This is a genomic window from [Clostridium] ammoniilyticum (genome assembly GCF_025566905.1).
Lineage (GTDB): Bacteria > Bacillota_I > Bacilli_A > Erysipelotrichales > Coprobacillaceae > Faecalibacillus > Faecalibacillus intestinalis.
Window position 1 is genome coordinate 1 of record NZ_JAOQJR010000006.1, and the last position, 57,671, is coordinate 57,671.

Genomic DNA, 57,671 nt, shown 5'->3' on the forward strand with positions numbered 1-57,671 from the left:
AATGGTGATAATAAAATCAAAGAAGGAGAATTTAAAGGTCAAACACTTTCAAAAGTCTTTGATGAACATCGTGAACTTTTTGGAAATATCAAAGATAAACAATTTCCATTGCTTGTAAAAATCATTGATGCTTGTAATGATTTATCTGTACAAGTTCATCCAAATGATGAATATGCTGGTCTTCATGAAAATTCATTAGGAAAGACAGAATGCTGGTATGTCTTAGACTGTAAAGAAGATACAAAGATGGTCATGGGACATCATGCTAAAACAAAAGAAGAACTTGTAAAAGCTATTGAAAATGATGATTATGATCAATTATTAAATAAGTTTGATATCAAAAAAGGAGATTTCTTCTATATTCCAAGTGGAACGATCCATGCTATCTGTAAAGGGTCATTGATCTATGAAGCACAACAATCATCAGATATCACATACCGTGTTTATGATTATCATCGAAAAGATAAAGATGGAAATGAAAGACAACTTCATGTAAAACAATCTATCGATGTGACAACAGTGCCTTATAAACCTTATGATCTGGCAAAACAAGTAGAAGAAACAATAGAAAATGGAACAAGAAAAGAGCTTGTATCATCTAACTATTTAACATTAAATAAATATGATATGACAGGCTATAATAAAGTAAAGAATGATAAACCATTCCAACTTGTATCAATCATTGAAGGACAAGGAACAGTAGAAGGAAAAGAAGTGAAAAAAGGAGATCATTTTGTAGTTTGTTCAGATCAAAAAGAAGTTGATTTTGATGGAACAATGACAGTAATGATTTGTACATTATAAGGCGGAAGCCTTATTTTTTTAACTTGATTTTTTAGGTTGTTTAAAGTATTCTAATTACTATATTATTTAATAAAATGAAATAGGTGATTTTATGAAAGAATGGTTGATTTTAGCGTTTATATTTTTTATAGGAAGTTTAGCTGGATGGCTTTTAGAACTTATTTTTCGTCGCTTTTTTTCCAAAGCAAATCCTTCAAGAAAATGGATCAATCCTGGTTTTTTAGTAGGACCTTATTTACCACTTTATGGTTTTAGTTTATGTGTCGTTTATTTACTGGCACATATTAATGTTTCATTTATTCATGGAGTGTATTTAAGAAAGACGGTACTTTTTTTACTAATGGCTTTATCGGTTACTTTAATTGAATATTTTGCAGGACTTATTTTTATCAAAGGAATGCATGTAAAGCTTTGGGATTATAGTGATGAAAAGTTTAATATTCAAGGAATCATTTGTCCTAAGTTTACTTTCTTTTGGTATTTATTAAGTGCGATTTATTATTTTTTAATTCATCCTAATATCATTCATTCAATTGAATGGCTTGCCGGAAATCTTTGGTTTTCATTCTTTGTGGGTTTATTTTATGGTGTCTTTTTAATTGATGTTGGATATTCTTTAAACATTTTAAACAATATCCAAAAATTTGCGAAAGAAAACGATATTATTGTCCAATATGAAGCGTTTAGAAAACATATCGGTGAGTTAAGAAATGAATTTAAAGAAAAAGAACGTTTTGTTTTCTCTATGAAATTGGATCATATTTCAATCAAAAAATCATTAAAAGCGTATTTTGATAAATACTATAAATAGGAGAATTATATGGAATTAAAGAAAATAAGTGAAAATGATATTGAACAAGTAAGTCAACTTTATTACAGTGCTTTTCCTGAAGATGAAAGAGCACCATGGAAAGCTCTTATAGAAAAACACAATAAAGGTAAAGGAGAATTTTTATCAATCTATGATCAAAATAAATGGGTTGGGTTAACGTATGTCATTACCTATCAAAATTTATCCTATGTTTTGTATCTTGCTATTGATGAACTTCAAAGAGGTCATGGCTATGGAAGTAGTGTTTTACAAATGTTGAAAAAGAGATATCCTCATACCATTATGTTATGTATTGAAGAAGTAGATGAAAAATATGATAACTACAAACAACGTGTTCATCGTAAAAACTTTTATTTAAGAAATGGACTTCAAGAAATGGGCTTTAAATATGTAGAAAAAGATGTTAAATATGAAATGCTTTATGTAGGAAAAAAATTATCAAGTAAAGTTTATGACGAATTGATGGTTGCTTATGCCGGACCTGTTTATCATAAATTTAGAGATTACCAGGCTGATGAATTGATTGACTAAACATCCATATGGATGTTTTTTTGCTTTAAGAGTATAATAAAGGTAATGCTAGGAGGAAGAAAGAATGTTACATAAAAAATTAAAACCATTTCCTAAAGACTTTCTTTGGGGAGCAAGTACATCTGCTTATCAAGTAGAAGGAGCTAACTTATCACATGGAAAGGGTCCTTCGGTTCAAGATGTCAAAAAAGTACCAGAAGGGACATCTGATTTAACAGTATGCGCTGATTTTTATCATCGTTATAAAGAAGATATTGCTTTAATGGCTGAAATGGGCTTTAAAGTTTATCGTTTTTCTATTTCATGGTCAAGAATTTTACCTCAAGGAACAGGTGAAGTAAATCAAGAAGGAATTGATTTCTACAATAATGTTATTAATGAATGTTTAAAATATAATATTATTCCATTAGTGACAATGTTCCACTTCGATATGCCACAAGCCTTAGAAGAAAGAGGTGGCTGGGAAAAACGTGAATCTATTGATTGGTTTGTTAATTTTGCTAAAGTGATGTATGAAAATTTTGGTGATCGTGTTAAATACTGGCTTACGATCAATGAACAAAACGTTTTAATTTTATCAGGAGATATTATTGGAACAACAACCCTTACAGGACCAGAAAAATATAAATCTCTTTACCAACAAAATCATCATATGTTAGTAGCACAAGCAAAAGCAATGGCTTTATGCCATGAAATGGTAGAAGGTGGAAAAATTGGACCAGCACCAAATATTTCTCTTGCTTATCCAGCAAGTTGTAAGCCTGAAGATCAATTAGCTGCTCAAAACTTAAATGCGATTCGTAACTGGCTTTACTTAGATATGGCTGTTTATGGAGAATATAATCATCTTGCAGGGGCTTTTATGGAAAAAAGAAATGCAACTCCTCATATCGAAGAAGGAGATATGGAAATTCTAAAAAATGGGCATCCAGATTTCATTGGTTTCAACTATTATTCAACAGCAACTGTTGCTTGGTGTGATGAAAACCAAGAAGAAACATTTGGACATGATCAACAAAAAACACGTATGGAAGAAGGTGTTTATCTAGGAGCTGCCAATCCAAATCTTCCTCATACTGATTTTGGTTGGGAAATTGATCCATTTGGTTTTAGAGCAACTATTCGTGAAATGTATTCAAGATATCGTTTACCAATGATTGTTACAGAAAATGGGTTAGGTGCTTATGATAAATTAACTGAAGATGGAAAAGTTCATGATCAATACAGAATTGAATATTTAAGAAAACATATTGAACAAATTCAATTAGCGATTACTGATGGTGCAGAAATGATGGGATATTGCCCATGGTCAGCAATTGATTTAATTTCTACTCATGAAGGTATGGTTAAACGTTATGGATTTATTTATGTAGATCGAGATGAATTTGATCTAAAAACATTAGATCGTTATAGAAAAGATTCATTCTATTGGTATAAAAAAGTTATTGCTTCTAATGGAGAAGACCTTAGTGATTAAATCTTTAAAGAAAAATCTTTAAAGATTTTTCTTTTGTTAATGACAAGTTCATTTTTTTAGGCTTTAATAGAGATGAGGTGTTAAAATGAAACCAAGTCAAAAAATTAAACAAAATGTTGTGAATCAAATAGCAAAAACTACTTTATATGAAAATGTCTCAGAATTAATGAAAATGCAACAAATTTATGAAGCAGGAATTAAAGAAATTCGTACAAAATTAGAAATATTAGATGCAGAATTTAAAGTAAAACATGATCATAATCCGATTCATCATATCGAATCTCGTTTAAAATCGCCAGAAAGTATTTTAAAAAAAGCTATTAATAAAGATATTCCTGTAACAGAACGTTCGTTAGAAGAAAATATTCATGATATTGCGGGAGTTCGTGTTATTTGTAATTATGTAGATGATGTTTATAAGGTAGCACAATTACTTACAGATCAAGATGATATCCGTTTAGTTGAAGTAAAAGATTATATTGCAAATCCAAAAGAAAGTGGTTATATGTCTTTACATCTTGTTTTAGAAGTACCAATTTTCTTATCAGAAGGATCTAAACCAATTCATGTTGAAGTACAGCTTCGTACAATTGCGATGGATTTCTGGGCTTCTTTGGAACATAAACTTAAATATAAAACAGATAATAATGTTCCTGAAGATATTAAAGAAGAATTACAAGAATGTGCAAAAACAATTTCTGAACTTGATTTAAAAATGCAAAATATCCATAATCGTTTAAATAAAAAACGTGTGTAAAAAAAGATATCGCAATTGCGATATCTTTTAACTATGTTCTTTTTTTAATTTGTTCATCAAAATAACCAGTGTTGGAATCAAAATAATGATAGCAGCAAACCAAGCAATAGGATTGGCAAAACAAATGGCATTATAACCAAACTTACCAACGAGGGCAAAGGCAACAAAAGCTCTTGCCACTAATTCAGCAGCCCCAGCAAGCATCGTAAGTGCGGATTTTCCTAAACCTTGAATGGTGTTTCTTGAAACAAATAGAATACCTAAAACAAAATAGAAAATACTATTGCAAATCAAGAATTGTTGAGCATCATTAATAACGCTTGTTTCATTACCGGCAACAAATAATAATGAAAGGTATTTTCCAAAGAAAATCATAAAGATACATGCAACGATACCATAACCAATAACAAGGAGCATAGATTCTTTAATTCCTTTAAAAATACGCTCTATCTTTCCAGCACCTAAATTTTGTCCAGAGAAGGTAGCCATTGTAGAACCCATCATATCCATTGGTTGTGTAAAGAACATCGATAATTTTTGGGCAGCAGCAATAGCAGCAACTTTTGCTGAACCTAAAGTATTAACGGCACTTTGTAAGATAACAGCACCTACGGCCGTAATTGAATATTGTAAAGCCATTGGGACGGCAATATTAATAAGTTTTTTGATAATTGGAAAACTTATAGAACGTGCATGATGATCAAATCTTAAATTAGGATATTTTTTAGCCATATAAATAAAACATAAAACAGCTGAGATTCCTTGGGCAATCACTGTGGCAAGGGCAGCACCTCGAACACCCATATGAAAATTAATGATCATTGATAAATCTAAAACAACATTAAGTACCGATGATATAATTAAGAAAATAAGAGGTGTTTTACTATCTCCTAAAGCACGTGAAACACTTGCTAAAAAGTTATAAGCAATGGTGCATGTTAAACCATAAAAAATAATTGAAATATAATCATAAGATTGTTTAAAAATATTAGCAGGTGTTTGCATCCATTGAAGTAATGTTTCCGTTGTAAAATGTGTTAAGACAGTAAGTACAATTGAAAAGAAGATACATAAGTAAAATGCATTCATAATGGTTTGAAGCATTCTTTTTTCTTCTCTAGCACCAAAAGCTTGCGCAATAGGAATCCCAAAACCAGCAGCAAGTCCTAAAACAAATCCAATAATTAAAAAGTTTAATGAACCAGTTGAACCAACAGCAGCAAGAGCATCTACGCCGACAAATCTTCCTACAATCATTGTGTCAACGACGTTATAAAGTTGTTGGAAAATAGCTCCCCCAATTAAAGGAATACAAAATGAAATAATCAGTTTTAATGTATTTCCATGTGTTAAATCTTTTTCCATCTAATCCCTCCCTAAATCCTGTTTTCTTATTATAGCATAGAAAAGGAGTGAAAGATTTTTAAATTATGAAAAAAGTGTCCTCTATTTTATAGAAAATATTTTTTTACTTGAATAAGGAAAAAGGAAAGAAGAGAAAAAATATAAATCGGAATCATTTGAAAAAGGGATACTTTTTCAATACTTTGCACTATGTTTTTTTACTTGAAAATCATATAATCCTTCTAAAGAACTTTCACATTCTTTTAAGATATCTTGACTACTTTTTTGATAAAACATCACGGTTCCTCCTTTGAATAAAAAAAGACAAAACTCATTAAAGATGAAATCCTTAACGAGTCTTGTCTTTAAGATGTACCAGAATAGAAAAACTATTTGCGTTTGTTGATATCATCACACAGATTGTGAGACTCTTCCCTCATTGATTTCATTTTAACAACGATTCTATAAAAATAATGTCGATTTATAAAATCTTAATAATTTTATTTTTGTTAAGCTATGATATAATGACAAAGAAAAAGGAGAAGAATATGACATTAGCACAATTAAGATACGTTATTACAGTTTCTCAAGTAGGAACACTTTCAGAGGCTGCTAAACGTTTATATATATCACAACCAAGTTTAACAAATGCAATCAAAGAATTAGAAAAAGAATTAGGTATTACGATTTTTATTCGTACCAATAAAGGAGTTATTTTATCAAGACAGGGAGAAGAATTTTTAGGTTATGCAAGACAAGTGATTGAACAAACAAACTTGATTGAAGAAAAGTATTTACAGGATCATAATATTAAACATGAATTTTGTATTTCAACGCAACATTATTCTTTTGCCGTAGAAGCTTTTGTTTCTTTGATTAAAGAATATGGTGGGAAGGAATATGATTTCAGGATTCGAGAAACACAAACTTATGAAATTATTGAAGATGTTGCCAAACTTAAAAGTGAAATTGGGGTTCTTTATCTTAATTCATTTAATGAAGTTGTTTTAAAGAAAACGTTGAAAGAAAATGACTTAACATTTCATCGTCTATTTATCGCAAAACCTCATGTTTTTCTTGGAAAAGATAATCCCCTCGCAAATAAAAATAAAGTATCTTTAGAGGATTTAAAAGAATATCCACGTTTATCTTATGAACAAGGAGAACATAATTCTTTTTATTTTTCTGAGGAAATACTGAGTACTTTAGAAAGCCAAAAAGAAATTAAAGTATGTGATCGTGCAACACTCTTTAATTTATTAATAGGTCTTAATGGCTATACAATTTGTAGTGGAGTCATTAATGAACAGCTTAATGGAAAAGATATCATTGCGGTTCCTTTAGATGTGAATGATTTTATGGAAATAGGATATATTACACATAATAAAGCTATTCTAAGTCGTTTTGGACAACTTTATATTGATATCTTAAGAGAGTATACAAAAAAGGATTCGTAAGGAATCCTTTTAGTTTGCACGTGTTTTGCTAAAGTAAAGAAGATCTGTTGCTTGCATGTTGTTTTCATAGATTTCTTGAGGATAATAATCAATGAAAAAGTTTTCAATTTTATGACTATAATGATAACCAAGCTTTGTATAAATAAGCATGTTTGTCATTGAACTATTGGCGGTACCAATTAAAAAAGTTGTTTTGTTTTGATAAAGATTTTCAATATATTGAAGTAAGGATTTTCCATATCCACGTCCTCGATTATTTTCTAAAGTAAGTAAGTTTTTAATTTCAAGGGTAGTATCATTGATTTCTTTAACAGCAATAAAAGCAAGAGGTGTTTGTTTTTCAAAGTAAGCAAATAATCTTCCATCTCTTAAATAATTTTCAACAAGATTAATATTAGGATCACTTTCGCATAATAAAGATGCATAATCTAATTTATTTTCAATAATTTCTTCAATCATGTTTTATTCCTCCAATAGAGGTATTTTAACATATTTTAGAATATGTTAAAATAAATTGAGGTGAATTTCATGAATCATAAATTAAATAAGAAAAAAGTAGCATTTGTTATTATAATAGCTGTACTTATTATTTCTTTAGGTGTTTTTCTTTTTAATAATGTAAATCAATCTACAAAAAAAGAAACACCTAAAAAGGTACAAGAAAAAACAGTACAAAAAGAAGAGAAAAAGAAAGAAGAAGCTGAAGTGAATTTTACTATTTCTTTTGCTGGAGATTGTACATTTGGAAACTATGCCGGACAAGCTTATGATGGATCGTTTAATCAAGAATATAAAAGACAAGGAAGTGATCCTACATATTTTTTAAAGAAAGTAAAAGAAGTCTTTGAAAAAGATGATTTGACAGTTGTTAATCTAGAAGGACCTCTTACAACAGCAAGTAATCATCTTGAAAAAGAATTTCCTTTTAGTGGAGCTCCTGAATATACAAAAATATTGACTTCTTCATCAGTAGAAGCAGTTACCCTCGCCAATAATCATAGTGAAGATTATTATGAAGCAGGTCTTCAAGATACAAAAAAATATTTAGATGAAGCTTCTATTGGTCATTTTGGTTATGATGATTCTTATATAAAAGAAATCAAAGGCATCAAGTGTGGATTCCTTGGTTATCGTTCACTTTCGGTATCTATGAATAATGAAAGTGGTCATCAAAAAATTCAAAATGCGATCAATCATTTAAAAAATGAGGAACAATGCCAACTTGTTTTTGTTTATTATCATTGGGGTATTGAAAGACAATATCAAGCTAATGAAGATCAAAGATCACTGGCTAAGTTTACCATTGATGCTGGAGCAGATGCTGTCATTGGTTCACATCCTCATGTTGTTCAAGGAACAGAAACGTATAATGGAAAGCCTATTATTTATTCATTAGGTAATTTCTGTTTTGGTGGTAATCGTAATCCAAGTGATACAGACACAATGATTTATCAACTCTCTTATTCTTTTAAAGGAACGACACAAACAGGATATCAAGTACAAATTATTCCATGTTCTTTAACTTCATCAAGAGGAAGAAATGATTATCAACCATATATTTTACAAGATGAACAAGCAAGTAGAGTCATGGAAAAGATTAAGAAATATAGTTATTAAAAGGGTAAAAATGAATACTTTTCTAGAATTAATTCATAGTAGACATAGTTTTCGTGGAGAATATCAAGCAGTTCCAGTAAAAAGAGAGGATCTTATCAAAATAATGCAAGCAGGAATCGACGCTCCTTCTGGATGTAATAAACAAACAACAAGTTTTATTGCGATTGATGATCCACATATTTTAAAACAATTACTCAATGTTATAGATCCGCCAATAGGACAAAGTGCTCCTACTGCCATTTGTGTTCTCACTCAACGTATCTATGCATATCGTGATAAATGTTTTGCCATACAGGATTATTCAGCAGCGATTGAAAATATGTTACTAGCAATCATTGCTTTAGGATATCAAAGCTGTTGGTATGAAGGGCATATTACTGATGAAGATCAAATCGGTAAAAAAATGGCACATATATTAAATGTACCAGATGATTATGAATTGGTATGCTTTTTGCCAATTGGCATTCCAAAAGAGAAAAATATTATAAAAACAAAAAAGAAATCATTTGATGAGCGTGCTTGGTTTAATGGTTTTAAGAACTCTAAATAAAAAGAAATGGGAAATTTTTTCTCATTTCTTTCTTTTTTCTACCTTTATATTACCACAAAATGGGCTTTTTTTCAAGACTAGTCATTTCTGTAAAAGTCTTGTATTAAATATATGGAGGTAATTTTATGGAACAAAATATGACAGCATTAGTAAGTTTGTTTGCAAGAGCATATCATCAAAAAAATAAGGATATTAAAATTTTTGATGATCTTCTTTCAATAAAATTAATTACAGAAAAAGAGTATGAAATGATTGGGTTAAATATGTCACAGGGAATTTCATTTTTTAATCCCACTTTTAAAGGAAGTGAAGAAGAAGCTTTAAAATGGATTGTTGATCATCAACTATCGCCTTCTGTTTTAGTAAGAAGTGCTTTTTGTAAAGAAGCGATTGAAGAGATGAAAGAAAAGGGATGTCAACAATATTTAGATTTTGCATCGGGTTATGATTCGTTTGCATATTATTATCAAAATCAAATGCATGTTTTTGAAATTGATAAAAAAGAAGTAATTGAAGATAAAAGACAAAGATGTAAAGATGTTGATATTGAAAATATTCAATTCTTATCAATTGATTTAAGTCAAGAAAATTGGATTAATACTTTATTACAAAGTGATTATCAAGAAGACCAGCTTTCAATCAGTAGTATGTTAGGACTAAGCTATTATCTTACAAAAGATGAATTTAAAAAGATGTTAAAACAATTATCTAAATATCTCTTAAAAGGAAGTCATCTTGTTTTTGATTACCCAAGTATTCAAGAAAGTAAAGAAACAAAAATCAATGAAATGTTGGCAAAAGAAGCTGATGAATCAATGAAAGCAAAATACAGTTTTGCTGAACTTAAAGAAATATTAAATCAATGTCATCTCACAATTATTCAACATGAAAACCATCAAACAGTAACAGAAAAATACATATCTAATTATAATGTCTATTATAAAGATGATCCCATAAAAGCACCTGAAGGTGTTTGTTATTGTGTGGTAGAGAAATAATTAAAATATGATAAAATAGGATTGCAAAGATAAAAACGCAATGTACAAATTGTACTAGAGCTGGTAGGTAGCCCAGCCGTCTATTTTAATAGGTAAGTAACCTGCCCCCTCCGGGTTGTCCATTCTTTGTTTATTTATATAAAGGAGGGTAACCATGGACAAGACAAGTTGTAAATTAACTGTATTTTTTGAAAATCCTTTTTGGGTAGGAGTTTTGGAGTGCAATGAAGATGGAAAATTAACTGTATCCAAACTAACATTTTATAAAGAACCTAAGGATTATGAAATAAGGAATTTTATTTTAAAAAAGTATAATCAATTAAACTTTAGTCCAGCTGTTGAAAATGTTGTAATTGAAAAACAGAAAAATTATAAAAAAAGACAACGTGATGTTAGAAAACAAGTCCAATTACAAGGAGTTGGAACAAAATCTCAACAGGCATTAAAATTACAACATGATCAAAGCAAATCAGAGCACATATTACAAAATAAAAAACAAAAAGAATTAGATAAAATGCGTTTGTTTGCTTTGAAACAACAAAAGAAAAAAGAAAAACATAAGGGACATTAACGTTTCTTAGTTTTTCTTTTTTAGTTTGTGCTAAAATGGATTTGTATTAAAAATTCTATTGAATAAAGAATTGGAAGGAATGTTAATAGATATCCAAAGTAAAATTATTAAAAAGTTGAAGACTTAACAATGAATGTACTTTGAAAGAAAAATGGGTTGTTGTCCCTCTAAATAAGTCATATACAAAAGAAGAAATAAAAAAGCAAGTTGAATTTCAAGAAAAATATTTCAAATCAGAAATTATTATGTAAAAAGGAGTGTAATAGATGATTTTATGTTATTCAGGAACAGGGAATAGTCGCTATATAGCACAAAGAATTGCAGATGAATTGCAAGATAATATAGTAGATTTAAATGAAAAAATAAAAACGAATAATTATTCGTCAATAGAAACAGGAGGCGATGTTATCCTTGTTGTTCCAACTTATGCTTGGCGTATTCCAAAAATTGTTTCCAATTGGCTTTATAAAACTAAATTCATTGGTGCAAAACGTATTTGGTTTGTTATGAATTGTGGTAGTGAGATAGGGAATGCTACAAAGTATAACTTAATGCTTGCAAATGATAAACATTTAGACTATATGGGAACAAAACAAATCCTTATGCCGGAAAACTATATTGCGATGTTTAATGCTCCACAATTAGAAGAGGCAAAAGGAATCGTAGAAAAAGCAGAAATAAATATAAAGGAAACTATTAAATATATTAGAGAAGGAAAAGCTTTTTTGAAACCATGTCATAATCTTTATGATCGTTTTATGAGCGGACTTGTTAATCCTCTTTTTTATCATTTCTTTGTTAAAGCTGCTGCTTTTAAAGTCAAGGATACATGTACTGGTTGCAATCAATGTGTTAAGAAATGTCCAATGAATAATATTCAACTTATTGATGGAAAACCTGTTTGGGGAAAGAATTGTACACACTGTATGGCTTGTATTTGTTATTGTCCGCAAGAGGTAATTGAATATGGAAAGAAAAGTGTTGGCAAACCACGTTATCGTTTTGAACAATTGAAGATTAAATAATTTAAATGAGCTAAAGAGTATTCTTTAAGCTTTTTTAATTTACAAATGTTATAAAATTATATGTCAAGCTTTCCATGTTAAAACATGTGTAGATATAAATAAGTTGTTATGAAAAAAATAAAAATTGTGAAAAATAAAGGGAATAAATAATTATATTGTTATTTATTTTTATAACGATTCTTTTCTTTAATGGTGAAAGCTTTTAGATGAAAGATGGTCTTATATTCCTTCCTAAGCAATCAAAATAGCCTTCATAATATGTTTTATTTAGCGGGTTTTATTGATTATATTTGCTTATAAATTACAAAAGAAATTGAAAGTCTTGTTAATGGGGTGGAAAAAGAAAAGTATAGCACTTATTTCTGTTGTATTGACAACGGGAATTGTTTTAGAAATAGGTAAAAGTTATATAATGTACAGTCTTGATTTTGATGAAAAGGTAGAAAAATATGATCAACATATTGTACTCTATGTAGATAATATTTTTGTAAGGCCACATTTTTGCTATCCACATTACCAATATGAAGAAAATATCTTGCTTAAAAAGAAATTTAAATAAAAAAGAATTAAAAGATGCTATTCAAAAATATGGAGATCCAGATGATTCTTATCAAGAATGAAATAAAAAGGAATAAAATATGAAGACATATCTTTAACGATCACTCAAGAAATTGTTTTAAAGATGATGGAAAAGACCGTGGACGAAATGGGAAAAGCGTTATTTCCAAACTTGCCTGAAGAAAGACCATGGATGATTTTGGCAATGAAGAAGTTAAGTGTTTATCCCAAAAGTGTGCTGTTTTATATGAGGGTTTGGAAGAAACTCTTAAAATATTATCTTATAGAGGCTACGTTTGTAGTCTTTATTTATATGTTAAAATAGAGCTAGATAAGGAGTGGTTATATGAAAAGATATATGGCTTTGCTTAGAGGAATTAATATCAGTGGTAAAAATAAAGTAGTGATGGCAGAGTTAAAAAAAGAGTTTGAAAGTTTAAAGTTTGAAGATGTTAAAACTTATTTAAATAGTGGAAATGTTATTTTTTCAAGTCGAGAAAATATTGAAAAGATTACAAAACAAATTGAGGAGATGTTAAAGAAAAACTATGATTTTAAAATACCTGTTTTTGTTTTAGAACAAGGTAAGCTAAAAGTTATTTTAGAACATGCACCAATTTGGTGGGGCAGTGATGATAAAATAATCTATGATAATTTAATATTTATGATTCCTCCAGTCACTTTTAAAGAAGTTTTTGAAGAAATTGGTGAAGCTAAAGAAGGATTGGAAAAAATTCAAAATTATAAAGATGTTATTTTTTGGTCATTTAGTCGAAAAGATTATCAAAAAACAAACTGATGGCCTAAAACAGCAAATACAAATGTTAGTAAAAAGTTAACAATTAGAACGGCTAACACGGTTAGAAAAATTGTTAGAATGTAAACAAATATAATTGATACGTTATTTATAAAAATAGTATCTTTTTGTTTAAAAATGGCTTTAACTAATTCAATTAGTTATAATACTAATATAGTTAGTTAAGGAGGATACTATGACTTATCCAAGGTGTAGAAGTAACTATAGAAATTATCAATCAAGAAGGGTTTGCCAATTTATCTTAGTGGCTAAAAAATTAAAAATAAAATCTCCATCTTTATATAATCGTATTTCTAATTTGGAAGATTTAAAAAATAAAATTAGTCTCTATGGTTGGAAACAATTAGAAGAAAAAATGCTTCTTTCTATTGTTGGGGAAAGTGGCTATGAGGCCATAAAATGTATGGCATATGCTTTTTATGATTATGCAACAGAAAATAAAGGAATTTTCGAAGCCATGCTTTGGTACAATAAATATATGATAGAAGAGGGAAATCAAGTAACACATAATACTTTTGATATACTTTTTAAAATACTTAGGAAGCAAAATTTAAGTGATGAAACGATAAACCATTTTATTAGAACACTTAGAGTTTTTTTAGAAGGCTATGTTCTACTTGTGAATCACCAAGCTTTTGGACATCCTCTTTCTATTCAAAAAAGTTTTGATTTTTCATTAAATATTTTAATCAATGGTGTGAAAAATATGGAGGGGAAATAGGTGGAAGAATACATAAATATCACTTTAGATAATATTGATCAAGAACATATTTGTTGTGCTATAAGTGATAAAAAACATTTTGAAGGTGTTTTTAATAAAAAGGAATGGTTAAAAAAGAGAATAACAGAAGGTCATGTTTTTAGAAAACTTAATGTTCAAAGAAAAGTATTTGTTGAATATGCACCTCTAGAAAAAGCATGGGTTCCTATCGAAGGTAATGGTTTTCTATATATTTATTGTTTATGGGTTTCGGGAAAATTTAAAGGTCATGGTTATGGTAAGCAATTATTGGAATATGTTATTAATGATGCTAAAAAGAAAGGAAAGCAAGGTGTTTGTGTAATATCTTCTAAAAAGAAGAAATCTTATCTGGCAGATAAAAAATTCTTTTTAAAATATGGATTTGAAGTTGTTGATCAAATTGAAGATTATGAATTATTATCGTTATCTTTTAATCATCAAAAACCTTCTTTTTGTAAAAATGTTAAACAAATGATGATTGATTCAAATCATATAACAATATATTATTCACCACAATGTCCTTTTACATTAAATTGTATATACGAAATTAAAGAATACATGAAAGATTGTAATATACAAGTTGATTTTATTAAAGTTGATACTTTGGAAAAAGCAAAAAACATACCATGTATTTTTAATAATTGGGCAGTTTTTAAAAATGGAAAATATGTTTCACATATTTTGTTAAATAAAAAAGGTTTTGAAAAATTATTAAATGATTAAAAAGAATGATAGATTGTTGGAAAATTGATTTTTAGGTAAAATAAAAAATATTTTGGTGTTGCTAAAAGAGACATTTTTTGATATTATGCAGTTAAGTTATACGACTGACGGAAGTGGAATAAACCACAGGGAGTATAATCGTGTAAAAGAGTCGACCGTCTGGGCTAATAATAGTCTGGATGAGTGGGCTCTTTTTTTGGTTGGTAGAGTAAAAAAACTAGTTTCACATATTGTCTTGTAATATAATGAAAGTGGTTAATAGAATCAATCAAAAAGAAAAAAAGAAAGGATGAACGACAATGTTAACTGATGTAGAAATTGCACAAAGTGCAAAGATGAAACCAATTGTTGAAGTTGCTCAAAAAGTTGGTTTAGATGAGGATGATCTAGAATTATATGGAAAATATAAAGCAAAGATTTCTCTTGAAGCTATTAAAAAACTAGATCAAAACGAAGATGGAAAATTGATCTTAGTAACAGCAATTAATCCAACGCCTGCAGGTGAAGGAAAAACCACAACAATGATTGGATTATCACAAGCACTTAACAAATTAGGAAAGAAATCTATAGTTGCAATGCGTGAGCCATCGCTTGGTCCATGTTTTGGAATCAAAGGTGGAGCTGCTGGTGGAGGATATGCGCAAGTTGTTCCAATGGAAGATATCAACCTTCATTTTACAGGAGATATTCATGCAATCACTGCTGCAAACAACTTAATTGCAGCGATGCTTGATAATTCCATTCATCAAGGGAATCCACTTAATATCGATGTAAGACAAATCGTTTGGAAACGTGTGGTCGATTTAAACGATCGTGCATTACGTCATACTGTTTGTGGACTCGGTGGTAAAGTAAACGGGGTTCCTCGTGAAGATGGATTTGATATTACCGTTGCTAGTGAAGTTATGGCAATTCTTTGTTTAGCAACTTCTTTAGAAGATTTAAAACAAAGAGCTGCAAAAATGATTGTCGCTTATACTTATGATGGAAAACCAGTTACTGTTGATGATATTGAAGCAACAGGAGCGGTAACACTTTTATTAAAAGATGCGATTAAACCAAATTTAGTTCAAACTTTAGATCACACACCAGTATTTGTTCATGGGGGTCCATTTGCAAATATTGCCCATGGATGTAACTCTGTTATGGCCACTCAACTTGCTATCAAGTTAGGGGATTATGCGATTACTGAAGCTGGATTTGGTGCTGATTTAGGAGCTGAAAAATTCTTAGATATTAAATGTCGTCAAGCAAATTTAAATCCTGAAGCAGTTGTTATTGTTGCAACTGTTCGAGCTTTAAAAATGCATGGTGGTGTTGCTAAAAAAGATTTAGGAAATGAAAATTTGGAAGCTTTAAAAGCTGGTTTAGGAAACTTAGAAAAGCATATTGAAAACATTGCAAAATTCGATTTACCTTGTATCGTTGCTATTAATGCTTTTCCAACAGACACAGAAGTGGAACTTCAATTATTGAATGAATGTTGCAAGAAACTTGGTGTTGAAGTAGCTATTAGTAAAGTTTGGGAAAAAGGTGCTGATGGTGGAATCGAACTTGCTGAAAAGTTATTAAATATTTTAGAAACAAAAGAAGCTAATTATCATCCACTTTATGATTTAGATTTATCAATTGAAGAAAAGATTGAAACAATTGTTAAAGAAATCTATGGTGGAGATGGTGTTGAATTTACAAAGAAAGCAAAAAATAAAATTAAAAAATATACAGAACAAGGATTAAGTCAATTACCAATTTGTGTTGCTAAAACACAATACTCATTATCTGACCAAGCTTCTTTACTTGGTCGACCAACAGGATTTACTGTTAAAATCAATGATATTATTCCATCTGCTGGAGCAGGATTCTTGGTTGCTATTTCTGGTGATATTATGCGTATGCCAGGACTTCCAAAACGTCCAGCCGCTGTCAATATGGATATTGATGAAGATGGAAAAATTATAGGATTATTCTAAAAAGGAGAGAAAGATGAAAGTTGCTATTATCATGGGTTCAACTTCTGATTTACCTAAAGTTGAACCAGCTATTTCGATTTTGAAAAATTATGGTGTTGAAGTGAATGTTCGTTGTTTATCTGCTCATAGAGCACATTTAGGACTTTCAAGTTTTATTAAAGAAACAGAAACGGATGGAACAGAAGTTATTATTACTGCTGCAGGAATGGCAGCAGCCCTTCCAGGTGTGGTGGCTAGTCAAACAGTTTTACCAGTTATTGGTGTTCCGATTGCAGGAAGTAATTTAGATGGAATGGATGCTTTATTATCCATTGTTCAAATGCCTTCGGGTATTCCAGTAGCGACTGTTGCTATTAATGGAAGTAAAAATGCAGCTTATTTAGCACTTCAAATTATGGCTATTAAACATAGTGAAATCAAAGAAGGGCTACTTAAAGAAAGAAAACAAATGGAAGCTGACGCAATGAAAGCTAACGATGAAGTCATAGAAAAATACAAATAGGGGGAAAAGAAAAATGGCAGAATTATTGTATGAAGGAAAAGCAAAACAAGTTTACAAAACTGAAAAGGAAGATGAATATTTAATTCATTATAAAGATGATGCAACAGCAGGAAATGGTGTTAAACATGATAAGTTTGAAGGTAAAGGTGTTTTAAATAATACAATCTCTTGTATTATCTTTGATATGTTAGAAGAAGCTGGAATCAAAACACACATGATTAAAAAATTAAATGAAAGAGATATCTTAGTTAAAAAAGTAGATATCTTCCCATTAGAAGTTATTATTAGAAATATTACAACTGGATCTTTCTGTAGAAGATTAGGAGCACCTGAAGGAATTGTTTTAGATGAACCAATCTTTGAAATGAGTTATAAAAATGATGAATATGGTGATCCATTAATCAATGATGATCATGCTGTTGCTTTAAAACTTGCAACAAGAGAAGAATTAGCATACATCAAAGAAACAACATTAAAAATCAATGAATTATTAAAAGAATTCTTCTTATCAATGAATTTAAAACTTGTTGATTTTAAAATTGAATTTGGTAAAACAGCTGATGGTACAATTTTATTAGCTGATGAAATTTCACCAGATTCATGTCGTTTATGGGATGTTGATACAAACCAAAAATATGATAAAGATGTATTTAGACAAGATATTGGAGATTTAATTGAAACTTATAAAGCAGTTCTAGCAAGAATGCAAAATAAATAATTAAGGAGAATAAAGATGGATTACAAAAAAGCTGGAGTCGATATTGAAGCAGGTTATAAATCAGTAGAATTAATGAAAGAACATGTTAAAAAAACAATGCGTCCTGAAGTTTTAGGAGGACTTGGTGGTTTTGCTGGTGCTTTTGATTTAAGTGGAATTAAAAATATGGAAGAACCGGTTTTATTATCAGGAACAGATGGTTGTGGAACAAAAGTAAAACTTGCTTTTGTGATGGATAAACACGATACAATTGGTATTGACGCTGTAGCGATGTGTGTCAATGATATTGCTTGTTCTGGAGGAGAACCACTTTTCTTCTTAGATTATATTGCTTGTGGTAAAAACTATCCTGAAAAGATTGCTTCAATTGTAAGTGGTGTTGCTGAAGGATGTTTACAATCTGAATGTGCTTTAGTTGGTGGTGAAACTGCTGAACATCCAGGTTTAATGCCTGAAGATGATTATGATTTAGCTGGTTTTGCTGTAGGTGTTGTTGATAAAAAAGATATTATTGATGGTTCAACAATTAAAGCAGGAGATACACTTATTGGTATTGCTTCAAGTGGTGTTCATTCAAATGGTTTTTCACTTGTTAGAAAAGTGTTTGAAATGACAAAAGAATCATTAGATGTATACTATGATGAATTAGGAAAAACTTTAGGAGAAGCTTTAATTGAACCAACACGTATTTATGTAAAAGCTTTAAAAAATGTAAAAAATGCGGGTGTTAGAATTAAAGGATGCTCTCATATTACAGGTGGAGGTTTCTTTGAAAATGTTCCAAGAATGCTTCCTGAAAATGTAAGAGCAGTTATTAAAAAAGATAGTTATCCAGTACCAGCTTTATTTGATTTAATTCAAAAAAATGGAAATATTGAAGAACATATGATGTATAACACATTCAATATGGGTCTTGGTATGGTAATTGCAGTTAATCCAAAAGATGTTGATGCAACAATGAAAGCTATTGAAGATGCAGGAGACAAATGCTATGTTGTTGGAAATATCGTTGAAGGAGATAAGGGCGTGGATCTATGCTAAAATTTGCGGTCTTTGTTTCTGGTGGAGGAACAGATTTACAATCTATTATTGATGCCAAAAACGAAGGAAAGATCAATGGCGAAATCGCTCTTGTTCTTTCTAATCGTCAAAAGGCTTATGGCTTACAAAGAGCTAAAGATGCTGGGATTGAAACAGCGGTTGTCAAAAAAGATGATGCTTTGATTGTAAAGATGTTAAAAGAAAGAAATATTGATTTTATTGTCTTAGCGGGTTATCTAGCAATTTTAACGGATGAGTTAATTGATGCATATCCAAATAAAATTATGAACATTCATCCTTCCCTTATTCCTTCTTTTTGTGGACCAGGAATGTATGGAATGCATGTTCATGAAGCTGTATTACAACGTGGTGCAAAGGTTTCGGGGGCAACCGTGCACTTTGTTTCAAATATTGTCGATGGGGGACCGATTATTAAACAAGTTGCTTGTGATATATCGGATTTAGATACAGCGGATGATATTCAAAAAAGGGTGTTAGAGATTGAACATAAATTATTACCTGAAGTTGTAGGGTTATATTGTGATAATAAGATAAAAATTATTGATGGAAAGGCAAAGGTAATTTAAATGAAAAGAGCTTTAATTTCAGTTACAAATAAAGATGGGGTTGTTGATTTTGCTAAAGGATTAGTAGAATTAGGTTTTGAAATTGTATCAACAGGAGGTACAATGAAAGTTTTACAAGAAAATGGGGTTTCTTGTATTGCAATTGATGATGTGACAGGATTTCCTGAAATGTTAGATGGACGTGTTAAAACACTTCATCCAATGGTACATGGAGGACTTTTATATCGTCGAGATTTACCTAGTCATGTTGAAACAATTAAAAAACACGGCATTCATCCAATTGATTTAGTATGTGTCAACTTATATGAATTTGAAAAAGCTTTAAAAGCTGGTAAAGATTTACCAGATATGATTGAAAATATTGATATTGGTGGACCATCAATGATTCGTTCAGCAGCTAAAAACTTTAAAGATGTTTTAATTGTTACAGATCCAAAAGATTATGACAATGTTTTAGATGCGATTAAAAATGATACAACTGATTTTGATTTCAGAATGAATCTTGCTTATAAAGCATTCTCTATGACAGGTGCTTATGATGCAATGATTTCAAGATACTTTGCAGATCAAGTTGGAGATCAATTCCCAGATACATTAAATCTTTCATTAAAGAAAGTAGAACATTTACGTTATGGTGAAAACTCTCAACAAGCAGCTAATAAATATGAAGATAGCTATGTTCAAAAATCTTTATTAGATTATGAACAACTTCATGGTAAAGAAATTTCATTTAACAATGTAAACGATTTATATGGAGCTGTTGCACTTGTTAGAGAATTTGGAGATCAAATCGTTACAGCAGCTATCAAACATTCAACTCCTTGTGGTGTTGCTATTGGAAATACAGGTTATGATTCTTATATGAAAGCCTATGAAGCTGATCCTCAATCTATCTTTGGTGGAATCGTTGCTGTTAACTATAAAATCGATAAAGCAACAGCTGAACAAATGCATAAGATTTTCTTAGAAATCGTAGCTGCACCAGATTTTGATGATGATGCTTTAGAAATCTTAAAGAAAAAGAAAAACTTACGTATTTTAAAACTTAAAAACTTAGATGCACGTGGTGCTAAATATGATATTAAATATCTTGAAGGAAAAGTATTAGTTCAAGAATTAAATACAAAAATGATTGATGAAATGAAAGTTGTGACAAATGCACAACCTACAAAAGAACAACTTACAGATATGGAATTTGGTATGAAAGTTGTTAAATATGTAAAATCAAATGCGATCTGTATTGTTAAAAATGGTGTAACACTTGCTATTGGTGGAGGACAAACATCAAGAGTATGGGCTTTAGAAAATGCTATTCATAATAATCCAGATAAAGATTTCAATGGTTCAGTACTTGCTTCAGATGCTTTCTTCCCATTCAATGACTGTGTTCAAGTGGCTGCAGATGCAGGTGTTCAAGCAATTATTCAACCAGGTGGTTCAATTAGAGATCAAGATTCAATTGATTTATGTAATGAAAAAAATATCCCTATGGTATTTAGCGGATATAGACACTTTAGACACTAGGAGGCTTATATGAAAGTTCTTGTAATCGGTAGTGGTGGTCGTGAACATGCGATTGCTTATAAATTAAAACAAAGTCCAAAAGTAACTGAACTTTATGCAATACCAGGAAATCCTGGTATTGCAAGTTTAGGTACATGTGTACCTGGTTCAGTAGAAGATAATGAATTTATTGTTGATTTTATTAAAAAAAATCAAATTGATTTAACTGTCATCGGTCCAGAAGTTCCTTTATGTAAAGGGCTTGCTGATGATATTGAAAAAGCGGGTTATAAAGCTTTTGGTCCTCAAAAAAAGGCGGCAACTTTAGAAGGAAGCAAAGCTTACTCTAAAGATTTTATGGTCAGACATCATATTCCTACAGCAAAATATGTTGAAGTCACAGACTTTGAAAAAGCTTGTAAAGAAGTTGATCACTTTGATTTTCCATTAGTAATCAAAGCAGATGGTTTAGCTGCTGGAAAAGGTGTTGTCATTGTTGAAAATAAAGAAGATGCCATTTCTACTTTAAAAGAAATGATGGTTGATGGTGCTTTAGATGGTGCCGGAAGTAAAGTTGTATTAGAAGAATTCTTAACAGGATTTGAATGTTCTTTACTTTGTTTTACAGACGGTAAAACAATTGTACCAATGGTTTCAGCAAAAGATCATAAACAAATCTTTGATGGAAATAAAGGACCTAATACAGGTGGTATGGGAACTGTTTCTCCAAATCCATTTTTACCAGAAGGTATGGACGAAGTCTTAAAAAAAGATATTCTTGATCCATTTATGCAAGGACTTAAAGAAGATCAAATGGACTATCGTGGAGTTGTTTTCATTGGTTTAATGATTGAAAATAATCAAGCGAAAGTACTTGAATTTAATGTCCGTTTTGGTGATCCTGAAACACAATCAATCCTTCTTCGTTTAGAAAGTGATCTTTATGAAATTATGGATGCTTGTGCGACTTATACTTTAGATCAAGTAGATGTCAAATGGTCAGATGACCACGTGGCTTGTCTTGTTCTAGCAAGTGGTGGATATCCAGGTAAATATGAAAAAGGAATTGAAATTAAAAATATTGACAAAGTAAGTGATGATATTGTTGTTTTCCATGCGGGAACAGCTTTAAAAGATGGTAAACTTGTCACAAATGGTGGACGTGTTTTAAATGTGTGTGCAAGAGGAGCAAATTTACAAGAAGCACTTGCGAAAGTCTATGAAACTGCTACAATTATTACATTCGATGGTATGTACTATCGTCATGATATTGGACTTAGATAGGAGAGAACTCTATGACAAATGTAAGAAGAATTTATGTAGAAAAAAGAAAAGAATACGCAACAGAAGCGCATGAAATTCAAACCAACCTCGTTGAACAATTAGGTTTAACGATTCATTCACTTCGTATTGTTCATCGTTATGATGTACAAGGAATTAGTGAAGAAATCTTACAACAAGGAATTAATACAATTCTTGCTGAACCAATGGTGGATCATGTTTATGATGAAACATTTCCAATGAGTGAAAAAGAATCTGTTTTTGCAATTGAATTTTTACCAGGTCAATATGATCAACGTGCTGATTCATGCGAACAATGTTTCCAAATTCTAACAGGAACATCTTCAACAAAAGTAAGATGTGCCAAACTTATTGTAGTAGACATTGATAAAAATGAAGATGTTTTAAATCAAATCAAACATTATTTAATTAACCCTGTTGATCAAAGAATTGCTTCTTTAGAAAAACCAGAACATTTAAATGATGAAACACCTGATATTAAGTCTGTACCAACTTTAACTGGATTTAATGATTTAGATGAAGCAGGATTAAATCAATTCTTAAAAGATAATGGAATGGCTATGAATCTTGATGATTTAAAAGTAACACAAGATTACTTTAAAAATGAAGAACATAGAGATCCTACTGAAACAGAAATTAAAGTATTAGATACATATTGGTCAGATCACTGCCGTCATACAACATTTGCGACAGTTATTACAGATATTGATATTCAAAATGGTGCTTTTAAAGAAATCTTAGAAAAAGATATTGAAAGCTATAAAACAAGTAGACATGCAGTTTATGGGGTAAATACAACAAGACCTCTTACTTTAATGGATCTTGCAACTATTTCAATGAAAGAACTTCGTAAAAAAGGATATCTTGATGATATGGAAGTTTCTGAAGAAATTAATGCATGTTCTATTGAAATCACTGTTCATACAAATCAAGGAGATGAACAATGGTTATTAATGTTTAAAAATGAAACACATAACCATCCTACAGAAATCGAACCATTTGGGGGAGCTGCTACATGTTTAGGTGGAGCTATTCGTGACCCACTTTCAGGACGTGCTTATGTTTACCAATCAATGCGTATTACTGGAGCAGGTGATCCAAGAAAAACATTGGCAGAAACAACGCCAGGTAAATTACCACAAAGAAAAATTTGTCAAGAAGCCGCTCATGGTTTTTCAAGTTATGGTAACCAAATCGGTTTAACAACAGGTTATGTTCATGAAATATACGATGAAGGTTATATCGCTAAACGTATGGAAGTAGGAGCTGTTGTGGCTGCTGCACCAAAAGAACAAGTAAAACGTTTAGAACCACAAAATGGACAAATCGTCTTATTAATTGGGGGACGCACAGGACGTGATGGTATCGGTGGTGCTACCGGTTCTTCAAAATCACATGACGTAAAATCTATTGAAACAGCAGGTGCTGAAGTTCAAAAAGGAAATCCTGTTGAAGAAAGAAAAATTCAAAGATTATTTAGAAATAAAGCGGTCTCAGAAAAAGTTGTTAGATGTAATGACTTTGGAGCTGGTGGAGTTTGTGTTGCCGTTGGTGAACTTGCTCCAGGGCTTGATATTGATTTAGACGCTGTTTTGAAAAAATATGATGGTTTAACAGGTACAGAACTTGCTATTAGTGAATCACAAGAACGTATGGCCATTGTTGTCAATGACTATGATGTTGATTTCATTAAAGAAGAATGTACAAAAGAAAATTTAGAAGTTGTTCAAGTGGCAACTGTTACAGATACAAATCGTTTAGTAATGAAGCACATGGGTAAAGATATTGTTAATATTTCTCGTGATTTCTTAGATGCTGCAGGGGCAAAACGTTATCAAAATATTGAAGTTGAATTACCAAACTTTGAAAGTACACCTTTTGATGAAGAAGAAAGAAATGATTTTGTTGGTACAACAAAAGAAGTATTATCAAGATTATCTGTTGCTTCACAAAAAGGTCTTGTTGAAAGATTTGACTCATCTATTGGAAATGGTACAGTTTTATCTCCTTATGGTGGACGTACATATCACACAGAAACAGAAGGTATGGCTGCTTTAATTCCTGTTTTAGGAAAAGAAACAACAACTGCTTCATTAATGGCTTATGGGTATAATCCTAAGATTTCTAAATGGTCACCATATCATGGAGCTATGTATGCTGTTGTTGAAAGTGTTGCTAAGATCGTTGCCATGGGTGGAAACTATCATACAATTCGTTTTTCATTCCAAGAATATTTTGAAAAATTATTAGATGATCCAAAACGTTGGGGTAAACCATTAGCTGCTTTACTTGGAGCTAATCGTGTTCAACAAGAATTAAAACTTCCATCAATTGGTGGTAAAGATTCAATGTCAGGAACATTTGAAAATATTTCAGTTCCACCAACACTTGTTTCTTTTGCTATTACAGCAAGTGATGTTCATGATGTTATGACACCAGAAGCAAAAGAAGCAGGACATATTTTAGCGGAAGTTCAAATTAAAAAAGATCAATTTAGAGTCTTTGATTTTGATCATTTACAAAAACAATATGATGCTATTCAAGATTTAATGAAACAAAAGAAAATTTATTCTGCATATACAGTTAAAGACGGTGGTGTAATCGAAGCTGTTTGTAAAATGGCTTTTGGTAATGGTTTAGGAGCTGCTTTCAATACAGATCATACTCTTGCTTCTTATGTTGAAAAGAATTATGGAAATATTATTGTTGAAGTGAAATCTGAAAAAGATCTAGTAGGTTTAGATTATAGAGTAGTGGCTACTTTAAATGATAGTGAAAAATTCTCTTATGGAATGGATACAATTTCTATTCAAGAAGCTTACGCAATCAATAAAGCACCATTAGAAAGTGTTTATCCAACAAGAGAAAAAGCACCTACACAAGAAATTAAAGTTGCTGAATGTAAAACAAGATCAACTTTAAAAGCAAAACAATATATTGAAACACCTTTAGTTGTTATTCCAGTATTCCCAGGAACAAACTGTGAATATGATTCAAAACGTGCTTTTGAAAAAGCAGGGGCAAAGGTTGAACTTGTCTTAATTAGAAATAAAACAGAAGAAATGTTAAAAACATCGATTGATGAATTGGAAAATGCTATCAAACGTGCTAATATTGTGATGCTACCAGGAGGATTCTCTGCTGGTGATGAACCTGAAGGTTCAGGTAAATTTATTGCAACAGTTTTAAGAAATCCAAGATTAAAAGCAGCAATTAGTGATTTATTAGATAATAGAGATGGTTTAATGATTGGTATTTGTAATGGATTCCAAGCACTTATTAAATTAGGATTACTTCCATATGGTGAAATTAGAGATATGTCGGAAAATGACGCTACTCTTACATTCAATACGATTGGTCGTCATTTATCTCAATTTGTAGATACACGTATTGGTTCTGTTAAATCACCATGGCTTGCTAATGTTAATGTGGGGGATGTTCATGTTATTCCTATTTCTCATGGAGAAGGACGTTTTGTTGCTCCTAAAGAAGTTATTGATGAATTATTCGCTAATGGACAAGTATTCTCTCAATATGTTGATCCTAATCGTAAAGTCACAATGCAAACACCATACAATCCTAATGGTTCAATGTATGCTATTGAAGGTATTGTTTCTCGTGATGGTCGTGTTCTTGGTAAGATGGGACATAGTGAACGTCAAGGAGAAAACCGTTTTAAAAATGTTTATGGTGAAATGGATCAAAAATTATTTGAAGCTGGTGTAAATTATTTTAGAGGTGGTAAATAGAATGGATAAACAACAATTTGAATGTTTTACATTAAGTCCTTTAGATGGACGTTATGCAGGTATTAAAGATGCTTTAGGTGAATATTTTTCTGAATATGCTTTAGTGAAATATCGTGTTTTTGTTGAAATTCAATGGTTAAAATTTTTAATTGAAAATGTAGAAAGTGATGTTCTTTCTAAATTTGACAAAGATAACTTAGGACAAATCGAAGCTATTTCAAAAGATTTCAATTATGATTCTTTTAAAGCAATCAAAGATATTGAAGCTGTTACAAGACATGATGTTAAAGCAGTAGAATATTTCATTGGAAATCAATTAAAAGATATGGGTTATGATTATTTAATCAGTTTTGTTCATATTGGATGTACTTCAGAAGATATTAATAATACATCTTATGCTTGTATGATCAAACATGGTTTAAATGATGTTTGGTTAAAGAAAGCAAAAGAATTTACTGCTGTTATTAATAAATGGGCTGTTGAACATAAAAATGATGCGATGTTAGCTCATACTCATGGTCAACCTGCCACACCAACAACAATTGGTAAGGAATTTAAAGTTTATGCTTATCGTTTTACTTCAAGCGTTGAAAATATTGAAAATATTAAAATTAAAGCTAAATTTAATGGGGCAACAGGAAACTATAGTGCTATTTTAACAGCATTTCCTCAATTAGATTGGCAAACTCTTAATAAAAAATTTGTAGAAGAATATTTAGGGTTAACTTACAATCCTTTAACAACACAAATTGAAAGCCATGATTATACATGTCATATTTTAGATGGTATTCGTCATTTCAATAATGTGTTAGTGGATTTTGATGTTGATATGTGGTTATACATTTCAATGGAATACTTCAAACAAATTCCTGTAAAAGGAGAAGTAGGAAGTAGTACAATGCCTCATAAAGTCAATCCAATTCGTTTTGAAAACTCAGAAGCAAATGTTGATATGTCTAATAATATTTGTGTTGGTTTATCAAACAAATTACCTAGATCACGTATGCAAAGAGATTTATCAGATAGTTCAAGTCAAAGAAATATTGGTTTAGCTTTTGGTTATTCTTTACAAGCAATTAGTGAAACAACAAATGGTTTAGCTAAATGTGTTGTTAATAAAGATAAACTTGCAGCTGACTTAAATGAAAAATGGGAAGTTCTTGCTGAACCAATTCAAACAATGCTTAGAAAATATGGTATTTCTGATGCCTATGATCAATTAAAAGAACTTACAAGAGGTAAAAATATTTCACAAGAAGCAATTATGGAATTTGCGAAAGGATTAGATGTTTTATCAGATGAAGATCGTCAAACTTTATTAGATATGACACCTGCAAGTTATATTGGATATGCTTCTAACTTATGTGATATTGATTTATAATGATTGATCGTCGTGCAATAAATATTTTATATAATGATCAAGTTGGCAAAAAGCTGGTAGAAGATTTCTATCAGCTTCTTGTTGTTTATAGTCAAAATGAAAAAATAAAACCTGTTGAAAGTTATCTTTTAAAATTGAATGATATTGCTAGAAAGAAGAAAATACGTCTTGTTTATTATGATAACCATAGTTTAAAAGAAGATCTGTCACAATTTATTGTAGAAGAGTATCGTCTTTCAAAAATGGAACAAAAATGAGACAAATTTGAGACATAAATGATTAAAAAACGTGGTATACTATAGATGCTAGAAATAGGAATTGATTTTTTAGTCATTATTTTATATAATCTTTGTAATCCATTGAGCAAGATTAAATAGTGGAAATAGTTAGAGAGAAGATGGTTGGTGAAAATCTTTGTATGGAAGCTATGGGACACTTGTGAGGAATTACTTGAAAAGAGTAATCGTTAATCGCGTTAAGATGAAAGTGCGTATGAAAATACGAATTAAGGTGGTACCGCGTTGAAACGTCCTTATGAGGGCGTTTTTATATTTTAAGGAGGAAAAATAATGGGATATAGTGCACCAAGAGGTACGGTAGATATTTTACCAGGACAAAGTGAAAAATGGATTAAATTAGAACAATTGTTAAGAACGATTGCCGCTAATTATAATGTCAAAGAAATGAGAACACCAATTTTCGAACATGCTGAATTATTTAACAGAGCTGTTGGGGATACAAGTGATGTTGTTTCTAAAGAAATGTATACTTTTCAAGATAAAAAAGGAAGATATATTTCACTTAGACCAGAAGGAACTTCTGGTATTGCAAGAGCTTATGTAGAAAATAAAATGTATGGTTTACCAGAAAAACTACAAAAAGTTTATTATATGGGACCAATGTTTAGATATGAAAGACCTCAAAACGGTCGACAAAGACAATTCCACCAATTTGGGGTAGAAATGTTAGGTGTTGAATCGCCTTATGTAGATGTTGAATGTATGCTTATGGCAGTGACTGTTGTTGAAGCATTAGGACTTCAAAATGTCACACTTCATATCAACTCTTTAGGTGATAATGAATCAAGAGATGCTTATCGTGAAGCTTTAAAAGATCATTTTAGAGGCCATTTAGATGACTTATGCGAAGATTGTAAAGCACGTTTTGAAAAGAACCCTTTACGTATTTTAGATTGCAAAGTGGATGCGAAACATCCAGCTATGAAAACAGCACCGAAAACAATTGATTATTTAAGCGAAAGTGCTAAAAATCATTTTGATAAAGTATGTTCTTTATTAGATGATTTAGAAATTGATTATGTTATTGATACAAATTTAGTAAGAGGATTAGATTATTATTCTCATACTGTTTTTGAAATCATTTCTGATGATCCAAAATTAGGTGCTGGAGCTACTGTTGGTGGTGGTGGACGCTACAATGGTTTAATCGAAGAAATTGGTGGACCGGCTACACCTGGTGTTGGCTTTGCTTTTGGTATGGAAAGACTCCTTCTTGCTTTAGATGATGAAGAAGATGAAGACGAAGATGGTTTAGATTGTTATATTATGCCTTTAGGCGAAGAAGCAAAAGATCTTGCTATGCAAATTATTGCGATGTTAAGAGCAAATGGCTTTACATGTGAAATGGATCATGTATCTCGTGGCTTAAAAGGACAATTTAAATCAGCAGATCGTTTTAATGCACATTTCTCTATTATTTTAGGGGAAGAAGAAGTAAAAAATGAAGTGGTTAATATTAAATGTAATCATGATAAAGAACAAGTTGTAGTACCATTAGAAAATATTTTGGCACATATTGAAAATCATTTAAGTGGAGGACATGAACATGAATAGAACACATAATAACGGTGAACTTCGTTTAGAAAATGTTGGACAAACAGTTGAACTAAAAGGATGGGTTGCTAAAAAGAGAAATTTAGGAGCTCTTGTATTTATTGATTTAAGAGACCGTTATGGAATTACACAAATTATTATCAATGAAGAAATGGAAAACATTTCAAAAGATATTAAAAATGAATATATTTTATATGTTAAAGGAACTGTTGTAGAACGTTCTAGCAAAAATCCAAATATGCCTACAGGGGATATTGAAGTCGATGCATCAGAAATCAAAATCATCAATACAGCCAATACGACACCAATTATTGTTGCAGATGATACAGATGCTTTAGAAGAAACAAGAATGCAATATCGTTATCTTGATTTAAGAAGACCTGTTATGCAAAATAAAATTCTAACAAGACATAAAATTACAAGAAGTATTAGAGAATACTTAGATGGTCATGATTTTGTGGATATTGAAACACCTTATTTAAACAGATCAACTCCTGAAGGAGCAAGAGATTTCTTAGTACCTTCGCGTGTACATCATGGTGATTTCTATGCTTTACCACAATCACCTCAATTATTTAAACAATTATTAATGGTTGCTGGTTTTGAAAAATATTACCAAATTGCTCGTTGTTTCAGAGATGAAGATTTAAGAGCGGATCGTCAACCAGAATTTACTCAAGTTGATGTTGAAATGTCATTTATGACTACAGATGAAATCATCGAAGTTGGTGAAAATATGGTAGCTAAAGTCATCAAAGATGTAAAAGGTGTTGATGTTAAGTTACCACTTCCACGTATGACGTGGCATGAAGCGATGGAAACATATGGTATTGATAAACCAGATATCCGTTTTGATATGAAACTTGTTAACTTAAATGAAGTTGTTAAAGATGTTGATTTTATGGTATTTAAATCAGCTTTAGAAAATAATGGATATGTTAAAGGGATTAATGTTAAAAATCATGCAAGTGATTATTCAAGAAAGAAAATTGATCAATTAACAGAACTTGCAAAAACATATAAAGCAAAAGGTCTTGCTTGGTTAAAAGTAAATAATGGTGTCGGTGAAGGGCCAATTGCTAAATTCTTTAGCGAAGAACAAATGCAAAGATTAATTGAAGCAATGAATGGTGAAGATAACGACTTATTATTATTTGTATCGGATACAAAATATATGGTTGTTTGTGATGCTTTAGCTGCTTTACGTAATCATTTAGGAAAAGAATTAAATTTATATGATCCAAAAGAATTAGGATTATTATGGGTTGTTGATTTCCCAATGTTTGAATATGATGATGAAACTCAAAGATATTATGCAATGCATCATCCATTTACAAGACCTAAAGAATCAGATTTAGATAAAATAGATAAAGATCCAGCAAATTGTCTTGCTGATGCCTATGATATTGTTTTAAATGGTTTTGAACTTGGTGGAGGTTCTCAACGTATTTACGAACAAGACTTACAACAAAGAGCTTTCAAAGCTTTAAGTTTAACAGATGAACAAGTAAGAAATAAATTTGGTTGGTTTGTTGATGCATTAAAATATGGGACACCACCACATGGAGGATTTGCTTTAGGATTAGATCGTCTTGCCATGTTACTCACTGAAAGTGATTCTATTAGAGACGTTATTGCTTTTCCTAAAAATGCCAGTGCAACATGTCCAATGTCTAAAGCACCAAACAGTGTAGAAGAAGATCAATTAAAAGAATTAGGTATTGGAGTTTTAAAAGATGAATAACGATCGTATACAAGAAATACTTGATTTAATGGAAGAAGCAAGATTGGATTACTTTTTAATAAGTGATCCTCAATCAATTGCTTATTGTACAGGATACTATAATGATCCGCATGAAAGAATGTTTGTTTTCATGATTTCAAAACATGGAAATCATACCTTATTCATGAATGATTTATTTTATTTGGATCATGATTTAGATGTTAACATTGTTTGGCATAAAGATGGACAAGATGCTATTCAAACAATTGTTGATGAAATGCATTTTCCAGGAAGAATTGGAATTGATAAAAATTGGGCCTCACATTTCTTGTTAGATCTTATGAAAAAACTCCCAGATGCAAAGTATATCAATGCTTCACCATGTGTTGATCTCGTACGCATGAAAAAAGATTTACAAGAACAAGTTTTAATGATTGAATCAAGTAAAATCAATGATGCTGTTATGGAAGAAATCATTCCATTCATTCAAGAAGGCGTGACAGAAAAACAACTTGCTAAAAAATTAGATGAATTATTTTTCAATCATCATTCTACTTGTTATGGGGCGATTGTTGCATTTGGTAAAAACGCTGCTGATCCACATCATGAAAATGATGATACACTACTTAGAAAAGGTGATTGTGTACTGATTGACATGGGATGTGTTTATAAAGGGTATTGTTCTGATATGACACGTACATTCTTTTATGAAGGTATTTTGGAAGAAGAAATTAAAGTTTATGAAATTGTAAAAAAATCAAATGAAGCTGCAGAAGCAATGATCAAACCAGGAGTTAAATTATCAGATATTGATAAGTGTGCAAGAAAAGTCATCAGTGATGAAGGCTATGGAAAATATTTTACACATCGTTTAGGACATTTTATTGGTCGAGATGTTCATGAATATGGAGATGTCTCTTCGGTAAATGAAATGGAAGTTGAAGAAGGAATGATTTTTTCAATTGAACCAGGTATTTATTTAGAAGGAAATTTCGGAGTACGTGTAGAAGATCTAGTTATGGTGACAAAAGATGGATGTCAGGTTTTAAATTCATTTACAAAAGATATTTATATTATTTAAAAACGAGCTTGTGCTCGTTTTTTTTGTATAAAAAAGAAAAAAATGAGTAAACTTTTAAAGTGAAAAAATATTTTTAAAGCCTCTTTAAATAGACAAATTTTGTCAACAAGAAATTATATAATAATATCAAAAGAAAGGATGAATTATATGGAAGTAAAAAGAGGAGATTTGTTTTATGCTGATTTGAGTGTAGGTGTAGGAAGTGAACAATCTGGAATTCGACCTGTTGTTGTTATTCAAAATGATAGTGGGAATCGATTTAGTACAACTATTATTATTTCACCTTTGACATCATCTAAAAAGAAAAATATTCCTACCCATACATTTATTAAATCAAGAGATGATTTAAAAGAAAATTCAATTGCCTTGCTTGAACAAATGAGGACCATTGATAAATCACGGTTGATTAGAAAAATAGGGGAATTAACGCCATTAGAAATGGAACGTATTAATAAATGTATTCGTATTAGTTTAGGGGTTTAAACTTACATAGAATGTTTCAAAACGGGCTTTGCTCGTTTTTTTTAAAAAATATACACTTAACAAAGAAAAAGAAATCAATTTGTGATAGAATAGTTAGCGAGGTGACAAGTATGTATTATTTTATAGGAATTAAAGGGTCAGGAATGGCTCCACTAGCAACAATTTTATATGAATTAGGGAACGAAGTTGCTGGAAGTGATATTGATAAATATATATTTATTGAAGATGAATTGAGAAAAAGAAATATTCCAATTTATTCATTCAATAAAGATAATATAAAGGATGGTTATCACGTAATTATTGGTAATGCTTTTGATGAATCTAATGAAGAAGTCAAAGCAGCTTTAGAAAATCCAAATGTAAAGTGTACAAGATATTATGATTTCTTAGCTGATTTTATGGAACATTATGTTTCTATTGCTGTTGCAGGAACACATGGAAAAACAACAACAACAGGTATGGCTTACCATTTATTTGAAGATTTTGATAAAACATCTGTTTTAATTGGTGATGGAACTGGACATGGACAAGTAGGAAGTAAATATTTTATTTCAGAAACGTGTGAATTCCAAGATCATTTCTTACATTATCATCCAGATTATGCCATTATTAATAACATTGAATTAGACCATGTTGATTATTTTGGAAATCTTGAAAGATATATTCAATCTTTTGAACAATTTGCTAAACAAGTTAAGAAAACAGTTATTGTTTGGGGAGATGACCCTAACATTAAGAAAATTCATTTTGAAAAACACGTTTTAAGATTTGGTTTAGGTGAAAATAATGATGTTCGCGCTGTTAATGTTTTAGAAACACCACAAGGATTATCATTTGATGTTTATATTCATCAAGAATTATTTGGACATTTTAACATACCATTATTTGGAATGCATATGTTATATAATTCATTAGCTATTATTACTCTTGGTTATTTAGAAGATATGTCTTATGACTATATTTTAAGTAAACTTCAAACATTCAAAGGAACAAAACGTCGTTATACTGTAAAAACTCAAGGAAACAATGTTTTTGTTGACGATTATGCACATCATCCAACTGCAATCAGATATGTTATTGAAGCAACAAGAGTGAGATATCCTGGTAAGAAAATCGTTGCCATTTTCCAACCAGATCGTTTTTCAAGGGGAGCGCGTTTTGCTAAAGAATTTGCTCAAGAAATGGATAAAGCGGATTACCCATATTTCTGTCCATTCCCAGAAAATGCAAAACATGAAGACGGTATTGATATTGATATCTATGATATTTCAAAAAATAGTGCACGTGCTAAAGTCATTACTGAAGATGAAGCAGGTGTTAAAGAATTAATGCAATATGATAACTGTGTATTCTTATTTATGAGTAGTAAAGATATTTATAAATTTGAAGAAATGTTGATTGAAGCCAAAAAATCTATATAAAAAGAGTAAATTATGGTACAATTATTAATGAAAGTAGAGGGATGTTTATGACAACAATGGACATTTGTTACTGTGTTTTAATTTTAGCAGGTGCATTTTGTTTAGTTGCTTTAGGGGTGTTGTTTATTCGTACATCAACAGCAATTAAACAAACAGGGGATACTGTTGAAATGGCACAAGATACATTGAAAAGAGTTGATAAAATCTTAGATGATGTCAATTACAAATTAGACTTATTAAATGCGCCTGTAGAAACAGTTGCAAAGTTCTTTGATCCTCAAAGACCAAAGTTTAATCCATTGAAAATGATGATGAGCTTTATTAAGAAAAAATAGAAAGGTGAGATAATATGAAATTAGGAAGATTTTTAACAACTTTAGGAATTGGTGCTCTTGCTGGGATGTTATTGGCACCAAAAAAAGGAAGCGAGTTAAGAGAAGAATTAAAAGGTAAAGGAAAAGAAACTCTTGATAGTGCTAAAGAAATGACGGTTGAAGACTATCAAAAATTAATTAGTGAAACAATTGATAGTATTAAAAAAACAGTTGATGAATTTGATGTTGATGACTTTAAAGATAGTTCTTTAGCAAAATTAAATGAATTAAAAGATAAATTTAATGATGTTGTAACAAAATTACAAGATAGCGACCAATATTCTAAGTTAAAAGATCAAGTTGATAATGTTATTGTCCAAGTGAATGATAAAATTAATGAAGTTAAAGAAAAAATGAGCGAACAAGAATTTGATGATTTTTCTGATTTAGAAGATGAAATTAATGACATTGAAGATGATTTAAATGTCATTATCGATGATTTAAAAGACTAATGAAAAAAGCAACGATTTATGATGTTGCAAGAGAAGCAGGCGTTTCTCTTGCAACTGTATCTCGTGTTATTAATGGGTCATCAGTTGTTCGTGAAAAAACTAAAGAAAAGGTAATGAAGGTTATTGATGAACTAAACTTCAAACCTAATCAAATTGCTCGAGGTCTTGCGACAAACAAAACTACAACTATTGCAATTATCTTCCCACAATCATTATTTGCTCATGTAAAAGATATGATTGGTGGTATTGGTGATGCTGGTAGAACATTGGATTACAATATTACGATTTATACAACAGATGATATTGGAAATGGTCCAATGGACGACGTTATGGAAAAAGTCATTCGCACAAGAGCCGATGGAGTTATATTATTTAATAACGATAATATTGATCAACAAATTGAACTTGTTAAAAAACATAGTATTCCGGCAGTTGTTATTGGAATGCAAGTAAGTGATGAATCGATAGGTTCTGTTTATGTTGATGCACAAAAGATTACATATGATATTGTTAATAATTATTTAGAAAAAGGTAAAAATGATATTATTTTTGTAAGTCCTCAACAAAATCTTATTCGTACAGTTGATTTGATTGAAGGAATGAAAAAAGCTTATCAAGATCATCAATTACCATTTGATGAGTCAACACAGGTTATTAATACTTCTACTCACTATGAAGAAAGCTATACACAATTTGTTGAACATTTTAGAAATCATAAACATGATTTAGTTTTTGCAAGTTATGATAAAGAAGGGGTTGCAGTTGTTAATGCAGCAATCGATAATAACATAAGCATTCCAGATGATATGGAAGTTATGGCTATGATGGATACAAGCTACTCACTTATTTGTAGACCATCACTATCAACGATTCATCTTCCAATTTATGATATGGGTGCGTTGGCTGTACGTTTACTTACTAAAATTTTAAATCAAGAAGAATTAGAAACAAAAGAAGTGTGCGTAGGCTATACAAATATTTATCGTAAATCAACTATTCAATAAACCACGAAAGTGGTTTATTTTTATATTCACTTGACTTTGAATATGAAATTTAATATGATGTATTTACAGCAATGAAGGAGACAAGTAATATTACTTAATTGTTATAGAGAGCTTGTGGTTGGTGGAAACAAGCCAAGAGGTAATATGAATACACTCTGGAGCTTCTAAGTGCAAAGCTTAGACGGTGCAAGCCGTTATCTACTTGAGTGTATGTCTTTGACATGAATTTAGGATGGTACCGCGATCAACTCGTTCCTATGGGAATGAGTTTTTTATTTCAAGGAGGAAATTATGAAGATTTATGATGAATTAGTTTGGAGAGGATTAATTAAAGATGTCAGTTCTCCAGAAATTGAAGAAAAATTAAATAATGGAGGATTAACTTTCTATATTGGAACTGATCCAACAGGAGATAGTTTGCACATTGGGCACTTTTCATCATTTTTAATTAGTAAAAGATTAAAAGATGCCGGGCATAATCCAATTTTATTAGTTGGAGGAGCAACAGGATTAATTGGTGATCCTAAACCTGATACAGAAAGACCAATGATTACAAAGGAACAAGTTCAACATAACTTTGACTGTTTAAAAGCACAAGCTCAAAAGATTTTTGGTTTTGAAGTGGTTAATAACTATGATTGGTCAAAAGATTTAAACTTTATTGACTTTTTAAGAGATTATGGTAAATATTTCAATGTCAATTATATGTTGAATAAAGACATTGTAAAAAGAAGATTAGATTTAGGTATTACTTATACTGAATTTTCTTATATGATCATGCAAGCAATGGATTTCTACTGGTTACATGAAAATAAAAATTGTCAATTACAAGTTGCTGGGCAAGACCAATGGGGAAATATTACTGCTGGTATTGAATTAATTAGAAAGAAAACTGGAAAAGAAGCCTATGGTTTTACAATGCCACTTTTAACTAAAAGTGATGGAACAAAATTTGGTAAAACAAATGGTAAAGCGATTTGGTTAGATCGAGAAAAAACTTCTCCTTATGAAATGTATCAATTCTTTATTAATTCAGAAGATGATAAAGTTATTGATTACTTAAAATTCTTAACTTTCTTAACACCAGAAGAAATTATGGAATTAGAAGAAAAAAATAAAACACAACCTCATTTAAGAGAAGCACATAAAGCTTTAGCTAGAGAAGTTATTACATTCTTACATGGTGAAGGAGCTTATGAAGAAGCAGTTCAAGTTTCACAAACATTATTCTCTGGTCAAATTCAAAATTTAACTTTAGAACAAGTTGATGTTGCTTTTGAAGGTGTACCAACAGTTGAAACTGAAGAAAATGAAATGAATATTTTAGACGCTTTAATTTTAGTTGGAGCTGCTAAAAGTAAAAGAGAAGCGAGAGAATTTGTTAATGGGGGATCTGTTTTAATCAATGGTGAACGTATTAAAGACTTAGAATTTACTGTTAAAAAAGAAGATGCTTTTGGACAAAGCAAAACAGTTATTCGTCGAGGAAAGAAAAATTATTTTGTATTAAAATATAATGGATAAAAGCTCTTAGGAGCTTTTTTTCATAAAGAATATGGTATACTATCTAATAAGGAGGGACGGCTATGGAAAAATTAAGAAGTATTTTTAATTTTATATATGGATATTATTTAGATTACCGCTATAAAGTACCACCTGCATCTGCTTTGTCTTTTGCTTATTATATGATACTTTCAATTATCCCAATATGTACATTATTAGCTTTTTTTACACCGTTTTTTCCTTTAGATATTAAAACAGCACAAGAAATTTTATCATATTATTTAAGACCGGATGTGACAAAAATGGTTATTCAACTGATAGAACCACGTTCTTTATCAATAACAACTATAACAACTTTAATAGCGTCTATCTTTGTTGTAAGTAGAGGTTTTTATCAGTTACATCGTATTTCTAAAAATATGTTTCCTAATGATAAAGAATATCCATTTTTCATTGATCAAGGAATTACTTTTTTAAAAACCATTCTTATCTTTATTTTAATACTTGCAGTGATTTCTTTATTGATTATTTTTCCGTTTTTTAAGATTATCTTTATTGATCAACATAATTTTATAACAAGAGTTTTATTCTTATTTATCATTATTTTTGTTATTTTATTTTTATTATATAAAATCATTCCTGATCAAAATGTAGATTTTTTAGATACAATTAAAGGAACAGTCGTTGCAACATTATTGATTGAATTGATTATAGGTATTTTATCTATTTATTTTTCCATTGTTGATTATAGCAACGTTTATGGTCCGCTAGCGGCGTTGGTTATGTTGATGTTTTCGATTGCTGTATGTTCAGAAGCTATTTATTTTGGTATGTATGTTATTTTTGAATGTCATATTCGAAGATTAATAAAAAAATTATAAAGGAGAAAAGTAATGTATCCTTATATCAATTTAGAAAAAACAGGCAAACAAATACAAAAGTATATGAATCAAGGTGGCTATTGTGTTCAAGATATTCAGACTTATCTAGGACTTTCTTGTAAACAAAGTGTTTATAAATGGCTAAAAGGCAAGTCATTACCTAATTTAGAACATTTATGTGCTTTAAGTTATTTGTTTCATTGTAAGCTAGATGATTTAGTTGTTACACAAATGAATTATTATGTAATCAAAGAAACAATATGTCAGTATTCATTAGGAGAGTGTTAATGATTTATTTAGTAATAATAAATGTATTAGGCTTTTTGATAATGGGTCTTGATAAAGCAAAAGCAAAAAAACAAAAATATCGTATTTCTGAAAATACTTTGCTTTTTGTGGCTTTGATAGGTGGAAGTTTAGGAAGCTATTTAGGTATGTATTGTTTTCATCATAAAACGAAACATATGAAATTTTATATAGGTATACCGTTGATTTTATTTATACAAATCTTGATTTATTGTTTTTATTTTTATACAAAATTCTAGACAAGAATTTTGTATATGCTATAATACAAACGTATTAAGCGAATGCTTTGATCCACATTGTTAGGGAAAAAACAGTGTGTTTTTTTTATGGAGGAATTTATGAAAACAAATAAAAAAGATATTCTTAGTATATTACTTGGAAATACGTTACTTGCACTTGCGGTTATTTTATTTATTGTTCCAGGACATTTATTAAGTGGTGGGACAACAGGTATTTCTTTGTTTTTAAATCATTATTTTCATTTACCAATTTCATTATTTACTTTTATTTTTAATTTTATTGTCTTTATTATTGGAGCGCTTATTTTGGGAAAGAAATTTGCTTTACAAACACTTATTTCAACATTTTATTATCCATTTATTCTAGGCGTGTTTGAACTTTCTTTTCAAGGTTTTTATTTAACCGATGATATTTTAATTAATACACTTTTTGCGGGTGTTTTAGTTGGGGTTGCTATTGCTATTGTTATTAAAGCAGGGGCTTCAACAGGAGGTATGGATATTCCACCCCTTATTTTAAATAAATTATTTAAAATTCCTGTTTCTGTTTCAATGTATGTTTTTGATACATTAATTGTGTTAGCGCAATTTGGTTTTTCTGATGTTAGACAATGTCTTTATGGAATCGTGTTAATTTTTATTTATACAATGGTTATTGATAAGATTTTAGTAATGGGTGCTCAAAAAATCGAAGTTAAAATCATTTCTTCAAAATATGAAGAAATTAGAAAGGCTATTTTAACGAATGTCGATCGTGGAGTAACAATGCTTCATGGTCAAACAGGCTATTTATTAGAAAATACAGAAGTTTTAATTAATGTTATTTCGACAAGAGAACTTGTTCAAGTTGAAAGACTTGTAAAATCTATTGATGAAGATGCGTTTATGATTATTTCAAATGTTCATGAAGTTCAAGGTAGAGGCTTTAACTTGGAAAAGGAATATATTGAAAAATAAGATGTTTCATTTAGCTTTGTATTTTGATGAAAAAACAAATCAAAAGTTTTCTTTTTTAAATAAAAAAGTCGAAAAAGAACTACATCAAAATTATTTAGAAAATCATCATATTTCTTTTCATCTAACAATTGCGACTTATAAAGAAATAGAGGAAAAGAAATTTATTGAACAGGCAAATCAGCTTTTTGAAAAAGAAAGTAGTCAAGAGCTCTATTTTGTTTCGTTAGGTTGTTTTCAAAAATCGACGCTTTATTTATTACCTGTATATAATGAATTTTTAAATCAACTAATTTTAAAAATCTATCAAACTTTTGATGAATATGTATCTATTTCACAAAAAAATCGTTATTTACCGTACCACTTTGTACCTCATGTTTCTATAAGTAGAAAGTTAAATGAACAACAAACAAATCAAGCGTTTAAGATATTGAATCATTATTTTGAACCTTTTTATGGGAAAGTCATACAGGTTGCATTAGTAAAGACAAATCCGTATCAGGAAATAAAGATATGGAATCTATAATGCTTGCAAGGCATGATAGAAGCTAAAAAAGAAGCATTTTACACAAAATGTTTCTTTTTTTATAATGAAGACAAGGGGGAGAGATGAAAATGTTTTCAAATAAAGAATTAAGAAGTATGATCATTACTTTGTTTTTTGAACAATTACTGGTTATGCTTGTTGGAATTGTTGATACTTTTGTTGTAAGTAGCTGTGGGGAAGCGGCTGTTTCGGGAGTATCACTAGTTAACCAATTTAATACAATTTTTATCTATTTATTTACAGCACTTGCTTCAGGAGGAGCAATCGTTGTCAGTCAATATATTGGTAATAAAGATGAAAAAAGAACGGTTTTATCATCAAGTCAGTTATTGATGTTTTCCATTGTTTTTTCAATTGTTTTATCAATTCTTGTATTGATTTTTAATAAACAACTTTTAGGATTACTATTTGGTAAAGTTGAATCAGATGTTATGAAGGCGTGTGTAACTTATTTACGTATTTCAGCATATTCTTATCCAGCACTTGCTATTTACAATGCAGGAGCCGCTTTATATCGTTCAATGGCCAAAACCAAAGTAACAATGTATATTTCATTTGCTGCAAATATTATCAATGTTGTGGGAAATATTATCGGTGTTTATGTTTTAAAAGCAGGAGTTGCAGGGGTTGCGTATCCTTCACTTATTTCACGTGTTTTTTCAGCAATCATTATCACAGTTTTATGTTTTAATAAAAAATTGGAAGCTTACTATGATTCAAAAGATATTTTTAGATTTGATGGAAAGATGCTCAAACGTATTTTAAATATAGCAATTCCTAATGGGGTCGAAAATGGAATTTTCCAACTTGTTAAAGTGGCTTTAAGTTCAATTGTGGCGATGTTTGGAACCTATCAAATTGCAGCTAATGGGGTTGCACAAAGTATTTGGTCATTAGCGGCACTTGTGGGTTCAGCAATGGGACCAGTCTTTATTACCGTTATTGGACAATGCATGGGTGCAAAAGATGTGGATCAAGCAAAATTCTATTTTTCAAAACTTATTAAATGGTCGCTTGTTTTTTCGATTGTATGGAATGTGCTTGTTTTAGCAATTACACCATTTATTCTACAATTTTATAATCTTGCAGATGAAACAAAACATTTGATTATTATTCTTGTTATTATTCATAATATTGCCAATACGGTAGTTTTCCCGCTTTCTGGACCTTTATCTCAAGGATTAAGAGCAACTGGAGATGTCAAATTTACGATGATTGTTTCTATTGCTTCAACTGTTGGTGGAAGACTTGTCTTATCTATTATTCTTGCTTTAGGACTTCATTTAGGTGTTATTGGTATTGCCCTTGCGATGTGTGGAGATTGGACAATTCGAGCAATTATTTTCTATTATCGTTATAAATCAAATGCTTGGACAAAATTTGAAGTTATTTAAAAACAGGATTTTATGGTATAATGTTTTCAAGCTAAGAAAGGAGTATTTTTATGGCAATTGATATTAAAGAAATACTTGCAAATGGTTTGTTAGACTTATGCCACAAAAAAGACTTATCTCAAGTAACAGTTAAAGATCTCTTGGAAACAACAGGAGTTAGTAGGCAAACATTTTATAATCATTTCCTAGATAAAAATGATTTAATTCAATATATTTACAATCATAAAATTATCAATCATTTTAATGGACAAAATACAAATCTTGATTTCTATGAGTCACTTATCGAATCTTTTGAACATATGAAACAATATCAAACCTTTTTAAAACAGGCTTGCTTAATGGATGGACAAAATTGTTTAAAGGAATACATTCCTAAACATTGTGAGGAATTTGATTTAAAATGGCATCAACAACTTTATGGTGAAAAACTAATGCCAGACGCCTTAAAATTTGCAACGATATATCACGCGAATGCTTCAAGTGCAATGACTTTGTCATGGATTTTATCGGATATGAAAGTCCCTGTAGAAGAAATGGCAAAAATGATTACCCAAATGCGAGGGCTTGGAATGGATGATTTATTTCAAGGAAGTGATTGTACAACAAATCCTTATAAAATTGACAAATAGTCTTTTTTGTCAATTTGTTGACAGAGTAATTTAATTATAAATTACTCTTTTTTTTTAGCGTATTACAATAAGAGTGAAAGAAGGGAAATGTATGAAAAAGACACTTTATTTAATGAGACATGGACAAACCTTATTTAATTTACAACATAAGATTCAAGGATGGTGTGATTCGCCACTTACAGAATTAGGAATCAAACAAGCGAAAGTTGCGGGAAAATGGTTTAAAGATCACGATATTACTTTTGATCATGCTTATTCAAGTACAAGTGAAAGATGTTGTGATACATTAGAACTTGTGACAGATATGCCTTATGTACGTACTAAAGGTTTAAAAGAAAACTATTATGGAGAGTTAGAAGGAGAAAGTGAAAGATTAAATTCTCATTTAACACCTAAAGATTGTGAAACATTCTATTTACAATATAAAGGAGAATCCTCTAATACGACAAGAGACCGTATGGTAAAAACTTTAACAGAAATTATGAATAAAGAAGACCATCATAGTGTTTTAGCCGTGAGTCACAGTGGGGCTTGTTTTAACTTTTTAAGAGCTTTCCAAGATCCTATGGAAGAATTAAAAAAAGGATTTGGAAACTGTTGTATTTTTATTTATGAATTCGATAATGGAACATTTACATTAAAAGATGTAATTAGACATCAAATCTAGGAGGAAATATGGAATACGTTAATTTAGGCAATACAGATATTAAAGTTTCAAAAGTATGTTTAGGATGTATGGGCTTTGGTAATCCACAAGCAGGAATGCATTCTTGGACACTTCCTTATGAAGAATCCAAAAAAATCATTAAACATGCCCTTGATCAAGGAATCAACTTTTTTGATACAGCAATGGGTTATCAAGGTGGAACATCAGAAGAATATTTAGGACGTGCAATTAAAGAATTTTCAAAAAGAGAAGATGTTGTTATTGCGACTAAATTTATGCCACGTAGCCAAGTACAAATTGACCAAGGAGTCAGTGCTCGAGAACATATTGAAACATGTTTAAATAATAGTCTAAAAAGATTACAAATGGATTATGTAGATCTTTATATTCTTCATCGATGGGACAATGTAACACCCATTAAAGAAACAATGGAAATCTTAAATGATCTTGTTAAATCAAAAAAAGTAAGAGCCATTGGTGTTTCTAACTGTTTTGCTTGGCAAATTGCTCGGGCTAATGAAATTGCCAAAAACAATGGATGGGCAACTTTCCAATCAATTCAAGGACATTACAATCTTATTTTTAGAGAAGAAGAAAGAGAAATGAAACCTTATTGTGATTTAATGGGGGTTTCGATGACCCCATACAGTTCACTTGCTTCTGGAAGACTTTCTAGACATCCAGGAGAAACATCTAAAAGATTAAAAGAAGATACCTATGCTAAAGGAAAATATGATGAAAGTGAAAAAGAAGATCTTGTTATCATTCAAAGAGTTGAAGAACTTGCCAAAAAAAGAAATTGTTCAATGTCAGAAATTTCTTTAGCTTGGTTGATGTCTAAAGTAACTTCACCCGTTGTTGGTGCAACTAAATTAAGTCATATTGATACAGCTTGTAAGGCTTGTGATTTAAAATTAACAGTTGAGGAAATGAAATATTTAGAAGAATGTTATAAACCACATCCATTAGTGGGTGTCATGAAAGAAAATAATCAATAAAAACAAGAAAGATTCTTTTCTTGTTTTTTATTTTTTGTTATATTATAAAAGATGAACAAGAAAGAGAGTAGATAATATGGGTATTGTAGTAATTGGTGCAGTTTTTGTAGATATTAAAGGATTTCCACTAGATGCATATATTCCAACTGGAAGAAATGCAGGACATATTAAATATATTCATGGTGGTGTAAGTAGAAATGTGGTAGAAGATATAGCAAACATTGAATTACGTCCAACATTTTTATCAATTGTTGATGATAGTGCTTTAGGAGAAGATGTTATTCGTAAATTACAAAGACATAAAGTTAATACAGAATATGTTCAAAAAATTCCTGAGGGAATGGGAACATGGCTAGCTGTATTTGATAATGATGGTGATTTGGCAGGTTCTATTTCTCAACGTCCAAATTTAATGCCAATTTTGGATTTAATTAATGAAAAGGGCGATGAAATATTCAAAGATTGTGATTCAATTGTTTTAGAAGCTGATATTGATCCTGAAATTATAAAAACTGTTTTAGATTATTCAAAAAAATATAACAAAAAAGTATTTGGTGTTATTTCGAATATGACACTTGCAGTTGATAGAAGAGACTTATTACAACAATTTGATTGTTTGGTATGCAATGAATTAGAGGCAGGTATTTTCTTTGCTGAAAATTATAGTAAAAAAAGTCCAAAAGATTTATGTGAAATCATTTATCAAAAAGTTTCTGCAGGAGCTATTAAATCAATGGTTGTTACAATGGGAAGCAAAGGAAGTATTTATGCCGATCATTTAGGAAATAAAGGAATCTGTCCTGCTAAAAAAGTAACTGTTAGAGATACAACAGGTGCTGGTGATGCTTTTTGTGCAGGGTTAACAATAGGACTTACTTATAGAAAAGATCTTTCTGATGCAGTTGAAATTGGAACAAAATTAGCAGCTTCTGTTATTACATCATCAGAAAATGTATGTCCACGTTTTTTACCACGTGAATTGGGATTGGATATGGATGTATCTGATTGTTAAAAATATCCTAAAGGATTAGGATATTTTTTTTGACAGTCTATAAATAAAGTTATAGAATATGTGCAAGTAGGTGAATTTTATGGATTTAAAGAAAATAAAAATAACAAAACAAGCTAAAATATGTTTGAGTCTCCTTATCGCCATTATCATGCTTCTTTTTATCATTATTATTTTGTATAATGATAAATTTTATCCAAATACCTCAATAGGTGGAATAGATGTTTCAAATATGACTTTGTCAGAAGCTAAAAATGCTGTTCAAACGGATTTGAAAAATCATGTTCTTGTTATTAAAGGTAGAAATAATGCAAAATATGAATTAAGAGGCGCGGATATTGATTTGAATGCTAATTATGAAAAACAAGTAGAAGATTGCTTTAAAAAGACACATGGATTATTTTCGTTTTATAAAATAATTTCAGGTGAAGATTTTGATGTAAATTTTGATGTTTCTTATAATAAAGAGGCCTTTAAAAATAATCTTTCTCAATCATTTTTAATAACAGGAGATAATTATACAATTACAGCACCAGTAGATGCACATGTGGAATATGATAAGGTTGCTAAAAGTGGTAAAATTATTAAAGAAAAACAAGGAAATCAATTAGATCAAGATAAGTTTTATAGTTATGTTGAAAAGTCTATTCAACAATTAAAGACAAAAGTCAATTTAGATAAGGCAAATGTTTATTTAAAACCAAAATATGTACAAACTGATAAAGAGGTACTAAATGAGCTAAGCCAGTATAATAATTACTTATGTCGTTGGGTTCGTTTTGATATGGGTGAAAAACACTATGAAAAAATTTCCCCTAAAGAAATTAAAGATTGGATAGTTATTGGTGATGATGCTTCTGTTTCAATTGATCAAGAAAAAATGGCACAATGGGTTGAAAAATTCTGTTTGAAATACAAAACAGTAGGAAAAACAAGAAAATTCAAGTCACATACTGGTGAAGTATTAGAAGTATCTGGTGGAGATTATGGATGGCAAATTGATTATAGTCAAACTGTTGATCAAGTTTATAAAGCGTTGACAGAAAATAATACGCAAAGTGATGTAGATGCATATGTAAAAAATAAAAGTAATACAAACAAGAAAAAATTACTTAAGAAGTTAGAACCTATTTATAAAAATAAAGCTTACAAAATGAACTTTGAAAATCCAACAGAAGATTATAATACTCAAACATATAGTGAAGTAGATATTTCAGAGCAAATGGTTTATGTTTTCCAAAATGGACAAGTTGTTTATAGTGCAAAATGTGTAACAGGACTTCCAAGTGATGCAACACGTTCTACTAAAACAGGATGCTGGTATATAAAAGATAAAAAACTCGAATATACTTTAACAGGTGCGGATTATACAACACCAACTAAATATTGGGTTCGTATTACATGGACTGGAACAGGATATCATTATATGAATCGAAGTGATTGGGATAAATGGTCGCCTGAATTATATAAAACAAGAGGTTCTCATGGATGCGTTAATTTACAATTAGAAGATGTTAAAAATATTTACAATCTTGTTTCTATGAGAGACATGGTATTTATACATGATTAGAAACCATCGAAAGATGGTTTTTTAATTTGCAAATGAATTGCATATTTATTGACATAATAAAAGAGGAATGCTAGAATCTAGTAAAATGCAAATGAATTGCAAATTAGAGGTGGTAATATGCGTTATAAAACGAAAACTTTTCAATTGATTGAAAATTACTTGAAAACGTGTTGTGATAAATGCTTTCGAGCACATGATGTTTACGATTATATCGTAGCAAATGAAATGAAAGTAAATATCTCAACTGTTTATAGGAATTTAGAACAGTTTGTTGAAGCAGGACAATTAATTAAATATAAATCGGGGAATAATGATGTTTGGATGTATCGTCTCAATCAACAGTTTAGTCAATGTCATGAACATCTTCATTTACAATGTAAAGAATGTGGAAAAATTATTCATATAAAAAAAGAATCGATGGATTCTATCATCGCAATGCTAGAAAAAGATTATAAATTCTTTTTAGACTGTGATATTTCTACTATTGGTGGTTTATGCAAAACATGTATGATGAAAAAGGAGTTAAAATGAACAAATTATTAAAATACACATTTATGTTATTATGCTGTTTTTTGCTGATGGGATGTTTACCTTTAGATAAAGAAACAGATAAAAAAAGTATTGTTTGCACAACGTATGCCCAATATAATTGGTTACAAGAAATTATTGGGGAGAATAATTCAACATTTGAACTTACTTTACTTATTAAAGATGGAGCTGATTTACATAGTTATCAGCCAACAATTCAAGATTTAGCAAAGGTATCATCTGCTGACTTATTTGTATATGTTGGTGGAGAATCCGAACAATGGGTAAGTGATGCGTTAAAAGAAGCAAAAAATAAAAATATGTTAGTTGTTGATATGATGGATGTTTTAAAAGAGAGAATCAAGGAAGAAGAACATGTGGAAGGAATGAAAGAAGATCACGACGAAAATGAAGATGAAAGTGAATATGATGAACATGTTTGGCTTTCACTTATTAATGCACATGAAGTGGTTCGCTATCTATCAAATGAAGTACAAAAATTAGATGATGTCCACAAAAAAACATATGAAGAAAATACGATACGCTATTTAAATGATATTGATGATTTAAATCATCAATATGAACAAGTGGTAGAAAATGCCACTACTAAAACATTACTTTTTGCAGATCGTTTTCCATTTAGATATTTACTGGATGATTATGATCTTAATTATTATGCAGCTTTTCCTGGATGTTCTGCAGATGTCGAAGCAAGTTTTTATACGATTACTTTTCTAGCAAATAAAATAGATCAATTGGATTTAAAAAGTATTTTTGTTATTGATCAAACAAATTTAAAAATTGCACAAACAGTTAAAGATAATACAAAAAAGAAAAATCAAAAAATCATGTATTTAGATTCTTTACAGTCAGTTGATGATCAGAAAATCAAGGATGGTTATAGTTATTTAAAGGCAATGAAATATAATTTAAAAGTGCTTAAAAAGGCATTATAGAATAAGGAGATATTATGTCATATATAAAGGTAGAAGATTTATCATTGGGATATGATAGTGAAATTGTTTGTTCAAATATAAATTTTGAAATTAATAAAAATGACTATTTATGTATTATAGGAGAAAATGGGGCAGGGAAAAGTACCTTGATCAAGACAATTTTAGATTTAAAAGAAAAAAAAGCAGGTAAGATTTTATTTTCTGAAAATTTAAAAAAATCAGAAATAGGGTATCTTCCTCAACAAACAGTTGTTCAAAAAGATTTTCCAGCAACTGTCTATGAAGTTGTTTTATCAGGTATGTTGTCACAATTAAAATATCGCCCTTTTTATACAAAAAAAGAAAAAAAACATGCAAAACAAGAAATGGAAAAATTGGGAATTACGCATTTACAAAATAAAAGTTATCGCCAGTTATCTGGTGGACAACAACAACGTGTTTTATTAGCAAGAGCTTTATGTGCTTCAGATAAAATTATATTATTAGATGAACCAGTAACTGGTTTGGATCCTCAGGTTACACAAGAATTTTATGGCTTATTAAAATCATTAAATGAACAAGGAATGACTATTGTCATGGTTTCTCATGACTTATCTGTATTAAAATATGCAACACATGTTTTATATTTAAAGAAAAAAGTCCCCATTTTTATGGAAAAAGAAATGTTTATTGAAAGGTATGGAAAGGAGATTTATAATGACTAATTTTATTGCAACATTACAATATTATTTTTCTTATCCTTTTGTACAGTATGCTTTAATTGTTGGAGTTTTAATTGCTTTATGTTCTTCATTATTAGGGGTAACACTTGTTTTAAAACGTTTTTCATTTATTGGGGATGGTCTTTCACATGTTGCCTTTGGGGCAATGGCTGTGGCGACGGTTTTACAGTTTACATCACAAACTTTATTTATCATGATTGTTACAGTTATTGCAGCTATTTTTCTTTTAAGGACGGGGCAAAATACTAAAATAAAAGGAGATTCGGCTATTGCTATGCTATCTGTAGGGGCTTTAGCTATCGGTTATTTAGTAATGAACATTTTTTCAACTTCAGCTAATGTTTCTGGAGATGTTTGTTCAACGCTTTTTGGGTCAACAACAATTTTAACTTTGACACATTTTGAAGTAGTCGTTTGTATTGTTATGTCATTGCTTGTTGTGTTGTTTTATGTTTTATTTTATAATCGAATCTTTGCAGTTACTTTTGATGAAGAATTTATGAAGGCAACGGGCAAAAAAGTAGAATTATATAATTTGATTATTGCTGTTTTAACAGCCGTAATTATTGTTCTTGCGATGAATTTAGTAGGTTCATTATTAATTACAGCTTTACTTATTTTTCCAGCTTTGTCAGCAATGAAAATAATGAATAGTTTTAAAGGAGTTGTTATTTATTCTGCGATTTTATCAGTTATTGGAGCATTTGTAGGAATTATATTATCAATATTGTTTTCAACTCCTGTTGGAGCAACTGTTGTTTTTATTAATATTATGATCTTTATTATTAATTGGATAATTTCAATATTTAAATAAGTGATTGAAAATCCTTTCTTTTCAAAAAGAAAGGATTTTGTTAAAATATACGAGGTGATTATAAATGGATGGAATATTATTAATAAATAAACCTGCAGGCTATACAAGCCATGATATTGTAGGAATAGTAAGAAAAAAATTACATACAAAAAAAGTAGGACATTGTGGAACATTAGATCCTGATGCAACGGGTGTACTTGTTGTATGTGTCAATAAAGCAACAAAAGCAATTCAATTTTTGATGAGCGATACAAAAGTATACAGGGCAACTTTATCACTAGGGAAAAGTACAGATACATATGATGCCAGTGGAAAAATATTAGAAGAAAAAGAAGTTGGACAAATATCACAAGCACAAGTTATTGATGTTTTAAATTCATTTTTAGGAAAATCTAAGCAAAAACCGCCAATTTATTCAGCAATTAAAGTAAATGGTAAAAAGCTTTATGAGTATGCAAGAAATGGTGAAGAAGTAGAAATTAAAGAACGTGATATAGAGATTATGATGATTGAATTAATTGATTTTTCAAATGATGAGATTGTTTTCGATGTTAAATGTTCTAAAGGAACCTATATTCGTTCTTTATGTGTTGATATTGCTAAAAAACTAGGGTATCCAGGACATATGTCTCATCTAGAAAGAAGACAGGCAGGGCGCTTTTTAATTACGGATTGTATTACTTTAGAACAGTTAGAAAATGATGATTATTCTTTACATTCAATAGATGACGCTTTGTGTGGTTTTCCTCAATTAAAATTAGATGATCCAACGCCAGTTTATCATGGTAAACAAATTAAAAGTGATTTGACTGGTCAAGTAGCGATTTATGATAATCAGAATCATTTATTAGCCATTTACGAAAGTACGGGACAAGGCTATTTGAAAAATGTTAGAGGTCTATGGTGATGGAAATCATTCATTTGTCAGTTGATACTCCCATGCAAGTTCATGATTCTGTTTGTGCACTAGGCTTTTTTGATGGTGTTCATTTAGGACATCAACAACTTTTAAAAGAGGTTGAACATATTGCTAAAGAAAAGGGACTAAAAAAAGCAATAATGACATTTTCTGTACATCCTAAACAAATTTTAGAAAATAATGATTATCATTATTTGATGTCATTATCTGAAAAAATAAATATTTTAAAACAATGGCAATTTGACTATTTTTATATTATTGATTTTGATCAAACTGTTGCAAATTTAAAACCCAATACTTTTTTAGAAAATTATATTATAAATCATCAAATAAAACATATTGTATGTGGTTTTGATTTTCATTTTGGGAAAAAAGGAATGGGCGATGTACATGTTTTACAAGAAAATAAATCATTTGATGTAACTGTCATAGAAGAGTACAGTGAGGATGCATTAAAAGTATCTTCATCGTACATAAAAAAGTTGTTAAATGAAGGAAATATTGAAAAAGCAAATCATTTATTGACACGATTTTATCGTGTCTCTGGACAGGTTATTTATGGTTTGCAAAATGGAAGAAAGATTGGTTTTCCTACGGCCAATATTGATTATGGACACTATGTTGTTTTAAAAAAAGGTGTTTATGGGGTCTATATAACTATTAAAGGAAAGCAATATAAAGGAATGGCTAATATTGGTTATAATCCTACAGTAGGGCTTATTGATAACTTATCTTTAGAAGTCAATATTTTTGATTTTGATCAAGATATTTATGGTGAAGATGTGGATGTGGATTTTGTGTTTAGGGTAAGAGATGAAAAGAAATTTAAATCTTTAAATCATTTAAAAGAACAATTACAAAAAGATAAAAAACATATTGATCAATTTCTGGATTAATATGTTTTTCTTTTGTCTAAAATATAAGAGGTGAAGAAAATTGCTTTATATTCATTTATTTCTAGCAAATTTAATATGGGGATTAAATGTGATTGTTACAAAATTAAATTATGATTCTTTTCATCCTCTTTTTTTAGCAATGTTAAAGATACTTTTTTCTGTATTAGCGTTGCTGTTTTATATTTATTATAAAAAAATTTCTTTTGAAAAAGTATCTATAAAAAAATTAATAGTGCAAACAAATTTAATTAATGTTATTAATTTTTTGTTGACATATTATGGTATGCAATATGTAGAAGGGACGATGACAGCAACGATTAATTGTTTAGCACCAGTTATGATGTTTATTGTATCTGTTTCTTTGTGCAAATGGAATTGGAAAATTCTGATCTCATTTATGATAAGTTTTTTAGGATTTTTAATAGCCATTCATTTTCGACTTTTTAATATAGGAAAGGGAATCTTTTTTTTAATAACGGCATTGTTTATTTACAATTTTGGTAATTATCGATTAAAAGATATTACACATAATCCATTCATTTATAACTTATATATGTTATTAATAGCTTTTTTTGAATTTATTGTTATTTTGTTGTTTCAAAAGAATGATTTATTTAAAACAGTAAACACTTTTTCTTTATGGTTATTTATTTTAACTTCTGGAATTGGATATGCCTATATTCAATGTGTTTATTTTTTATCAATTCATTCAATAGGTCCTTTAAAAACAAGTTTTTTTATGGCATTTAGTCCTGCTTTTACCTATTTTTTCTCTTTGATTTTATTAAAAGAAAAATTTGATTTTTTTGTTTTAATTGGATTTATAGTGATTTTTACAGCTTCGTTTTATTTTATCTCAAAGAAAGAAAATTAGATTTAGACAAGTATATGACTTCATGATATACTTATATGTAGAAATGTGATTAAAAGAGGTTGTTAACATGAAATATTTGAATGAAATTATAAATGTATTAGGAATGAAAACAATTATTATTATTTCGGTAAGTATTTTAGTTTTGATATTGGTTATTTTGACATATCGCTTGTTAAAATTAAAACATTATCGTAATGAAATTGTTGATTTAGAAAATAAAATGAATGCAATTAAATCCTTACCTATTCAATATCGACTAGGAAGGGTAAAAGGAATTGCTAAAAATATGCCAGAATTGCAAGAAAAATATGAAACTTATGATGCAAAATTTGCTGAATTAACAGATCTTCAAAATGATGAAATCATTCCGCTTGTTAATGATATTGATGAAGCACTTTATTATCGAAAATTACGAGGTGTTCAAAAAAAGATGAACTCTTTAGAGGAAAAAGTGATTCATTATGCAAAGGAATCAAAACAACTTTTAAAAGATATAGAAGTTATTACAGAAATTGAAAATATTCAAAGATTAGAAATTATCAAAGTTAAAGAAAAATATCGTGCTACAAATGATAACTATGCACAGATTCGTTTTAAAGTTGAAGACTACGTTCCTAAAGTACAAGATGTATTTCATGATATTGATGAACGCTTTGTTGAATTAGAAAATTATATGAATAATCAACAATTTGAAGAAGCTAAGACATATACAGAAGATATTTCAAAATATATCGATGCTTTAGATCAACAGTTAAGTGATTTACCTACATATATTTCTGTTGTTCGTCAATATTTACCAAAACGCTTAAATGAACTAAAGTCAATTATGCAAGATATGCAAGAAAAAGATTTTGCTGTTGAAAGAATGAATGCTACAATCCGTATTTCTAAGATTGATAATGATTTACACGAGACAGAAAAAAATATAAAGAATTTAAAATTGGAAAACGTTGGACAAAATATAGAAGTCATGACGGATGAGTTAAATCTATTGTATTCTGATTTTGAAAAAGAAAAGAATGCATATGCACTCTACGAAGAAAAACGAAATGAATGTTATAAATTCGTTAATAAGATAGAAAGCGGACTTTTAGAGGCTAAAGAAAGTATTCATGAGTTAGAAAAAAACTATATTTTAGATGATTATACGATTACAATAGAAGATGATTATAATCAATTTCAATCAATTGTTGATGATTTAGCGGAAATTACAAAGATTATTGAAACTAAAGATTTTTCTTATATAGAAATGATTGATGATTTTTCAAGAATTGTTGAACAAAGTAAACCATATAATGATTCTTTGATTAAACATATTGAATTAGCAGAAACATTACGTATTCAAGAAAAGAGAGCTTTGGATGAGTTAGACAATATTAATATTGTTTTATTAGAAATTAAATCTGAAATTAGAAATAAACATTTACCAATGATTAGTGAATCTTATCAAGATTATATTGATGACTCTTATCAAAAAGCAGATTCCATCTTAAATTTTATTAGAAAAAGACCAATTGATTTAAAGAGTTTATCACTTCAAGTAGATGCTGCAAGAGATGTTATTTATAAATTGTATGATAATGTGCATAATTTGATTGTTACTGCTGAAATGGTAGAGGATGCAATTGTTTTTGGAAATAGATATCGTTCTTCATTTTTAGAAGTTAATACAGAGCTTACAAAAGCGGAATTACTTTATAGAAATGGGGAATATACTAAAGCATTATCAACAGCTGTTGATATTATTGAAAAAATAAAACCGGATTCTTATGAAATGTTGGTTAATAAAAAAAGTCCTAAGGCTGAATAGGACTTTTTTCATGAGGGTCATATGTTATCGAAAATTGAATAAAAATAAAATATGGAGGGAAATATGGTATATCTAGATTATGCTGCGACAACACCTTATAATAAGGATGTTTTAAAAACATATACACAATTGTTAGAAAAATATTTTTATAATGCTGATAGTATTTATAGCCAAGGAATTGAAGTGAATCGCTTATTAGAAAAATCGAGAGGTTTACTTGCTAAAATGTTAGATGTTGATGAAGAAGAAATGATTTTTACAAGTTGTGGAAGTGAAGCAAACAATATGGCTATTAAAGGAATTGCTTTTCAATATCAAAATAGAGGGAAACATATTATCACAACTTCGATAGAACATTCTTCAGTGTATGAAACATGTAAAGAATTAGAAGAAGTATTTGGATTTGAAGTAACTTATTTACCTGTTGATCATACGGGACATATTCAAATTGATGATTTAAAGAAAAGTCTTCGAAATGATACGATTTTAGTGAGTGTCATGTGTATTAATAATGAAGTTGGATCTATTCAACCCATTGAGGAAATAAAAAATGTACTCAAAGATCATCCGCTTGTTAAGTTTCATGTTGATATGGTGCAAGCTTTAGGTAAGATAAAGATAGATTTAAAAGGTATCGACTGTGCATCGTTTTCTGCACATAAAATAAATGGTTTAAAGGGGAGCGGATTGCTTTTTAAAAGAAAATCTACTACTTTAGTACCACTTATTAATGGAGGACAGCAAGAGTTTGGTTTACGTGGAGGAACTAGTAATGCTTGTACGTATATTGTTCTTGCTAAAACTTTAAGATTAGCATTAGAAAATTTTGATCAAAAAGAAAAATATGTTTCGAAATTAAGTAAATATTTAATAAAAGAATTACAGACAATTCCAGATGTTATTATTAACGCTGGAGGTAAAGTGTCAAGTCATATTGTTAATTTTTCATGTATTGGTTATAAACCAGAAGTTATTTTGCATGCTTTGGAGGAAAAAGATATTCTTATTTCTACAAGAAGTGCGTGTAGTTCTAAAACAAGTGATGTTTCCAGGGTGATGCAACAATTGCATTTGCCTGATGAAGTTGCAAAAAGTGCTTTGAGAGTAAGTATAAGTGATTTGACAAAAGAAGAAGAAATTGATAAATTTATTTATTGTTTGAAAGAAGTATTAGATTCAATAAAAAAACAGAGGTAAGATATGGAAGCAAATTATATTGTCGTTCGTTTTGGAGAACTTACAACAAAAGGTAAAAATAGAAAATTATTTACACAAAAATTATTAAAAAACACAAAAGAAATTCTTTTTGAATTTCCACAATTACAATATCAATTACAATATGATCGTTTATACATTTATCTAAATGGTGCAAATCATTTGTTAGTCAATGAAAAATTAAAAACAGTTTTTGGTATTCATTCTTTTTCAAATGCTTATAAATTTGAAAAAGATCTAGATGTTGTTAAAGATGCAATTGCTAAAATGATCAACGAAGATACAAAAACAACATTTAAAATCAACACAAAACGTAGTGATAAAACATTTCCTAAAAAGTCACAAGACATTAATAGAGAAATTGCAGGACATGTTTTTCATCATGTAGATAGACAGTTAAAAGTAGATGTTCATCATCCAGAAATGTTGGTTACAGTTGAGATTAGACATGACGCTATTTACGTTATGACAAATATTATCAAAGGTGCAGGTGGATATCCTGTTGGTATTGGTGGAAAGGCATTGTTAATGTTATCGGGTGGAATTGATTCTCCTGTAGCAGGATACTTAACTTTAAAACGTGGTGTCGATATTGAATGTGTTCACTTTGCAGCGCCACCATACACAAATGAATTTGCTAGAGAAAAAGTTTTTGATTTAGTAGATAAATTAAGACATTATACACATGGTCAAATTACAGTTCATGTTGTTAATTTTACAAAATTACAACTTGCAGTTTATGATCATTGTGATGAAAGTTATGCTATGACAGTTATGCGTAGAATGATGTATCGTATTGGAGAAAAACTTGCTATAAAAAATCATTGTTTAGCACTTGTTAACGGTGAAAGTATTGGACAAGTGGCTTCACAAACATTAGATAGTATGAATGTAATCAATCAAGTTATTTCAATTCCGGTATTAAGACCTGTGTTATGTCTTGATAAATTAGAAATTATTGATATTGCTCAAAAAATAGATACTTATGATATTTCTATTAGACCACATGAGGATTGTTGTACAATTTTCACACCTAAAGCACCTGCTACAAAACCAAAAAGTTATAAGGCTGAAGCTTTTGAAGTAACTTTTGATTATGAAACATATGTTAATGAATGTGTAGAAAATGTTGAAACAATTGTTGTTGATGCAAATTATAAAAATGATGAAGATATTTTTTAAAAAAAGCGTATAGTTTTTTATTCCTGATGCAAAATAAAAGTGTCAGGAGGTGACACAACATGGCACAAAGTAATAATAGCAATAGATTAGTTGTACCTGGAGCTCAAAATGCGATCGACCAAATGAAATATGAAATTGCAAATGAATTTGGTGTTAATTTAGGTCCTGATACAACTGCTAGAGCGAATGGCTCTGTTGGTGGAGAAATTACTAAAAGATTAGTTAAAATGGGACAAGAACAAATGTCTCGTTCTTCATATAATAACAAATAGTAATATGGGAATAGTTTTCTTAATAAAAGAGGACTATTCTTTTTTTATGAGTGTTGAAAGAGCTTACATTTTTTTGATAATTTCACTAGAAATATTGTTTTTGTGTACTAAATTATGTACAATATAGTTATATTGCTAGGAGGTAAATTATGGTAAAAGTAATGGCGGTAAACGCAGGAAGTTCCTCTTTAAAATTCCAATTGATTAATATGCCAAGTGAAGAAGTTATCACTTCGGGATTAGTTGAAAGAATTGGACAAGAAGTTGGAAATTTTGTAATTAAAGTAAATGGAGAAAAAATACAAACACAAACACCAATTCCTGATCATCAAGTGGCAGTTGACTTATTATTAAATGCTCTTGTTGATCATCATATTGTTGAAAGTTTGGAAGAAATAGATGCAGTGGGACATCGTGTTGTACATGGAGGAGAAGATTTTGATGATTCTGTAGTCGTTGACGAAGAAGCAGTAAAAAAAGTTGCAGATTTAGCAGAGTTAGCTCCTTTACATAATCCAGCAAATATCATTGGTTATAAAGCATTTAAAGAAGCTTTGCCTGATCATGTAGGACATGTTTTTGTTTTTGATACGGCATTCCATCAAACATTAGATAAAGAAAGATATTTATATCCTTTACCACTTGAATATTATACAGATTTAAAAGTAAGAAAATATGGAGCACATGGGACAAGTCATAAATATGTTTCTCAACAAGCTATTGAAATGTTAGGAAATCCTAAAGAATCCAGAATTATCGTTTGTCATTTAGGAAATGGAGCAAGTGTTTCAGCAGTTCAAGATGGTAAATGTATTGATACATCTATGGGATTTACACCA

Annotated in this window: 59 protein-coding genes, 1 riboswitch and 2 other annotated features (1 of these 62 running past the window's edge); of the genes, 57 read left to right on the forward strand and 2 right to left on the reverse strand. The window is 29.9% G+C overall.

Going from position 1 to position 57,671, the window contains the following annotated elements:
- The 5 genes from manA to OCV55_RS06915 form a co-directional block, all read left to right on the forward strand.
- Window positions 1-804: mannose-6-phosphate isomerase, class I (gene manA, locus OCV55_RS06895; protein ID WP_147580202.1), on the forward strand; the 804-nt coding region annotated here is incomplete at its 5' end.
- A gap of 91 nt (window positions 805-895) precedes the next feature.
- Window positions 896-1,615: a putative ABC transporter permease gene (locus tag OCV55_RS06900; protein WP_032090163.1), complete on the forward strand. Its 720-nt coding sequence runs from the start codon at window positions 896-898 to the stop codon at window positions 1,613-1,615.
- A 9-nt stretch (window positions 1,616-1,624) separates the two neighbouring features.
- On the forward strand, window positions 1,625-2,167 hold the full coding sequence (locus OCV55_RS06905; RefSeq protein WP_052010871.1) for a GNAT family N-acetyltransferase: 543 nt from the start codon (window positions 1,625-1,627) through the stop codon (window positions 2,165-2,167).
- A gap of 64 nt (window positions 2,168-2,231) precedes the next feature.
- Complete coding sequence (locus OCV55_RS06910; protein WP_147580203.1) at window positions 2,232-3,644, forward strand: glycoside hydrolase family 1 protein; 1,413 nt, start codon at window positions 2,232-2,234, stop codon at window positions 3,642-3,644.
- Between the two features lie 85 nt (window positions 3,645-3,729).
- Complete coding sequence (locus OCV55_RS06915) at window positions 3,730-4,401, forward strand: GTP pyrophosphokinase (RefSeq protein ID WP_032090161.1); 672 nt, start codon at window positions 3,730-3,732, stop codon at window positions 4,399-4,401.
- A 27-nt stretch (window positions 4,402-4,428) separates the two neighbouring features.
- On the opposite strand, the gene OCV55_RS06920 is transcribed toward OCV55_RS06915, so the two are convergent.
- On the reverse strand, window positions 4,429-5,766 hold the full coding sequence (locus OCV55_RS06920) for an MATE family efflux transporter (protein ID WP_147580204.1): 1,338 nt from the start codon (window positions 5,764-5,766) through the stop codon (window positions 4,429-4,431).
- A gap of 527 nt (window positions 5,767-6,293) precedes the next feature.
- Between OCV55_RS06920 and OCV55_RS06925 the strand changes: the two genes are divergently transcribed.
- Complete coding sequence (locus tag OCV55_RS06925) at window positions 6,294-7,202, forward strand: LysR family transcriptional regulator (protein WP_147580205.1); 909 nt, start codon at window positions 6,294-6,296, stop codon at window positions 7,200-7,202.
- A 9-nt stretch (window positions 7,203-7,211) separates the two neighbouring features.
- Here the strand turns inward: OCV55_RS06925 and OCV55_RS06930 are convergent, their stop codons facing one another.
- Window positions 7,212-7,661, reverse strand: coding sequence for a GNAT family N-acetyltransferase (locus OCV55_RS06930; RefSeq protein WP_119363463.1), 450 nt, complete (start codon window positions 7,659-7,661; stop codon window positions 7,212-7,214).
- Window positions 7,662-7,730: 69 nt separating this feature from the next.
- Between OCV55_RS06930 and OCV55_RS06935 the strand changes: the two genes are divergently transcribed.
- From OCV55_RS06935 to OCV55_RS07185, 51 genes are all read left to right on the forward strand, one after another.
- On the forward strand, window positions 7,731-8,819 hold the full coding sequence (locus OCV55_RS06935) for a CapA family protein (protein ID WP_147580206.1): 1,089 nt from the start codon (window positions 7,731-7,733) through the stop codon (window positions 8,817-8,819).
- A 10-nt stretch (window positions 8,820-8,829) separates the two neighbouring features.
- Complete coding sequence (locus tag OCV55_RS06940; RefSeq protein ID WP_267309856.1) at window positions 8,830-9,369, forward strand: nitroreductase family protein; 540 nt, start codon at window positions 8,830-8,832, stop codon at window positions 9,367-9,369.
- Between the two features lie 125 nt (window positions 9,370-9,494).
- Complete coding sequence (locus OCV55_RS06945) at window positions 9,495-10,367, forward strand: class I SAM-dependent methyltransferase (protein ID WP_147580208.1); 873 nt, start codon at window positions 9,495-9,497, stop codon at window positions 10,365-10,367.
- Between the two features lie 154 nt (window positions 10,368-10,521).
- Window positions 10,522-10,938: a YjdF family protein gene (locus tag OCV55_RS06950; protein ID WP_032090152.1), complete on the forward strand. Its 417-nt coding sequence runs from the start codon at window positions 10,522-10,524 to the stop codon at window positions 10,936-10,938.
- Between the two features lie 266 nt (window positions 10,939-11,204).
- On the forward strand, window positions 11,205-11,963 hold the full coding sequence (locus OCV55_RS06955) for an EFR1 family ferrodoxin (protein WP_147580209.1): 759 nt from the start codon (window positions 11,205-11,207) through the stop codon (window positions 11,961-11,963).
- A 280-nt stretch (window positions 11,964-12,243) separates the two neighbouring features.
- Entirely contained in the window at window positions 12,244-12,522 is a 279-nt protein-coding gene (locus OCV55_RS06960) for a hypothetical protein (protein ID WP_119363459.1), read from the forward strand.
- Between the two features lie 345 nt (window positions 12,523-12,867).
- Entirely contained in the window at window positions 12,868-13,320 is a 453-nt protein-coding gene (locus OCV55_RS06965; protein WP_394802857.1) for a DUF1697 domain-containing protein, read from the forward strand.
- A 193-nt stretch (window positions 13,321-13,513) separates the two neighbouring features.
- Window positions 13,514-14,059 carry a TetR-like C-terminal domain-containing protein gene (locus tag OCV55_RS06970; RefSeq protein WP_147580210.1) on the forward strand — a complete coding sequence of 182 codons (546 nt, stop codon included), beginning with the start codon at window positions 13,514-13,516 and terminating at the stop codon, window positions 14,057-14,059.
- Window positions 14,060-14,803, forward strand: coding sequence for a GNAT family N-acetyltransferase (locus OCV55_RS06975; protein WP_147580211.1), 744 nt, complete (start codon window positions 14,060-14,062; stop codon window positions 14,801-14,803).
- Between the two features lie 90 nt (window positions 14,804-14,893).
- Window positions 14,894-14,975: riboswitch (ZMP/ZTP riboswitch) on the forward strand.
- 127 nt (window positions 14,976-15,102) lie between these two features.
- Window positions 15,103-16,773: a formate--tetrahydrofolate ligase gene (locus OCV55_RS06980; protein WP_147580212.1), complete on the forward strand. Its 1,671-nt coding sequence runs from the start codon at window positions 15,103-15,105 to the stop codon at window positions 16,771-16,773.
- A 13-nt stretch (window positions 16,774-16,786) separates the two neighbouring features.
- Window positions 16,787-17,275 (forward strand): 5-(carboxyamino)imidazole ribonucleotide mutase, encoded by a 489-nt coding sequence (gene purE / locus OCV55_RS06985; RefSeq protein ID WP_022001457.1) that lies wholly within the window; start codon window positions 16,787-16,789, stop codon window positions 17,273-17,275.
- A gap of 13 nt (window positions 17,276-17,288) precedes the next feature.
- Window positions 17,289-17,993, forward strand: coding sequence for a phosphoribosylaminoimidazolesuccinocarboxamide synthase (gene purC / locus OCV55_RS06990; protein ID WP_032090145.1), 705 nt, complete (start codon window positions 17,289-17,291; stop codon window positions 17,991-17,993).
- Window positions 17,994-18,008: 15 nt separating this feature from the next.
- The gene (gene purM / locus OCV55_RS06995) at window positions 18,009-19,034 is read left to right on the forward strand and encodes a phosphoribosylformylglycinamidine cyclo-ligase (RefSeq protein ID WP_147580213.1); all 1,026 of its coding nucleotides are present in this window, start codon (window positions 18,009-18,011) and stop codon (window positions 19,032-19,034) included.
- Window positions 19,028-19,621: a phosphoribosylglycinamide formyltransferase gene (purN, locus tag OCV55_RS07000; RefSeq protein WP_032090143.1), complete on the forward strand. Its 594-nt coding sequence runs from the start codon at window positions 19,028-19,030 to the stop codon at window positions 19,619-19,621. The genes purM and purN overlap by 7 nt, the downstream gene beginning before the upstream one ends.
- On the forward strand, window positions 19,622-21,145 hold the full coding sequence (purH, locus tag OCV55_RS07005; RefSeq protein ID WP_147580214.1) for a bifunctional phosphoribosylaminoimidazolecarboxamide formyltransferase/IMP cyclohydrolase: 1,524 nt from the start codon (window positions 19,622-19,624) through the stop codon (window positions 21,143-21,145).
- A 9-nt stretch (window positions 21,146-21,154) separates the two neighbouring features.
- Window positions 21,155-22,408 (forward strand): phosphoribosylamine--glycine ligase, encoded by a 1,254-nt coding sequence (purD, locus tag OCV55_RS07010; RefSeq protein ID WP_147580215.1) that lies wholly within the window; start codon window positions 21,155-21,157, stop codon window positions 22,406-22,408.
- An 11-nt stretch (window positions 22,409-22,419) separates the two neighbouring features.
- Window positions 22,420-26,175 carry a phosphoribosylformylglycinamidine synthase gene (locus OCV55_RS07015; protein WP_147580216.1) on the forward strand — a complete coding sequence of 1,252 codons (3,756 nt, stop codon included), beginning with the start codon at window positions 22,420-22,422 and terminating at the stop codon, window positions 26,173-26,175.
- Between the two features lies 1 nt (window position 26,176).
- The gene (purB, locus tag OCV55_RS07020; protein WP_147580217.1) at window positions 26,177-27,556 is read left to right on the forward strand and encodes an adenylosuccinate lyase; all 1,380 of its coding nucleotides are present in this window, start codon (window positions 26,177-26,179) and stop codon (window positions 27,554-27,556) included.
- Entirely contained in the window at window positions 27,556-27,813 is a 258-nt protein-coding gene (locus tag OCV55_RS07025; RefSeq protein ID WP_032090138.1) for a hypothetical protein, read from the forward strand. The genes purB and OCV55_RS07025 overlap by 1 nt, the downstream gene beginning before the upstream one ends.
- 93 nt (window positions 27,814-27,906) lie before the next feature.
- Window positions 27,907-28,093 (forward strand) — a binding site (T-box leader).
- Window positions 28,094-28,125: 32 nt separating this feature from the next.
- Window positions 28,126-29,409: a histidine--tRNA ligase gene (gene hisS, locus OCV55_RS07030; protein WP_147580218.1), complete on the forward strand. Its 1,284-nt coding sequence runs from the start codon at window positions 28,126-28,128 to the stop codon at window positions 29,407-29,409.
- Window positions 29,402-31,153, forward strand: a complete 1,752-nt coding sequence (gene aspS, locus OCV55_RS07035; RefSeq protein WP_147580219.1) for an aspartate--tRNA ligase — start codon at window positions 29,402-29,404, stop codon at window positions 31,151-31,153. Before hisS ends, aspS begins: the two co-directional genes overlap by 8 nt.
- Window positions 31,146-32,213 carry a M24 family metallopeptidase gene (locus OCV55_RS07040; RefSeq protein ID WP_147580220.1) on the forward strand — a complete coding sequence of 356 codons (1,068 nt, stop codon included), beginning with the start codon at window positions 31,146-31,148 and terminating at the stop codon, window positions 32,211-32,213. Before aspS ends, OCV55_RS07040 begins: the two co-directional genes overlap by 8 nt.
- 147 nt (window positions 32,214-32,360) lie before the next feature.
- Complete coding sequence (locus OCV55_RS07045) at window positions 32,361-32,696, forward strand: type II toxin-antitoxin system PemK/MazF family toxin (protein WP_022001469.1); 336 nt, start codon at window positions 32,361-32,363, stop codon at window positions 32,694-32,696.
- A gap of 110 nt (window positions 32,697-32,806) precedes the next feature.
- Window positions 32,807-34,117 carry a UDP-N-acetylmuramate--L-alanine ligase gene (locus OCV55_RS07050; protein WP_032090134.1) on the forward strand — a complete coding sequence of 437 codons (1,311 nt, stop codon included), beginning with the start codon at window positions 32,807-32,809 and terminating at the stop codon, window positions 34,115-34,117.
- A 47-nt stretch (window positions 34,118-34,164) separates the two neighbouring features.
- Window positions 34,165-34,452 carry a DUF948 domain-containing protein gene (locus OCV55_RS07055; RefSeq protein WP_032090133.1) on the forward strand — a complete coding sequence of 96 codons (288 nt, stop codon included), beginning with the start codon at window positions 34,165-34,167 and terminating at the stop codon, window positions 34,450-34,452.
- Window positions 34,453-34,466: 14 nt separating this feature from the next.
- Complete coding sequence (locus OCV55_RS07060; RefSeq protein ID WP_032090132.1) at window positions 34,467-34,943, forward strand: YtxH domain-containing protein; 477 nt, start codon at window positions 34,467-34,469, stop codon at window positions 34,941-34,943.
- Window positions 34,943-35,947: a LacI family DNA-binding transcriptional regulator gene (locus tag OCV55_RS07065; RefSeq protein WP_032090131.1), complete on the forward strand. Its 1,005-nt coding sequence runs from the start codon at window positions 34,943-34,945 to the stop codon at window positions 35,945-35,947. Before OCV55_RS07060 ends, OCV55_RS07065 begins: the two co-directional genes overlap by 1 nt.
- Before the next feature lie 62 nt (window positions 35,948-36,009).
- Window positions 36,010-36,207: a binding site (T-box leader), on the forward strand.
- 31 nt (window positions 36,208-36,238) lie between these two features.
- Entirely contained in the window at window positions 36,239-37,471 is a 1,233-nt protein-coding gene (gene tyrS / locus OCV55_RS07070) for a tyrosine--tRNA ligase (RefSeq protein ID WP_032090130.1), read from the forward strand.
- A gap of 62 nt (window positions 37,472-37,533) precedes the next feature.
- A complete protein-coding gene (locus OCV55_RS07075) occupies window positions 37,534-38,331 on the forward strand; it encodes a YihY/virulence factor BrkB family protein (RefSeq protein ID WP_032090129.1) in 798 nt (265 codons plus the stop codon).
- A gap of 12 nt (window positions 38,332-38,343) precedes the next feature.
- Complete coding sequence (locus OCV55_RS07080) at window positions 38,344-38,619, forward strand: helix-turn-helix domain-containing protein (protein WP_147580221.1); 276 nt, start codon at window positions 38,344-38,346, stop codon at window positions 38,617-38,619.
- Window positions 38,619-38,876 carry a DUF1294 domain-containing protein gene (locus tag OCV55_RS07085; protein WP_254697682.1) on the forward strand — a complete coding sequence of 86 codons (258 nt, stop codon included), beginning with the start codon at window positions 38,619-38,621 and terminating at the stop codon, window positions 38,874-38,876. Before OCV55_RS07080 ends, OCV55_RS07085 begins: the two co-directional genes overlap by 1 nt.
- A 99-nt stretch (window positions 38,877-38,975) precedes the next feature.
- The gene (locus OCV55_RS07090) at window positions 38,976-39,833 is read left to right on the forward strand and encodes a YitT family protein (RefSeq protein ID WP_147580222.1); all 858 of its coding nucleotides are present in this window, start codon (window positions 38,976-38,978) and stop codon (window positions 39,831-39,833) included.
- Complete coding sequence (locus tag OCV55_RS07095; protein ID WP_147580223.1) at window positions 39,823-40,356, forward strand: 2'-5' RNA ligase family protein; 534 nt, start codon at window positions 39,823-39,825, stop codon at window positions 40,354-40,356. The genes OCV55_RS07090 and OCV55_RS07095 overlap by 11 nt, the downstream gene beginning before the upstream one ends.
- Window positions 40,357-40,439: 83 nt before the next feature.
- Window positions 40,440-41,771 carry an MATE family efflux transporter gene (locus tag OCV55_RS07100; protein ID WP_147580224.1) on the forward strand — a complete coding sequence of 444 codons (1,332 nt, stop codon included), beginning with the start codon at window positions 40,440-40,442 and terminating at the stop codon, window positions 41,769-41,771.
- A gap of 50 nt (window positions 41,772-41,821) precedes the next feature.
- Window positions 41,822-42,400, forward strand: a complete 579-nt coding sequence (locus tag OCV55_RS07105; RefSeq protein ID WP_147580225.1) for a TetR/AcrR family transcriptional regulator C-terminal domain-containing protein — start codon at window positions 41,822-41,824, stop codon at window positions 42,398-42,400.
- Between the two features lie 91 nt (window positions 42,401-42,491).
- Window positions 42,492-43,067 carry a histidine phosphatase family protein gene (locus OCV55_RS07110; RefSeq protein ID WP_032090124.1) on the forward strand — a complete coding sequence of 192 codons (576 nt, stop codon included), beginning with the start codon at window positions 42,492-42,494 and terminating at the stop codon, window positions 43,065-43,067.
- An 8-nt stretch (window positions 43,068-43,075) separates the two neighbouring features.
- Complete coding sequence (locus OCV55_RS07115; RefSeq protein WP_147580226.1) at window positions 43,076-44,065, forward strand: aldo/keto reductase; 990 nt, start codon at window positions 43,076-43,078, stop codon at window positions 44,063-44,065.
- Window positions 44,066-44,141: 76 nt separating this feature from the next.
- On the forward strand, window positions 44,142-45,077 hold the full coding sequence (locus OCV55_RS07120; protein ID WP_032090122.1) for a carbohydrate kinase family protein: 936 nt from the start codon (window positions 44,142-44,144) through the stop codon (window positions 45,075-45,077).
- 79 nt (window positions 45,078-45,156) lie between these two features.
- A complete protein-coding gene (locus tag OCV55_RS07125; RefSeq protein WP_147580227.1) occupies window positions 45,157-46,644 on the forward strand; it encodes a L,D-transpeptidase family protein in 1,488 nt (495 codons plus the stop codon).
- 117 nt (window positions 46,645-46,761) lie between these two features.
- Entirely contained in the window at window positions 46,762-47,175 is a 414-nt protein-coding gene (locus tag OCV55_RS07130) for a Fur family transcriptional regulator (RefSeq protein ID WP_147580228.1), read from the forward strand.
- A complete protein-coding gene (locus tag OCV55_RS07135; protein ID WP_052010865.1) occupies window positions 47,172-48,128 on the forward strand; it encodes a metal ABC transporter substrate-binding protein in 957 nt (318 codons plus the stop codon). Before OCV55_RS07130 ends, OCV55_RS07135 begins: the two co-directional genes overlap by 4 nt.
- Before the next feature lie 14 nt (window positions 48,129-48,142).
- Entirely contained in the window at window positions 48,143-48,832 is a 690-nt protein-coding gene (locus OCV55_RS07140; RefSeq protein WP_022001488.1) for a metal ABC transporter ATP-binding protein, read from the forward strand.
- Window positions 48,825-49,664, forward strand: coding sequence for a metal ABC transporter permease (locus OCV55_RS07145; RefSeq protein ID WP_032090119.1), 840 nt, complete (start codon window positions 48,825-48,827; stop codon window positions 49,662-49,664). Before OCV55_RS07140 ends, OCV55_RS07145 begins: the two co-directional genes overlap by 8 nt.
- 64 nt (window positions 49,665-49,728) lie before the next feature.
- A complete protein-coding gene (gene truB / locus OCV55_RS07150) occupies window positions 49,729-50,571 on the forward strand; it encodes a tRNA pseudouridine(55) synthase TruB (protein WP_147580230.1) in 843 nt (280 codons plus the stop codon).
- Window positions 50,571-51,479: a riboflavin biosynthesis protein RibF gene (gene ribF / locus OCV55_RS07155; protein ID WP_267309858.1), complete on the forward strand. Its 909-nt coding sequence runs from the start codon at window positions 50,571-50,573 to the stop codon at window positions 51,477-51,479. Before truB ends, ribF begins: the two co-directional genes overlap by 1 nt.
- Before the next feature lie 40 nt (window positions 51,480-51,519).
- Window positions 51,520-52,353, forward strand: a complete 834-nt coding sequence (locus OCV55_RS07160) for a DMT family transporter (RefSeq protein ID WP_032090116.1) — start codon at window positions 51,520-51,522, stop codon at window positions 52,351-52,353.
- Between the two features lie 67 nt (window positions 52,354-52,420).
- Complete coding sequence (locus OCV55_RS07165; protein ID WP_032090115.1) at window positions 52,421-54,163, forward strand: septation ring formation regulator EzrA; 1,743 nt, start codon at window positions 52,421-52,423, stop codon at window positions 54,161-54,163.
- Window positions 54,164-54,226: 63 nt separating this feature from the next.
- Complete coding sequence (locus tag OCV55_RS07170) at window positions 54,227-55,360, forward strand: cysteine desulfurase family protein (RefSeq protein WP_147580232.1); 1,134 nt, start codon at window positions 54,227-54,229, stop codon at window positions 55,358-55,360.
- A 3-nt stretch (window positions 55,361-55,363) separates the two neighbouring features.
- Complete coding sequence (thiI, locus tag OCV55_RS07175; RefSeq protein ID WP_119363426.1) at window positions 55,364-56,560, forward strand: tRNA uracil 4-sulfurtransferase ThiI; 1,197 nt, start codon at window positions 55,364-55,366, stop codon at window positions 56,558-56,560.
- 59 nt (window positions 56,561-56,619) lie between these two features.
- Complete coding sequence (locus OCV55_RS07180; RefSeq protein ID WP_022001496.1) at window positions 56,620-56,832, forward strand: alpha/beta-type small acid-soluble spore protein; 213 nt, start codon at window positions 56,620-56,622, stop codon at window positions 56,830-56,832.
- A gap of 149 nt (window positions 56,833-56,981) precedes the next feature.
- Window positions 56,982-57,671: the 5' portion of an acetate/propionate family kinase gene (locus OCV55_RS07185; RefSeq protein ID WP_022001497.1), read on the forward strand. Its footprint extends 510 nt past the window's final position; the window shows 690 of its 1,200 coding nt (coding positions 1-690); the start codon lies at window positions 56,982-56,984; its stop codon lies off the right edge, out of view.

Bases quoted from the DNA above. Each gene is read 5' to 3' on its own strand.
- OCV55_RS06900 (WP_032090163.1), top strand. From the start codon at position 896: ATGAAAGAATGGTTGATTTTAGCGTTTATATTTTTTATAGGAAGTTTA.
- OCV55_RS06905 (WP_052010871.1), top strand. From the start codon at position 1,625: ATGGAATTAAAGAAAATAAGTGAAAATGATATTGAACAAGTAAGTCAA.
- OCV55_RS06910 (WP_147580203.1), top strand. From the start codon at position 2,232: ATGTTACATAAAAAATTAAAACCATTTCCTAAAGACTTTCTTTGGGGA.
- OCV55_RS06915 (WP_032090161.1), top strand. From the start codon at position 3,730: ATGAAACCAAGTCAAAAAATTAAACAAAATGTTGTGAATCAAATAGCA.
- OCV55_RS06920 (WP_147580204.1), bottom strand. From the start codon at position 5,766: ATGGAAAAAGATTTAACACATGGAAATACATTAAAACTGATTATTTCA.
- OCV55_RS06925 (WP_147580205.1), top strand. From the start codon at position 6,294: ATGACATTAGCACAATTAAGATACGTTATTACAGTTTCTCAAGTAGGA.
- OCV55_RS06930 (WP_119363463.1), bottom strand. From the start codon at position 7,661: ATGATTGAAGAAATTATTGAAAATAAATTAGATTATGCATCTTTATTA.
- OCV55_RS06935 (WP_147580206.1), top strand. From the start codon at position 7,731: ATGAATCATAAATTAAATAAGAAAAAAGTAGCATTTGTTATTATAATA.
- OCV55_RS06940 (WP_267309856.1), top strand. From the start codon at position 8,830: ATGAATACTTTTCTAGAATTAATTCATAGTAGACATAGTTTTCGTGGA.
- OCV55_RS06945 (WP_147580208.1), top strand. From the start codon at position 9,495: ATGGAACAAAATATGACAGCATTAGTAAGTTTGTTTGCAAGAGCATAT.
- OCV55_RS06950 (WP_032090152.1), top strand. From the start codon at position 10,522: ATGGACAAGACAAGTTGTAAATTAACTGTATTTTTTGAAAATCCTTTT.
- OCV55_RS06955 (WP_147580209.1), top strand. From the start codon at position 11,205: ATGATTTTATGTTATTCAGGAACAGGGAATAGTCGCTATATAGCACAA.
- OCV55_RS06965 (WP_394802857.1), top strand. From the start codon at position 12,868: ATGAAAAGATATATGGCTTTGCTTAGAGGAATTAATATCAGTGGTAAA.
- OCV55_RS06970 (WP_147580210.1), top strand. From the start codon at position 13,514: ATGACTTATCCAAGGTGTAGAAGTAACTATAGAAATTATCAATCAAGA.
- OCV55_RS06980 (WP_147580212.1), top strand. From the start codon at position 15,103: ATGTTAACTGATGTAGAAATTGCACAAAGTGCAAAGATGAAACCAATT.
- purE (WP_022001457.1), top strand. From the start codon at position 16,787: ATGAAAGTTGCTATTATCATGGGTTCAACTTCTGATTTACCTAAAGTT.
- purC (WP_032090145.1), top strand. From the start codon at position 17,289: ATGGCAGAATTATTGTATGAAGGAAAAGCAAAACAAGTTTACAAAACT.
- purM (WP_147580213.1), top strand. From the start codon at position 18,009: ATGGATTACAAAAAAGCTGGAGTCGATATTGAAGCAGGTTATAAATCA.
- purN (WP_032090143.1), top strand. From the start codon at position 19,028: ATGCTAAAATTTGCGGTCTTTGTTTCTGGTGGAGGAACAGATTTACAA.
- purH (WP_147580214.1), top strand. From the start codon at position 19,622: ATGAAAAGAGCTTTAATTTCAGTTACAAATAAAGATGGGGTTGTTGAT.
- purD (WP_147580215.1), top strand. From the start codon at position 21,155: ATGAAAGTTCTTGTAATCGGTAGTGGTGGTCGTGAACATGCGATTGCT.
- OCV55_RS07015 (WP_147580216.1), top strand. From the start codon at position 22,420: ATGACAAATGTAAGAAGAATTTATGTAGAAAAAAGAAAAGAATACGCA.
- purB (WP_147580217.1), top strand. From the start codon at position 26,177: ATGGATAAACAACAATTTGAATGTTTTACATTAAGTCCTTTAGATGGA.
- OCV55_RS07025 (WP_032090138.1), top strand. From the start codon at position 27,556: ATGATTGATCGTCGTGCAATAAATATTTTATATAATGATCAAGTTGGC.
- hisS (WP_147580218.1), top strand. From the start codon at position 28,126: ATGGGATATAGTGCACCAAGAGGTACGGTAGATATTTTACCAGGACAA.
- aspS (WP_147580219.1), top strand. From the start codon at position 29,402: ATGAATAGAACACATAATAACGGTGAACTTCGTTTAGAAAATGTTGGA.
- OCV55_RS07040 (WP_147580220.1), top strand. From the start codon at position 31,146: ATGAATAACGATCGTATACAAGAAATACTTGATTTAATGGAAGAAGCA.
- OCV55_RS07045 (WP_022001469.1), top strand. From the start codon at position 32,361: ATGGAAGTAAAAAGAGGAGATTTGTTTTATGCTGATTTGAGTGTAGGT.
- OCV55_RS07050 (WP_032090134.1), top strand. From the start codon at position 32,807: ATGTATTATTTTATAGGAATTAAAGGGTCAGGAATGGCTCCACTAGCA.
- OCV55_RS07055 (WP_032090133.1), top strand. From the start codon at position 34,165: ATGACAACAATGGACATTTGTTACTGTGTTTTAATTTTAGCAGGTGCA.
- OCV55_RS07060 (WP_032090132.1), top strand. From the start codon at position 34,467: ATGAAATTAGGAAGATTTTTAACAACTTTAGGAATTGGTGCTCTTGCT.
- OCV55_RS07065 (WP_032090131.1), top strand. From the start codon at position 34,943: ATGAAAAAAGCAACGATTTATGATGTTGCAAGAGAAGCAGGCGTTTCT.
- tyrS (WP_032090130.1), top strand. From the start codon at position 36,239: ATGAAGATTTATGATGAATTAGTTTGGAGAGGATTAATTAAAGATGTC.
- OCV55_RS07075 (WP_032090129.1), top strand. From the start codon at position 37,534: ATGGAAAAATTAAGAAGTATTTTTAATTTTATATATGGATATTATTTA.
- OCV55_RS07080 (WP_147580221.1), top strand. From the start codon at position 38,344: ATGTATCCTTATATCAATTTAGAAAAAACAGGCAAACAAATACAAAAG.
- OCV55_RS07085 (WP_254697682.1), top strand. From the start codon at position 38,619: ATGATTTATTTAGTAATAATAAATGTATTAGGCTTTTTGATAATGGGT.
- OCV55_RS07090 (WP_147580222.1), top strand. From the start codon at position 38,976: ATGAAAACAAATAAAAAAGATATTCTTAGTATATTACTTGGAAATACG.
- OCV55_RS07100 (WP_147580224.1), top strand. From the start codon at position 40,440: ATGAAAATGTTTTCAAATAAAGAATTAAGAAGTATGATCATTACTTTG.
- OCV55_RS07105 (WP_147580225.1), top strand. From the start codon at position 41,822: ATGGCAATTGATATTAAAGAAATACTTGCAAATGGTTTGTTAGACTTA.
- OCV55_RS07110 (WP_032090124.1), top strand. From the start codon at position 42,492: ATGAAAAAGACACTTTATTTAATGAGACATGGACAAACCTTATTTAAT.
- OCV55_RS07115 (WP_147580226.1), top strand. From the start codon at position 43,076: ATGGAATACGTTAATTTAGGCAATACAGATATTAAAGTTTCAAAAGTA.
- OCV55_RS07120 (WP_032090122.1), top strand. From the start codon at position 44,142: ATGGGTATTGTAGTAATTGGTGCAGTTTTTGTAGATATTAAAGGATTT.
- OCV55_RS07125 (WP_147580227.1), top strand. From the start codon at position 45,157: ATGGATTTAAAGAAAATAAAAATAACAAAACAAGCTAAAATATGTTTG.
- OCV55_RS07130 (WP_147580228.1), top strand. From the start codon at position 46,762: ATGCGTTATAAAACGAAAACTTTTCAATTGATTGAAAATTACTTGAAA.
- OCV55_RS07135 (WP_052010865.1), top strand. From the start codon at position 47,172: ATGAACAAATTATTAAAATACACATTTATGTTATTATGCTGTTTTTTG.
- OCV55_RS07140 (WP_022001488.1), top strand. From the start codon at position 48,143: ATGTCATATATAAAGGTAGAAGATTTATCATTGGGATATGATAGTGAA.
- OCV55_RS07145 (WP_032090119.1), top strand. From the start codon at position 48,825: ATGACTAATTTTATTGCAACATTACAATATTATTTTTCTTATCCTTTT.
- truB (WP_147580230.1), top strand. From the start codon at position 49,729: ATGGATGGAATATTATTAATAAATAAACCTGCAGGCTATACAAGCCAT.
- ribF (WP_267309858.1), top strand. From the start codon at position 50,571: ATGGAAATCATTCATTTGTCAGTTGATACTCCCATGCAAGTTCATGAT.
- OCV55_RS07165 (WP_032090115.1), top strand. From the start codon at position 52,421: ATGAAATATTTGAATGAAATTATAAATGTATTAGGAATGAAAACAATT.
- OCV55_RS07170 (WP_147580232.1), top strand. From the start codon at position 54,227: ATGGTATATCTAGATTATGCTGCGACAACACCTTATAATAAGGATGTT.
- thiI (WP_119363426.1), top strand. From the start codon at position 55,364: ATGGAAGCAAATTATATTGTCGTTCGTTTTGGAGAACTTACAACAAAA.
- OCV55_RS07180 (WP_022001496.1), top strand. From the start codon at position 56,620: ATGGCACAAAGTAATAATAGCAATAGATTAGTTGTACCTGGAGCTCAA.